Origin of the sequence: Planktothrix prolifica NIVA-CYA 540 (genome assembly GCF_963864145.1) — a bacterium.
GTDB classification, from domain to species: Bacteria; Cyanobacteriota; Cyanobacteriia; order Cyanobacteriales; family Microcoleaceae; genus Planktothrix; species Planktothrix agardhii.
This window is the reverse complement of the sequence record NZ_CAWLTW010000001.1, coordinates 2858701-2916371: the sequence shown is the minus strand read 5'-3', so window position 1 is coordinate 2916371 and position 57671 is coordinate 2858701. Positions and strand designations below refer to the sequence as shown.

Genomic DNA, 57671 nt, shown 5'->3' with positions numbered 1-57671 from the left:
ATCTAAATCCCCATGTAAGGTTAAGGCTAATGTTCGGGGAATGGGCGTCGCCGTCATGGTTAAAACGTGGGGAGATTCTCCTTTTTGTTGTAATCTAGCTCGTTGTTGAACTCCAAACCGATGTTGTTCATCTATCACTACTAACCCCAAACGATGAAAATTAACCTGATCTTGAATTAAGGCATGGGTTCCGACTAAAACAGGCAATTCTCCCGTTTCTAAATGGGCATGAATTTGACGTCGTTTGCCAACTTTTGTTGAACCTGTTAATAATTCTACAGGTAGGTGCATTAAATTAAACCACTCGACTAATTTTCGATAATGTTGTTCGGCTAAAACTTCCGTCGGGGCCATTAATGCGGCTTGATATCCGGCTTGAATTGCCGCTAACATTGCCACCACCGCCACTACAGTTTTCCCTGCTCCTACATCTCCTTGAACTAATCTATTCATCGGTTCAGGAGAATATAAATCTTGGAGAATTTCTTGAATTACCCGATTTTGAGCATTGGTTAATTTAAACGGTAACATCTGATAAAATTCATCAATTAATTTTCCCTTGGGTGCTAAAACTGCACTGGTTTCAACCTGTTTCTGTTGTTGTCTTCGGGTTAATAATCCTAACTGTAAATAGAAAAATTCATCAAACACTAACCGCCGTCTCGCCGCCGATAAACAATCTCGGTCTGGAGGAAAATGGATATTCTCAATGGCATTAGTTAACCCAATTAATTGATATTGATTTAATACTTCTTCGGGTAAGGCATCTGCCAATTGTTTCGCCGCAGGTAAAGCTGCAATTACCGCTTTTCTAACTACATCCGCCCCGACCCCATCCGATAACGGATACACAGGTAAAAGTCGCCCGATTTTCATTGATTCAATTTGACCCCCGGCATCATCTAAAACTTCTAATTCCGGGTTATCTAAGGTAATTCCATATTGATTTTTTTTGACTAAACCCGATGCGGCAATTAACGCCCCGGTCGCATAATTATTTTTTTGTTGATGTTGCCAACCTTTACTACTATATCTATTTCCAGCATAAAATCGACTAATTTTAAGCTGTCCGGTATTATCGCTTAATACTAATTCTAATATGGTTAATTTTTTATTCCGAGGACTACTAAAACAATTACACCGTTTTACCTGAGCAATTAAGGTGACGGTTTCCCCTGGTTCTAGTTCATTAATTTTGACCTGTCGTGCATAGTCAATATGATCCCTAGGATAATAATACAGTAAATCAAATACGGTTAAAACCCCTAATTTTGCTACGCGATCGCTATTTCTAGGCCCGATAATTTTTTCTAAGGATTGTTCTAAGGATATATTAACAACCTTTGCCTGTTCTGTAATCCCAGTTGTCTTTGTAACTGTTTGTTGATTTTGCTTTTGATCTTGTTCCGTTTCCCGAATTTTCGATACCTGATTCCGACAATCAAATAACCGTTGTAATTGCAGCAAAAACCGTCTCGTATCTGCAATTAAATGTTGGCGGTCTTCTAATTTTAATTCAGGATAACGCAAAAAATCCTCCGCCAAATCTTGACACCGTTGTTGGGTCTCCGGCGGTGCATTTTCAAACAATTCCTTTAAACTCACATAAAAAAATTCATGGAATTTATATTGACTACCCTGCAAATTTGTAAAACCCCGTTCTGCTTCAACGCACAACGCTTTACTAAATCTCCACCAGTCTGGTTGATAAGATTTCATCTTAATCTAACTTCCTAATTACCCTGTATTTGTGACTCACCACAGCCTATTATAATATACAGTATTGTCAGCACCACAGAGATTTACTTAGCTTTTCTTTAACCTTCCTACTCAGCTTTTTAATAATAGGAATTAAATCAAATTTTTCCAGGGGTTGACAATAACAAATCCATTTTGCTATAATTTTAGCAAATGCTGTATGCAGGAGCATGGCTTTACGCTTGACTTTTTAATCAATTATAGATAAAACCCTTTATCTATAGGATTACAGACTTTGATGAATTTTCCGCCCCTGAGTTTTTGGGTAGAATTAAAGCAAATTTTAAACAAGGTTGACACGAATAATTTTTAGGTGCTATAATTTAAGTATACGCTGGTGGGGGTCGTGCGTACCTACTCTTGATTTTTTAGTCAATTAAAAGCTATACAACTCAACCTATAAGCATTTCAAGCATTTCTCAATCCTCATACCAAATAGATCTCCAAGCGGATTCTGCCTGGAGTATGGCTCTCTCGCGTAACTTTTTTTGATACTCCCGACGGATATTAGTAAACTGTCCCGACAAATGGCGGAGTTGGTGACGTCGCGCCATCACATTAGCATCAGCAAACTCAATTTCCCCCAAGCGCAGATGAATAGCCGTTAACCTTGTCATGATCGAGGTTTGGGACTCGTCATCATCCTCCGTCTCAATCATGATCTGGAGTAGATTCGCTGGCCCAGCCACCATATCGCTGGAAGCATCAGCCTTAGAAGCCACTTCCAGAATAGCTTGGGGTAATTTTTTGGTAACAGTCCAAACCGTTGTAACTGCAAGTTGGTATCCTTAGATAGCAATTTCAACAGTCGGACAATTCCGGTTTCAATCCCATCTTGCCAAGAGAATAAACGCTCAGGGGTTAACGGTTTTGGAGTCTGAGAAACCTGCAAATTTTCCTCTGGCTGTTCCTCCTCCGGTTCAGAGGTAAAATCATCATCTAAATCCTCAAGTTCAAAATCAGCCGGAGCTTGCAGAGACTCGCATAAATCCGTCTGCATTTGTCGGGCTAAATTTCTTAGCCCCTGTTGTAATTTTTGTCGTTGTGAAACCGATAACTCTAAAAATACTTGAGGATAGATTTGAGTGCAGAGATGATAACTTGCCAAAATCAATTGTTGACGTACTCCTTGCCCCAGAGCAACCAAATACACCTCATAGGCGTGATGAAACTCTTGGGCAATTTTAGCGATCGCATCTTCCAAAGCAGCGATATCCTGATCAACGCGATTTATTGATCCAGCCATAAAGGAATTAGGAATTACGAATTAGGAATTAAAAATGAATGAACTCCGATCATAATTAAAATTTGATCTGATCGGAGTCTTAACTATTAATTAACTTCAGAAATAACCTAGGCTTTACCCATTTGTTCGGCGACTTCATCCGCAAAATTCTTTTCTTCCTTCTCCAAGCCTTCACCCAAAACAAAACGAGCAAAGCGACGAATTTTAATATTTTCGCCTAACAGAGAAATACTTTGTTTCACCAACTCCGCCACCGTAATATCTTGATTGCGAATGTAAGGTTGATCAACTAAGGATAGCTCTTGAAGACGTTTATCAATTCGTCCTTGAACAATTTTTTCCTTAATATTATCGGGTTTATTTCCTAAATCATCCCGCTTCATTTCAATCTCTTTTTCCTTAGCGGTAATGCTGGCGGGAATATCATCAATAGAAACATATTCCACATTAGGACAAGCTGCAATTTGCATGGCAATATTATTCACTAATGCTTTAAATTCCTCCCGACGCGCCACAAAGTCAGTTTCGCAGTTGACTTCCACAATTACCCCCACCCGTCCGCCAGTGTGAATATAACTTCCCACCAAGCCTTCGGTAGCGCTGCGAGAGGTCTTGTTATCCGCAGAACTAATACCCTTTTGACGCAACCATTCGATAGACTTGCTGATATCCCCATCATTTTCAATCAGGGCTTTCTTGCAGTTCATCATCCCCGCGCCAGTTTTATCGCGCAGTTCCTTAACCACTTTTGCTGAGATTTCCGCCATCTTTTCCTCAGATTTGTTTTATGTTTACCTATCGCCATCACTCATCTGTTAAAAAAAATTATAACAAATGAATCTAAATGTTTTCCATGATTACTTCCCAGGAGTCCCCATCGGATAATTTAGCTTAAACCTGTCCTGAAAAAAGACTCCTGAGAAATATTTTAGGTCTTATTCTTCCGACTCCGAATCAGAATCTAAATCGCCGATATCTTCAACTTCTTCATCTTCTTCATATTCGGCTTCGTAATCATAATCTTCTTCAGCTATTTCTGCACCTTGACCATGACGCCCTTCATAAATTGCGTCGGCTAACTTACCAACAATCAACTTAATTGAACGAATAGCATCATCATTGGCGGGAATATGAATATCTGCCAAATCAGGATCACAATTAGTATCTAATAAAGATACAATCGGAATATCTAATTTCCGACATTCCATCACCGCATTATATTCCCGGCGTTGGTCAACTAAAATTACCACATCAGGAACACGACGCATGGCTTTAATTCCGCCTAAATACTTCCGTAATTTCGTCAATTCTCGACGTAAAACCGAAGCTTCTTTTTTAGGAAGATAATCAAAATAACCACTAGACTCGCGGTCTTCCAAAGTTTTCAGACGGTCAACCCGGGTTTTAATTGTCGCCCAGTTGGTCAGCATTCCCCCCAACCAACGTTGGTTGACATAATATCCCCCACAACGGGCGGCTTCGCTGGCGATAATTCCAGCAGCTTGACGTTTAGTTCCGACAAACAGAAACTTTTTCCCATCTTCGGAGGAACTTCTGACATAATCATAGGCCTCCTCCATCAGTTCTGCGGTTTGAACTAAATCAATAATATGAACCCCGTTACGCTCCGTGTAGATATAGGGAGACATTTTCGGATTCCAACGGCGGGTCTGATGTCCAAAGTGAACTCCAGACTCCAGCATTTCTGCCAAACTAATAACGGCCATTCGTCATAACTCCTATATTCGGGTTAATCCTCCATCCAGGCGTATCAGCTAAGGGTTTAAACCCTAGAAACACCCGAATCCCTGGATGTGTGATTTTTAGACAACCTTTCCACTATACCACGTCTTGAGTTATCTGTAGATTAGTTCACAGGTAATTCCTTCCTAAAAATTCCAGTTGCAACTACTTGTTCAACTATATTTGGATAAAATTTCTGAACAATTTCAGGAAATCTACCTAAAGCAATAGGCCCACCCAAGCAATGAAGCAAGCAAATATCATTTTTCTGCTTCAGCATAGATTGTTTGATCATAGATAAAGCTTTAAATTGGCACATTTCATGTATTTCAGTAAGTGTCTTAACGGATTTATTCTCTATTCTCGATATAGCGTCTATTGGGGAAATATTGTATATACAAGGAAGGCTTTGAACAGAGAATTGTGCCTTATTAATAGCTCTAATTAGAGCTAACTGATCTTGCTTTTTGAATTTTAGCCACTCCCGATTCCATAACTCAAATAAAGACTGAGTTTGGGTGGTGTTTCTCCAAAGAATTACTCCACTATTAAAGTGAGTTGTACTTTCTGGCAAATATTGTAAGGTGTAATTCTTCTCTTCTTCTGAAATATGAGCGCACAATCCCAATGTTGGAACTAGGTCAACCACCATACACATATCTCCATAATCAAGATAATCCCACAGATCAGAAATAGGTTTGAAGGGAAGAATATCCGCGTCTAGGAATAGTGTTTCCTGATATGGACTAAAGGTTGATAGACGTGTCTTGATGTCCCTAGATGAAAATGAACCGCTATCATTTATCTCACTGAGATCAATAAATCTAGAACTAATTTCGTACTTTTCCAGAGGGAGAATTTTCAGTAACGGATGATCAGAGATGATAGTGATAGGTATCGTTGGTTCTATTTGACGAAGGACAATCGCACTGATTAAAGTTGCTTCCAGATATAAAACATTTCCTGTTGCACAATAGATAACTCCTCTATTTTTCATATAAAAACCTTTGAAAATGGTAAAATTCGTTTTAAAGGACTGCAAGGTACTTTGATTAAGTGGTTTCGCTGAACCAAGAATCTCCACGCCTTCAGGCTGGGGAGTGTCAACTCACAGGTAATTCATTCCTAAAAATTCCAGTTGCAACTACTTGTTCAACTATATTTGGATAAAATTTCTGAGCAATTTCCGGAAATCTACCTAAAGCAACATATCCACCCCAGCAATGAATCAAGCAAATATCATGTTTCTGCTTCAACATAGATTGTTGGAGCATAGATAAAGCTTTGAATTGGCACAGTTCATGTATTTCAGCCAGTGTATTAACGGATTTATTCTCTATCCTCGATATAGCGTCTATTGGGGAAATATTGTATATACAAGGAAGGCTTTGAACAGAGAATTGTGCCTTATTAATAGCTCTAATTAGAGCTAACTGATCTTGCTTTTTGAATTTTAGCCACTCCCGATTCCATAACTCAAATAAAGACTGGGTTTGCGTGGTATTTCTCCAAAGAATTACCCCACTATTAAAGTGAGTTGTACTTTCTGGCAAATATTGTAAGGTGTAATTCTTCTCTTCTTCCGAAATATGATCGCACAATCCCAATGTTGGAACTAGGTCAACCACCATACACATATCTCCATAATCAAGATAATCCCACAGATCAGAAATAGGTTTGAAGGGAAGAATATCCGCATCTAGGAATAGTGTTTCCTGATATGGACTAAATTTTGATAAACTTGTCTTGATATCCCTAGATGAGAATGAACCGCTATCATTTATCTCACTAAGATTAATAAATCTAGCACTAATTTCGTACTTTTCCAGAGGGAGAATTTTCAGTAACGGATGATCAGAGATGATAGTGATAGGTATCGTTGGTTCTATTTGACGAAGGACAATCGCACTGATTAAAGTTGCTTCCAGATATATAGCATTTCCTGTTGCACAATAGATAACTCCTCTATTTTTCATATAAAAACCTGTGAAAATTGTTGGTTAAATTTTGTTACTTTATGTTACTTGGTTTTCAGCTAATTTAGCAAAACAAAATATTAATTTTCATGTAAAGAAATATTTTCTAAAACACTCTTAGTAATACTTGTTTCTGCTCTTGTGTAAATATAGGTTTCTGGGTTGGTAATGTTTTCGGTTTTAAATATTTTTTCTGCTCGTTGCCAAAAATCTGTATCTTCACCATAAGCAATATTATCAAATCCTTTTAATTCAAAAAATACTTTACGTTTACCGAAAAATGTGGGGCCTAAAACACATTCTTTTAAATTAATAGTTTTTCCTGGTTCATAATAATCAGGCACTAAAATTTCTTCTTCGGAAAAGAATCCACCTTGTATTAAATCAATTTCAGGATGAGATTTTAGATAATTAAGCCGTGATTTTATATGATTAGGTGCATAAGTATCATCACTATCTAAAAATGTGATATATGGGCTAAATGAGGCTTGGATACCCACATTTTTAGAGTAGGCTAATTTGCGGTTTTTATGTTTCAAATAACGGACATTTTGAGTTTTTTCTAAATAGGGATTAACTATTTAAAATGTATGATCATCACTACCATCATCAACTACTAACAATTCCCAATTTTGAAAAGTTTGATCAATCACACTATCAAGACATTGATTTAAATATTTTGCTCGATTGTATGTACATAAAATGATGCTAACTTCTGGTTGAATATCAAATTTGATAGGACTCATGGCAATTTATAGATTGTGAATTTTATTTCTCAGCAACGATACAGGTAGCAACCGGATAATCTGGATGAAATGCGTCTAGTTCTTCAGTTGTCAGTTCTTCCACAGCAATGCCATGATAACTAGCTATGACCGTTGTAGGATTACCATAAACATATAACTTTTGCTGAGAAAAGTTTCTAAACATCCAAGCAAAAGCATCAGGTAAAGGCCGCCAATAGTCCATTGGAGTAGCATGAATTCTAATGGAACTGGGAACCATTGCAAAACATTTACCTCCAGGTTTTAACCAAGTATAAATATTTTCTACTACTTGCCAAGGTGCGTAACAATGTTCGAGAACATTAAATATTACGATGGAATCAAAGGACTCAGGTTTAATCATAGATGTATCGTGAGCATCACCAACTATATCTATTCCCAAACCGGGTTCTATATTCATAATTTGATAGGATGTACCAGGGTTCACTTCATAGAAATCCTTATCTTTTGGTATTCCTCCTATTTCTAAAATATTCCCAGAAATTTGCGTTTGAATTTCCTGTAAATATTTGCTGAGATAATATCTATCTACGGGTATACCCCTAGTTAAACCAAATGCTTGACAAATAGGAACAGCTTTTTTTAAATCACCCCAATCTATAGAATTTGTAGCAGGAGATAGCAACCCAAGTTTTTCTAAATGTTCTACTAAATTACGAAAATCTTCTATATTTTCAATAGATTCTAAATCATCTTTTAATTGATAGTTAAAAAATAATTGTGTCAGAACTTGGTAATTTTTGTGACTAATATCGCCAAGTTCAAATAACATTTCTTTTTCAATAAAGCTGCGAAATCCTTTACCAAAAATTGTAATTTTTCCATCTGCTAAAAATACTATGGCATTTTCAATCAGATGTTGATATTGCTCTAGCTCGTCCGTCAGTTTCTCTGTGACTGAAGCTGATTTAATTTGTTCAAAGATTAGGTAAGCTTTTTCTAAAGAATGTTCGTGAACAAATATTTCTAATATTGTTAACCAAGATTTATCCGTAATAATTTCTGCCGTGCGTTGACTCCAAGCAAAAATAGCATACAGTTGGGAATCTTCCATTTTTAAAAAAGCATTACTTACATAAGTTTTAATCATACAATTTTTCTTGATTTTTAACTGAGATGAATCTGTAATCAAGACTGAAGTTATCATGCTAAAGTAATGGTGTCAAGTTGATCAAGAATATTGCTATCTAAATCTATATCAAATTTTCGCGCAAAATGGCATGATGAGGCAAGAAGATGGGGCAAATCTTCCATAACCATTGTTTTGGGATGAGCCCCTTGTGTTGACCAGTCTACATAGCGGTAATCATCGTTTTTTAGATTAAGGTGTGGTGCATTAGCCAGGATAGTTTGAAAATATGATTCATCTACAAACATTCGATGATAATAGTGTGATGCTAAGGCATTTTTTTGATTGTGAAACTCAATAATATATTCTGCCGCTCGTTGATTTGCACAAAACCATAGACCTCCAGCAAAGCAGCGAAATTTATTAGAAAATGGCAGAAAGGGTTTAGTTAATAATGGATGTTCCAGACGAATTGTGAAATTTTTGAAGAAGGGAACTGAAAATAATTCGTAACTACAATATCGCTGATAGGCTAGTATTTGCCAGATAACGCTCATTTTGACATTTTGTTTATAAACTTTATATATAATTTCTTCATGGTGTATATAAGCATCATATTCAGTTGAATTGAAATCGTCTAATATCTGTTTAGCAGTTTTGATGGGATAGTCTGCTCCACTGAGTAGTATAAACCAATCTGGCGGATTTACAGACTCATACATTAGTTTAATGGCTTTAATTATAGCTTCTACTGCGGAAAATTCACCCCATGCGGTTTCTATATGGGGACGGACAAAGGAGATGTTTTTCGGTAGGGTATCCACAGATAAATCACATTTAGAAAAATCATGATGACAGACAATGGTTGGATAATTGAACATTCTGTTTAAATGAGCTATTAGTCTGTAAATTTGCTCTGGGTTTCTGTGGGTAAGTAAAATAAAACCTATGGATAATGACATTCTGCTCCTAATTTTTTTATGAGAACAACAACTAACAGCACAGGATATTCAAGATTTTTATCCAAAATAGACGAATCCATGTTAACATAACGGAAGCTTTAATCAAAGCTTGTCGCCAAAATTGTCATAAAATTACCGATTTAGGTTTTTTGTATACAATTAAGCAATTATTTATGATCTAATGATCCCATAAATTAATGAATTTTGATAATCATCAGTTAAATCTTAATTGGGCTTGGCGGATTGGGGAAGAAGGATTCCTAAAAATTGTTGACTTGATCAATGAGAAAGTTAATTTGCCAAATTATATTTTAGAATTTGGTAGCGGTGCAAGTTCCGTCCGTCTAGTTTTAAGTTTTCCTCAAACCAAAATAATCTCAATAGATGCAGATTTAGACTGTTATCATCAAACTCAAGAGCTTGCTAAAGAATTTCTTCAACCAGAATCCCTCTTTGAGTTAAAATATCAGCCTTTGAGTTTTCAAGAATATGGTTTGGGTACGATTTTTGCTTATACTCAAGATAATTCCTTAAATAACCTTAGTTTTGACTGCGTAATTATAGATGGGCCACCATTCTATACCTTAAGAGGAAGAGAAGCCTGTTTATATCAAGTCTATAACCAACTCCGTATTGGTGGTATTGTTATTTTGGATGATTTCAATCGAGAAAGTGAAAAGATTATTTTAAAAAATTGGTTGTCAGTATATCCCGATAGTTTTGATATAGAAATTATTGAATCAGGACATCACCTGGCTATTCTTCAGAAAAAACAGTCAGTAGAACCTGATTTCCTTAATGAATATAGACACAATGATAGCATGGAGATTAACCAAAAATACAGGAAACTTCGGGCTGCATTCTTAAACCTAAAAGATGCCGATTTTATTAAAATACTTGAGTCTTTACCCAGCAATGTAATTATCCCTGCACTCAAAGATAAAGATAACTTGGATGATTTTATCAAACTAATGTTGACAATTCAAACAACATATCAAAGTGCTTCTGATCAAGTTAATTTTATTTCTGAGTCTCAATCAAATTTGACGGCTGAAGAAATTTTTCAGCAACAAACTGAGATTTTCTGTTCTTGTTTAGACTTGTTAAATTTAACCCAATCAAACCTATAATTTTCCTCTCTCCAAGAGTCACGGAGGAGAGTTAAATATACTTTTAACCTAGGAAAAAATGCAGTATTCCGATGACATTTGGCTAAATTAGTTTATTTAATACTTGCTTAATTCGGAAAGTGACAACAGAAGACGGATCAATTTAATTCCTCCATAATCAAGGATGAATTTGTTTGAGAATCACCCGCAAGCGATCATAATCATCTTTTAATAAAATGCTCAGGGTTCGTCCCGCTTCAATTAACCAAGCTCGATCTAATGTTTTGAACTTATAAACTTCTCGAATTGCCGCAGCCACCAAAGAATCCACCGGAGCATTACCCACATCTAATAAAGTTCTTAAAAAATCTAATTCCTGACTAAAACTAACAATTTCATCCGGTTCACACTCATAAACCCCCTGATGAATTTGAGGCGGACGGGGCGGAATATATTGATAAATCTTGCCCCGTTGCGGTTGAGAATTATTTCCCTCACCCACCAACTCAAACCCCACAATTGCCACCCGAAATTCCGTTTTTAACATCGCAAAAATTTGCGGTTGCTGTTCTCGCAATTCCTCTAAACTTAATCCTAGCGCCCTCGCCCGATGCACCGAATCAATCGGGCTAGTTGTAGCATGATAAACTACCCCATAAACCTTATTTCCCGACTCCTCATCCCTAGATTTAACCCAACTTCCAAACGCAGGCATCACCGGAAAACTTAAATCTTCCGGTTCCAAACATTGGGCTAAATATTCCGTTGTCGCCGTTTCAATTACCTCACCAATATGTTGTTGAGAACGGGCAGAAGTTGAAAATGCAGGAAAGGGAAGACGCATAAATCAGTTATCAGTTATCAGTTATCAGTTATCAGTTATCAGTTATCAGTGTAGAGACGCGCCATGGCACGTCTCTACTATCATTATTACTTTTTGCCTTTGCGTCCAGCAGTTGTATCAATGGCTTCTAGTTCAGAACGTCTGAAAGTGACCAGTTTATCCCAGTTTCCTCCTTCAAACAGAACAGCGACCTTCCCGTCACTGACTCGTTGAACTAGACCTTGGAAACCGTAATAAGTATCAATAGGGTTCGTGACTCGCACGGCGGAACCTGGCAAAATCATAATATTTTAAGGCTTAGGTGAACTCAATCTTAGTTTACCGCCCTAACCGTGGATTGTTAAGGGGGGTGGAATTATAGTCTTTCCGCAAAAGCCAAAAATTCCAATAGGAGAACGTTTGAGTCCCTCTGGAAAAAAAACTTTCCCAAAACCCTTGCGTAAATCAAAATAAAATGTTTAGATATAGAAATGTGAAAATTCAAAAGCGAATCAACACATAACCCAATCCGGGGGCGTGGCGGAATGGTAGACGCTACGGACTTAAAGATAAATTGAGCCTTGAGGCGAGAAATCTCTCAAGTGTAAGCTGTCAAATTCAGGGAAACCTAAATCTGTAAATTCAGACAAGGCAATCCTGAGCCAAGCCTAGGGGTATTAGAAATGAGGGAGTTTCCCCAATCTAAGATCAATACCTAGGAAGGTGCAGAGACTCGACGGGAGCTACCCTAACGTTAAGCCGAGGGTAAAGAGAGAGTCCAATTCTCAAAGCCAATTGGTAGTAGCGAAAGCTACGGGAGAATGAAAATCCGTTGACCCTTATAAGGTCGTGTGGGTTCAAGTCCCACCGCCCCCATACCTAAAAGTTGAATATAGCAGGCAATCAGCAAGAAAAGACTTCACTCTGTGATCTTATGTCCTAGTTTTCGCTTGAGACTGTTATATAAATTATCATTTTATCGGGTGCGTCTTACGCACCTTTTTCGGTTATAAATTAATATAATAGACCCTAATCCTCTTAACTCTCAAATGAGGTATCAATGGTAAGCTCTAAACACCCTCAATTAAAATCAACAGAAAATTTAAGCCTGTATGAACAAGATTTTTACTTATGGATTGAAAATACGGTAAATCAGTTAAAAACAGGGCAATTATTAGAGGTTGATTTGGGAAATTTAATTGAAGAAATCGAATCTATGGGACGCAGTGAAAAACAAGCACTAGAAAGTGATTTAATTATTGTTTTACTACATCTATTGAAATATAAATATCAACCAGATAAACGTTCCAATAGTTGGTTATCTTCGATTTATGAACATCGTAGAAGACTGAGAAAAGCATTAAAAAGTAGTCCCAGCTTAAAACCTTACTATACAGAAGTGTTTGAGGAATGTTATCAAGATGCTAGACAAGAAGCAGCCTTAGAAACGGGTTTAACTTTAGAAGTATTTCCTGTGGTTTGTCCGTTTACACCAGAAGCTACCCTCGATAGTGAATTTCTACCGAATTAAATTAACAAAATCACTCAATCTAAATGATTTTCTAGTAGAGATATGTTATAATAAATTGAGTATAGCAATTTTATATTATTATCAACCATAGGAGAAGATCATGACTCAAACTATTACTCAAGCAGAAGCTATTGTCGAGATGATTAACACCTTATCGCTTCAACAACAGGAGGAAGTAATTAATTTTATTGAATTTTTGCATTTTAAAGCCCAAAAACCAGAAATTCAACCTCCAGAAGTAGAACAACAACCGATTTCAGCCTATGAAGCAGCCAAACAGTGGGTAGGATGTGTGGAGAGTGGAATCGGTGATTTATCCTATAATAAAACCTATCTGGAGGGTGTTTCAGCAAAATGAAGCCATTAATTATTTTAGATACCAGTCCTTTAGTTGCTCTAATTGATAAAAGCGATCGCTTTCACGGTTGGTCGGTACAGATTTGGAAAACCCTAGTTCCTCCATTATTCACTTGTGAAGCGGTTATTTCTGAAGCGTGTTTTTTGCTTCATAGAACCTATGGAGGAGAGGAAGCTGTTATTGCTTTATTGAAATCGGGAGTGATTAAAATACCCTTTCATTTAACAGAAGAAATTGAAGCTATTGGAAATTTAATGCAGCGTTATCAGAATATACCGATGTCTTTAGCCGATGCTTGTTTAGTCAGAATGAGTGAATTAATTCCAGGGAGTTGTATATTAACCTTAGATAGTGATTTTAGAATTTATAGCAAAAATCAGCAGGAAATAATTGATTTAATAATTGCTGATGAAATATAAATAATATGGAAAAATTTTTACAAAAATATCAACAATTTGGGATTAATTTAGGTTTAGAACGGATTAAAAACCTACTAAAACGCTTAGGAAATCCTCACCTAAATGTTCCTATAATTCATGTAGCTGGAACTAATGGTAAAGGTTCGGTTTGTGCTTACCTATCTTCTATTTTATCACAAGCAGGTTATCGAGTTGGACGCTATATTTCCCCCCATTTAGTCGATTGGACAGAACGTTTATCAATTAATCAACAACCAATTTCACAATCGGATTTTTTAGAAGTTTTACAACAGGTAGAAAATGCCATTCTCCCCGATGAATTTCCCCCAACTTTATTTGAAGTAGTAACAGTTGCAGCTTGGTTATATTTTGCTCAACAAAAAGTAGATATAGCAGTCATGGAAGTGGGGTTAGGGGGACGTTTAGACGCCACTAATGTTTGTGATTATCCCTTGGTTAGTGTGATTACTTCCATTGGTTTAGACCATCAAGAATACCTGGGGTCAACAATAGCAGAAATTGCCTTTGAAAAGGCGGGAATTATTAAACCTAACTGTCCCGTGGTTGTCGGTATTTTACCCCCAGATGCTCAACAAGTTATTCAACAACGGGCGACGGAATTAAACGCCCCTGTAACCTGGGTTAAACCTGCGGTTTGGGTCAAACAAAATGGTATACAGCAAACAGCTAATTATCAAGGTTTAGAATACCCTTTACCCCTATTTGGAGATATACAATTAATTAATTCGGCGATCGCGATCGCTACTATTCAAATCATCCGTCAAAAAGGATGGCAAATTTCCGAAAATGCCCTAATTCAAGGTATAGAAAAAGCTCAATGGCCAGGACGCCTGCAATGGATTACCTGGAAACAGCATCGCCTATTAATTGATGGAGCCCATAACCCCGCCGCCGCCCTAGCTTTACGTCAATATGTAGATAGTTTAGAGGTTTCATCTATTAGTTGGGTGATGGGAATGTTATCGACAAAAGATCATACTAATATTTTTCAAGCCCTATTAAGACCCGGTGATCAATTATATTTAGTTCCTATTCCTAATCATCCCCATGCAGACCCCCAACAGTTAGCAACTCTAGCTAAAAGTTTATGTCCCGATTTAAAGAATTGTCAAACCTATCCCACATTAATTCCCGCGTTAGACGCTGCTATTAAAAATGAAAATACCTTACCAGTTATTTGTGGATCATTGTATTTATTAGGTTGTTTTTTTGAACTTCTGCAAAAAACTTGAATCCCGTTATAACCCCTTTGTGCCTCCGTGTCTTTGTGGTTAAATATAGTTAAACATAGAGAGTTAAATATAGAGAGACGCGCCATGGCACGTCTCTACTATTACCGACACATAATCAAAGTATTAGCTGAGATATATCCCTCCTCGGGCTCACTAATGCCAACCCAATCGCGTTTTTCCCCATTCGGATCAGGAATTAACTTATAATTCTGTATCAGTCTAACTCGGGCTCCTGAAGCCAAACTCCCAACCCGGTCAGAAAATCGAGAGGGTTTTTCCCTGACCACAACCCCATTGGGGGCGGCGGCAAAATCAATTTGACGACATAAACTAACGGGTTGTGTTGTTGGAGGTTCGGGTTTTTGTACTTGACCCGAACAGTCTTGCAAATTCCCACTTCTATCAGGAAAACCATTAGAAATATAACCCTTAATCGGGGCGCTAATTTCTACCCAAGTCCGACCATCCGGGCCACGAGTCCCGCCAGAATTATTAGCTAAAGTCACTTCCGTTTTAAATCCCACACCCCCAACCACCGGAGAAGTGGGAGTCGGTCGAGAATGAACCGCTAACCCCTGTTGTTCCCCAATAACTCGGCACAAACTAGAACGGTTTTGGGCTATTTTTGTTTCTGAATTCGTTGTCGGGGGTTTAGTTTGTATCGTTGCTAAAGTGGGTAATTGACTCCCCATAACCGCTAATACAACTAATGCTAAAACCCGAAAAGACTTACTCCTCAATCCCAAATTATTCATTAATTTCACTCCTCATTAACCACACTCAATTTTAACAATTAGAACTGACGTAAAAAGCGTAAATCACTGGCATAAACCCGCCGAATATCATCAATTTGATGTAAAACCATAGCAAACCGTTCTACACCAAAACCAGCCGCAAATCCCGTGTATTTTTCCGGGTCATATCCAGCCGCTTTTAACACATTCGGATCAACCATGCCACATCCTAACACTTCTAGCCATTTTCCTTGCCATTGTAAATCCACTTCGGCCGAGGGTTCAGTAAAGGGAAAATAACTCGCCCGAAATCGCACGGGTAAATCCCCGAACATTTGCCGTAAAAACTCTTTAATTGTGCCTTTTAAATCCGTAAACTTTAAGCCTTCTTCAATAGCTAAGAGTTCAATTTGATGGAACACCGCCGCATGGGTCGCATCAACGGTATCCCGACGATAAACGCGACCCGGGGCGACAATGCGGATGGGGGGTTGGTGTTCTTCCATGTAGCGAATTTGCACCGAGGAGGTATGGGTTCTTAATAAGTTACCATCGGGTAAATAAAAGGTATCCTGCATATCCCTGGCCGGGTGGTCGGGGGGAGTATTTAGGGCTTCAAAATTATAATAGTCCGTTTCCATTTCCGGGCCAGAAGCCACGGTATATCCTAACCCAACAAATATATCCAAAGCCCGATCAATAATGCCATTTAGGGGATGAATTCGGCCCTGGGAATGATAGACACCCGGCATGGTGACATCTAGGGTTTCCGACTGAAGTTGGGCTTCGAGTTGGGCGCGTTGGAGGGCGGTGCGTTTATCCTCTAAACCCGTTTCTAAGGCTTTTTTGACCTCGTTGGCTAAAGCTCCAATGCGGGGCCGTTCACTGGGGTCTAGTTTTCCCATACCCCCTAAAACTACTGAAACTTTGCCTTTTTTGCCTAAGTAGTTAATTCGCAATTGTTCTAATTCATCTAGGGTTTGAGAAGTTGCGATCGCATCTGTTCCTTCGGTGCGGAGGTCTTCGAGTTGGGTTTCTAATTCACTAAGTTGGGTTGCCATATCACCATTCAAAATAGACTATTTAAGGATGACCGTTTAATTAATTAAAGTCAATGAAACTATTAATTAGTAATGATGATGGGGTTTTTGCCCAAGGAATTCGCAGTTTAGCCAATGGTTTAGCCCAAGTCGGACATGAAGTAACTGTGGTTTGTCCCGATCAAGAACGTTCGGCAACGGGTCATGGTTTAACCTTACACCATCCCATTCGCGCTGAACAGGTAGAGGATATTTTTGAACCGTCCGTAACCGCCTGGGCCTGTTCGGGAACCCCCGCCGACTCGGTGAAAGTGGGACTATTTGGGGTGATGGAAACCCCGCCGGATTTGGTTTTAGCCGGAATTAATCATGGGCCGAATGTGGCCACGGATATTCTGTACTCCGGTACGGTTTCAGCAGCCATGGAAGGGTTAATTCAAGGAATTCCCAGTATTGCTTTTAGTTTGGGGAGTTATTCTTCACGGGAGTTTCAAGGGGCGGTGGAATTTGCCCAACGGTTAATTCACACCTTAGAAAAACAGCCCCTACCCGAAGCGATGTTACTAAATGTTAATGTTCCCGGTGTCCCCCCCCAGGACATTCAGGGGGTGAAGATTACCCGTCAAGGAATTCGTCGTTATGTTGATATTTTGGAAAAACGTATCGACCCTAGGGGAAAAACCTATTATTGGTTAACTGGAGAATTAATGGAAGATGTAGAACTATTAAACGAACCCTCAGACTTGGATGAATGGATGACGGATGTTCATGCTTTACGTCAAAATCTGATCACCATCACCCCCCTACAATATAACCTTACCCATATTACAGAATTACAAAAGTTACAAACTTGGTCGCAGATGTTAAGTATTCACAATTAAAGTCCCCCTTGCTAACAAGGAGGATGGGAAGATTTCTAGTTTCGGCTGGTAATTAGAGATTGGGTGCTGAAGCTGACATCCCAAGGCAACCGAATCCTTAGAAGTCAGCCATTCAACACCTGAATTCTACTTTTTGGGTGAGAGCAACATCATCATGCTGCGTCCTTCTTGTTTGGGTTCCTGTTGCACCTCAGCCAATTCTTGTAACTCAGAGGCCATACGTTCCAGGAGGCTTTTGGCGAGGTGGCTGTGTTGAATTTCCCGACCACGGAACATAATGGTGGCTTTAACTTTATCCCCTGATTGCAGGAAGCGTTTGGCTTGATTGACGCGCACTTTGTAATCGTGCTCGTCAATGATGTAGCGCATTTTGACTTCCTTGACATCAACGGTGTGTTGTTTTTTCTTGGCTTCTCGAACTTTCTTTTCCTGTTCGTACTTGTATTTGCCATAGTCCATAATCCGACACACCGGGGGGTCGGCTTTGTCGCTAACCAATACCAAGTCGAGTTCCTTTTCCTCCGCCATGCGCGAGGCTTCCCGGGGGGTGAGAATCCCTAATTGAGAGCCATCTGCATCTATAACCCGGATTTTAGGAAACCGGATATTTTCGTTAATTGGAGGCAAATTGCGATTGATTTTTTTATCGGTCACAGGCATTAAAGAAGTTTGCAAGCGATTCAATATGATGGTGATATGGTTCTACAGTTTCCTATTGTACTCATTCCCATCGATATTCTGTTCCAAATTTAACCTAAATTCCATAAACGTTAAGATTATCAATATAAAGTTATGTTGTGATCGGAGGATATTTGATTAGTTCCGCAAGCTGGCAAGACCAAGTAGGTGATCAACGGGATTGGATTTGGCGGGGTTGGCGGATTCGTTACGCCTATAGTCGGCCCGGTTTGTCCCTATCTTCTAGTCCCAGTTACCCGATGTTATTTTTACATGGATTTGGGGCTTCTATTGGACATTGGCGATACAATTTGGCTGTGTTGAGTCAAACCCATACGGTTTATGCTTTGGATTTATTGGGTTTTGGCGGTTCGGAAAAAGCGATCGCCCCCTACAATACTCAATTATGGGTAGATTTAGTCTATGATTTTTGGAAAACTTTTATCCGAGAACCTGTAATTTTAGTCGGCAATTCTATCGGGTCTTTGGTTAGTTTAATGGTGGCATCCCAAAACCCTAAATTAGCAAAGGGATTAGTTTTAATTAGTCTTCCTGACCCCGGATTACAATTAGAAATGTTACCGCCTTGGTCAATTCCTGTGGTAGAAACTGTGCAAAATATTGTGGCTTCTCCTCCGGTTTTAAGACTATTTTTTGCCTTGGCTCGTCGTCCGAGTTTTATCCGGCGTTGGGTACAGTTAGCCTATAATAATCCCGATGCAATTACCGATGAATTAGTTGATATTTTAGTAACTCCGGCTCTGGAACGGGGGGCAGCCCGGGCTTTTTGTTCGATTATTAAAATGATGGGAAATCCTCGTTTGGGCCCAACAGTTAAAAGTCTATTTCCCCAATTAACGGCTCCTATTTTGTTACTTTGTGGCTTACAAGATCGTTTAATTCCAGTTAAATTTGCCAACCCTCGTCAATATTTACAATATTACTCTCAATTAAAATTAGTGGAATTGGAAAATGCCGGACATTGCGCCCATGATGAATGTCCAGACAGGGTAAATAGGGAAATTGTAAACTGGATGATTGAAAATTTCGATGACTAAGCTACTATAGCAATCCTATTTGAGTTGTGTTTAAAATCCCTGATCAAAAGGGAATACCGGAACAGCCCCCCCAAACCCCCCGTGCACGGGGGGCTTGGGGGGGAGGGATCTGGGGTAATACTTCTGGCCGTTTCATATCAGTATTGAAATGTTACAACCTATTTAGGATTGCTATATAGTCGATTAGATCAAGGTGACTCCACCCTCAACAGGTAAAATCACCCCGGTCATATAGGGATTAGTCATCAAACTTAATACCGCTTGCGCTAGTTCATCGGGTTGCCCCAGATGGGCCACAGGTAAGGCTGCGATCGCCCACTTACTGAGGTCTGAACGTTCAGACTCGCCTTGACTGCTCCAGATGCTGTTATCCTCTATCAGCCCAGGAGCAATCACATTGACCCGAATGGGTGCGATTTCTAAGGCCAGCGATCGGCCAAATGCGGCAACGGCACTATTAGCGGCGGCGATCACGGAAATCCCTCCCAGTTTTGAAGATTTAAACATAGAAACACTGGAGGTTAGGGTAATGGAGCCATCGGTGGCTATGGTTTTCAACCCGGCACGCACAGCAAAAAATGTTCCCCAGAACTTGTCCATGGCACCTTGAGCCGTTTCTGTGGTCATTTCTGCTAAGAGCGATCGGGGCATATTTCTATCTCCGATCGCCGTTACGACTAAATGATCAAAGTTTCCCACTTCCTCAAAAAAAGTATTAACTGAATCTTGATTCAAAATGTTAACGGTTTTAGCTTCAATCTCTCCATAAATTAATCCGATCGCCTGATTTAATTTCTCTGAAGATGGGTGAGAAAGTACAACTTTTGCCCCCAATTCTAATATCTTATTGGCGATCGCCAGGTCAACTCCCGAATTCATGCCAATAATAACTACCTTTTTTCCTGATAGCGACTCAAACATTATTTTCTCCTGGGGATCACAATATAAAACTACTTTAACTTAATATTTAAACAAAAATCGGGAGTAGCTTTCAGTTATTAAATAACTACTACTCCCTTAATTTTCGATCAAGATGGCTCTGGTCTACTTAACTATCTTCAAAATCGGAAGGCCACTTCAAAGTCCAGGCCGTGGGGAAATCGGTAGAAGTAGGACCACCAGTTTCTGTGTCTTGCTCTGACAAGAAACGAGCAAAGAAGGGGACTGCTAATCCGGTCGATACCTTGATATTTTTAGACATAGTAGTTTACTTTTCAGAAAGCTAATTGCTGGGATTGTATCACGAATCAACCCGATATAGCAAGTCTAAAGTTAAGTTACTTTTGTAATATTGACCTGTGATCGAGATACTACGGACGAACAGGATAAGTCAAGGGAAATCCAGAACAAATGATTAACTTTTATTAAGAAAGTATCCTTAATTACTAAGATGGTTTCTGGTTTGTAGGAGTGAGCAGAATTTCAGCGATCGCCTGGGAAATAGGGAAATAGGGAGCAAATAATTCCAACCAGAAAAACTCGCCAACGGGATTGATTTCTAGGAAAACGTGCCGACCATCGGGGGTGACAATAATATCAATAGCTCCATAGTTTAAGCCGAAATAAGCCGTCAGTTGCAGTAGTTTTTTCTCAATATCTTCGGGTAAATTATAGGCTTGCCATTTTTCAGTTAAAGCCCTTCCTTCTTTCCGCCAATCATAGGTAGCTCCGTCTAATTGTTGAGAGTTAATGGCGGCAGTAAATACCTGTTTTCCGACAATAATTGTCCTTAATTCTAGGGCTTTAGGGACATTTTCTTGAAAAGTCATCGGACAAAAACTTAGCCCTTCCAAATTATCTAAATCATCATCAGTTACGGGACTGGTAAACACGACATTTTCTTCTTTGTTTTCACCATAAATTGCAAATTGAGAGAGCATTTTAGTAACAATTCCTTGCTCTTTACATTCCTGGGCAAATTGTTTGACAGCTTCGGGATTATTTGAGGTCAAAGTCCGGGGAGTTAATAAACCTAATTGTCGGGCAATTTGTAATTGCAGTTGCTTATTATTAGCCCGATCAACGTTAATCATCGGATCAAAATGGAAACCTGGTAGACTAGCAATTAATCCTCGGACGGTAAGGCGACATTCTTTTAGAGACGCTTCCCGAAATTGCCGATCCATACTATCAGGAAGTTTAGCGCCATATCTCATGCGCCGATACCAAACCGAGGAGACTTCACTTAGGTCTAATTTCTGTTCTCCATCGGTAACTATTCCCCCCTCAAAATTACCCGAATAAATATCGAGTTTTACTTCCATAGGAAAGCGATCGGTATCAAAACGAAAGGCTTTTTTACCCTTGGCTTCAATAGCTTTAATAACCAGGGGAATACTTTCATTATCGTTGCTGAAAGTGAAAATTAAAACCGTCATAAATCTCCTGAATAATAATGGTTAAATAGTAAATTTTAGGGAATCAGGGTATCGGCGATCGCTTGAGAAATCGGCAAATCCAAATCCCTTTCCAACATTCCCCATTCGCCACCAGGATTAACTTCTAAAAAGACATAATCTCCCGACGGCGTGAGGATAAAATCAAAAGCTCCAAATAACAGTCCCAATTCACCCATAAAAGTTTGAAGACGACGGATCAATTCTTCGGGAAGTTGATGATTTTGCCAAGCACCCACCTCCATACCAGGAGATCGCCAATCCACTGTAGAATCTTCATAAACAGAAGCATTTAACGCGCCCACAAATACCTTACCATTCACATAAATTACTCGCAATTCCTGTTGCTTAGAAATTTGTTCTTGGAAAACCATTGGACAATAACGTAATGACTCCGCATCTTGTAAATCTTCCTCTTTAACTAAGCTAGTATAAAGAAAAAAAGAAGTGCTTTCCATACTACGAGAAAGAGCCGTCAATAGCTTACTCACCATTTTGCCGTTAACTTGTTGAAAAAATTCCCGTGCGGCTTCGGCTTTATTTGTGATCAATGTTTGCGGAATAGTAAATCCCAATTCTGAGGCTAATCTTAATTGCAGTAGTTTATTACTCGCCGCCTCAATTCGTACTAAATGATCAACCCAATTAGCTTCTCTCAGACTGTCCCAAAAGCCGTTTAAAGTTGCCTTTGATTCCTTGGCACAAGCCTGTTGATATTGGGGGTCTAATTCCTTAAAATCAGGCTCCCAGATCCGTCGCAGCCAAACCGCTTGCACCTGTTTTGTGCTAATAGAATGACCATTATATTCCAGTTGATGATCGATTTTTGATTTGCCAAAATTGGCAGTTAATTGGACATTGAGAGGAAATTGATCCGTATCAAAACGAAAGGGTTGCACGCCTTTTTTTAATAGGGCTTCTATGACTCGATCAATGGTGAAAAAATCCCCACTATGAGTAATTAATAAAACAACATCACGAGACAAAGACATACAACTATTTTCTCCGTAATTTCGATTTTTAATTTTGCTTTAAGCATAGCTTTAAAAGGGGAATTTTGAAACTAAGTTGTTAAAAAAAATGGCGAGATTTATCAACCAAACTTCTAGGATAAAATATTACAACATACAGAGACTTATTATCTGGAAATTTAATATTTTTTAAGAAAATTGATCGCCGCGAATTTTTGCTGTTGGTAGTCTTCAACGCTCAAAAATTGCCAACGAGAATTTTCTGCAAGTTCTAGTACCCATTGATGATAATTAAATAGACTTTCCCGATGTCCTACACTAATAAAAGTTGTCTGGGTTTGCTGCAATTGTTGATACAAACTTTCTTCATTAATTAAATCTAAAGCACTGGTGGCTTCATCTAATATAGCGAAACTGGGACGGGTAACTAACATCCGGGCAAAGGCTAGTCGCTGTTGTTCTCCTAATGATAAAATATTTTCCCAATTTACTTGTTTATCAAAAACATTAGTTTGAGTTAATAAATGTTGAAGGTTAACTTTTTCTAGGATTTTTTCAAGTTCTTGATCAGTAATTTGATCAGTGGTATGGGGATAAAGGAGTTGGTCACGCAGAGTGCCCAAAATAATATAAGGACGTTGGGGTAAAAATAACATTTCTTCGAGGGCAGGACGCACTAAACGCCCGGTTCCTGCATTCCATAAACCTGCGATCGCTCTTAGCAAAGAACTTTTACCGCGACCACTAGGGCCAACAATTAATAAACCTTTTCCCGATGGAACTGATAGGGATAAATTTTCAACAATTACTTTCTCATAATCTGGGGTTTGTAGAGTAAAATTCTCAAAAGCTAAACGGTTGTCTTCTACTGTTGTAATCCTACCGAGGTTTTTTGGTTCTAGGCTCACTGTTTTTAAGCCATCAGAAAAGGAGGCTAAACGCTCAATATAATTAGATAATTTTGCTGAAGTTCCCCACTCACTTACCAATTGTCCCAAGGCATTAGAAAATAGAAAACAGCATAAACTGGCTTGACTAATTTCTCCAAAATCAATTTTATCTTGAATGAACATTGGTGTCAGAATAAACATCGAAAAAACACTAATCGCAGACTGATAACCACGATTAAAAAGATCCTGAAATCTCTCCCAATTAATTCTTTCTTCCGCATTTTTGATAATATTATTAAATCTGCGTTCGATGATTTTTTCTTCCTGTTCCTCCCCTCGAAAAAAAGCAATGGATTCCGCATGATCTCGGACATGAGTTAGGGCATAATTATATTCAGCTTTAGAGTTAAGTTCCGCCCGATTAATCTTATTTAACTCTTGGGTTAAATACACCGCAATAAAGTTACCAGAAATGGTATAGATAACTAGATAAATGGTAATTTGTTGGGAAATTGTCCAAAGAATAACCAGAAAAGTGATCATTTGCAGACTCTTTTCTAATAAGGTTGTTAAAAACCTCAAGGTTATGGTGGTAATCGGTTCAATTTCTTGGGATAAACGTTGGTCAGGATTTTCTAAACCCGATGTAAAACCAATTTTATAATAGGCGCGATCGCTCAAATATTGTTTTAAGGTGTTATTACTTAGCCACTTATACCAATCAAGAGCAACTTTTTTCCTAACAAATTGAGCCAGGGCGACTAAACAGGTGATCAGCACAATCAAAAAGCTAGATAGCCAAAGAGTCTCAAGATACTTAGAAAGGTCTCTTTGTTCAATAACAATATCTAGGACATGGCGATTCCAGAAGCTGGCAAAAGCATCAACACTCACTAGCAAAATTATGCTTAAAACCATTAGAAACAGCATTCCCCAGGAACAAATCACATCGGAAAATACCCTTCCATTTAACTCTGTGGGATACCAGTAAGGTTGAGCAATAATTTTAACATCTTGCAAAAATCGAGTCAAAGATGAAAGGGGATTAGTGATGGTTTTGTCAGGGGGAACTTGAGTTTGCATATCCTAAAAAACTGGTAATTATTGACACCGGATAAGTTATAAATTATTTAACTTGACTAACTCCAAATGGTTTCTTTGCTGCTACCAATAAATAAGTTATTGCTGAAGAACTTAATAAATTATCTATAGCATTAACATTAGCATTATAGGTTTCTTCGTCCATCTTTTCTGATTGAAATTCTTCTCCCAGCCAAGATTTTAGATGTCGAAAATGTCGGAACCAACATTCCTCCGTCGCCTCCACGAATTGTAACTGTTGAAATCCCAACTGTTGGTAAATATTTTGATATTCGGCAATATCTTTAACCGTATTAGCTTGGGGAACAGTCCAATCACCTAAATATTCTGTCGTGGCAAAACTCATATCCGAGAGAACTAAATTTCCCCCCGGTTTCAACACCCGCCAAGCCTCTTTTAGAAACTTTTCTCTGGTATCAAAATAGAAAGCTGATTCTACACAAATAATATTATCAAAAAAATTATCCTCAAATTCCATATTAACCGCATCCATTAACAGGAATTTGCAGTCAGGAGCGTTCAAAATACTTCTTTCAATTTGTGTAGGGGAAATATTAATTCCCACAATTGCTGCCGAGGAATAATAATTGAGGAGGTAACTGGTTGTTGCGCCCAAACCGGAGCCAACATCGAGAATATTTCCCTGCTTTTCGGGAATAAATTCTAAAAGTTTTTCCATTAAATTAAAACAAGATTCCTGTTGATTTTGGGTATCTGAGCGCCAATAACCCACATTAAAAAACTCTTTTTGACCGTAGAATTCCCGAATCGAAGGATTGAGAATTAAACCATCAAATTTACTAATCCATTCGTTTCTATCCATTTTTAATCTCCAGTTTTGATCTTTGATTGATTTATCTGTAAGGCTTTTTGCCACTCCACAATTATATGATCAGTATGCTACTGCAAATGTCTCCATATTCCTTGACAACGTTCTATAATTAGTCCTTGAAAAACTGACAAAGTTGATGGGTGAATGTCTATTTTGTACAGCGAGAAAATACCTGTAGGACTTTTCAGATTTAACTCCCTGCGGGTAATAGATAATGCTTGCGCTCGATGAAGTTCCACCGCTTGTAGTAAACCGGGATAACTCAAATTACGCAAAGCTAATTGACCATTTTTAGTAATATAAATGGCATCATTTTGAAAAAGATATTCTAAGCTAATCAAACTAGCATGAACATCCGTATCTTTTTCTAAGCCGCCTAAACGGTGAGCATCTAAACCAAAGCGAATGCAGAAATTAACTGCTACCAATTTCCCAGCTTCTTCAGCAGGTAAAGTGCAAGCAGCAAACTCAAATCCGAGACTATCCGATCGCCATTCTTCTACACCCGCATAGGTATAATTTTGAAAAAGGTTCTGGTTTGCCTTGAAATCAAATCCTAAACCGCTTGCATGGCCGGCTTCATGTACTTGAGTGTCAACGTGGCGATAGCGTTCACTATTGATTTCATCTTCTAAGGGGGCTAATAATAAATTAGCAGTTTCCGGTTCAAAAATTGTTTGGATACATTGGTGGCTGAAACCTAAAAAACGTCGTCGCTGTTCACTGGAATTGTTTAATGCTGGGCCCTCAATACTATTAGGAAAAGGCCAGCCATTGGGAACAATGAAGGCTTCACCTTTTTCCCCACTAAGATGACCGCAACTGGCAATTTCGGTAAAGGAAAGGTTTCTAGGAACAGGTTGACCTAAAGTGCCAAATTTTTCCCGACTGAGATTTTCTAATTGTTCAATAGAGGGTTGAGAATTATCGTGTATTTTTCCAGAAATCGCACTTAAAGTTACCTGACCTTGGCATTGTCGATTAATTTTATAAGGGGCAATAATTAAGAAATAACCATTTTTACCAATAAAATCCATATTGATAAAATCTTCCGCCAAAATACTCCAGTTGTTATTTTCTAAAGCCTCTGCTGTTTTTAGCAGCCATTTGGGGGGAAGTTCACAAGAATTTTCAGCCTGTTGACGCAATTTTTTGGCAGCAATAGTAATTTCATTTTGCTGAATATCTTGAACTACTTGTTTGACTAAATTTTGTTCATCTACGAGGGCTATTGTCATTTTTTATCTGTCCTGAATTTTGATGCAAATTATATTTTGATTAACCGCTAAACCCTTAGCCACTTAGAGACCCTGTAATCTTTGTTATAGCGATAGGTAAAGCCGTCATTGCCAGTAATAGACTTACCAAGGCTGGCTTTACTTCTGATAGTGCCTATTGAGTAGTTGGTCAAAACCTCCATTTCTTTATGGGAAAATCCCTCAAATTTGTCAGTTAATACCGCTATTTCAGGTATGGGCTGAGTCGGGGATTCATTACTAGAAAGATTGTCTATGGTGATTTGAGCATTGTCAAGGGGAATATTGATAATTTCTTTAGCTTTTTGCCGCTGATAATCCTGTACGGTTAACAGTTGCCAACCAGAATCGGGTGAGAGTTCCAAAACCCATTGGTGGTAATCAAAAAGACTTTCCCGATGTCCCACACTAATAAAGGTTGTTTTTGTTTCTTTTAACTGTTGATATAAATTCTTTTCATTGATCAAATCCAAAGCACTAGTTGATTCATCTAAGATAACAAAATGAGGACGGGTCACTAATATTCGGGCAAAAGCCAAACGTTGTTGTTCCCCTAGTGATAATATATTTTCCCAAGGGACTTCTTGATCAAAGCCTCCGACCCTGGTAAGCACATCTTGAAGATTCACTTGTTGTAGAACTTCACTGAGTTCTTGATCGCTCACTTGACGATCCACATTCGGATAAAGTAATTGTTCGCGTAATGTTCCGAGAATGATATATGGACGCTGGGGTAGAAATAGGATTTCTTTTCCTGGTGGTCGTATTAAACGTCCAGTGCCTGAATTCCATAAACTAGCGATCGCTCTTAAAAGAGAACTTTTGCCCCGTCCACTCGGTCCAACAATTAATAAACCCTGTTCTGGTGCTAACTCAATTGTTAAATTTTCAACGATTACTTTTTCATAATTAGGAGTTTGTAAGGTAACATCCTCAAAAGCGAGACGGTTTTCTTCAATACTTTTAATGGTACTTACACCCTCAGCTTGTTGGGTAATTGTTTCTAAGGTTTCTGAAAAATTCACCAAACGCTCAATATAACTAGAAAGTCTTCCTGAAGTTGCAAATTCAGTGATCAATGTACCCAAAGCTGTGGCAAAAAGATTGGCGGCTAAACTAGCCTGATTTACCTGTCCAAAATCAATTTCATCTCTAATATATAAAGGGGCGACGAGTAAAAAGGGAAAAACGTTAATAATTGACTGATAGCCTCGGTCAAAAAAATTCTTACTTCTTTCCCAATTAATCTTTTGCAAAGCAGTTTGAATCAAAGAGCTAAATCGTTTTTTAAGAATATTAAATTCTTGATCTTCTCCCTGAAAAAAAGCGATGGATTCAGCATGATTACGAACATGGGTAACAGCATAATTATAATTGGCTTCAACTTCGAGTTCTTCTTGATTAATCTTATTAAATTCTTGGCTTAAATAAAAGGCAATCAAATTACCGATAGTGGTATAAATAATCAAAACCACTCCAATGGTTTTAGAAATCTGCCAGAGAATCACGAAAAAAACTATCATTTCCAAGATTTTCTCGACACAAGTTGCAAAAAAACTGAGGGTTGTTTTGGCGATGGGTTTAATTTCTTGGGTTAGACGTTGATCAGGATTATCAATATTTGAGTCAAAGTTAATCTTATAATAGGCACGATTGCTAAAATATTTCTGCAACATATAATTATTCAGCCATTCATACCAGTCAATGGCCATTTTCTCTCTCACAAACTTAGAAAGTCCCGTCAAGAGAGTGATCAACACAAAGCTAACAATCAAAATAGAAAGATTGTTCGTAAACCCAGATAAATTTTTCTCATCAATTACATTAACCAATTGACGCAAAACAAAACTATTGAAGGCACTAACAGCCACTAAACCGATGATTAATGATAGTAAAAGTATTAACATTCCCCAGGATTTAATAACCTCAGAAAAAACTCTACCATCTGCTTCCATTGGATACCAATAGGCTCCAAGAACTAACTTCAGCTTATTCCAAAATTCCAGAAAATTAAGATTTGAATCAGAGTTTTTTTGCGATTCTTTAGGAGTATGTTGTGATTGCATAGTTATAAATTAAGTAAATAAATTTTTCCAATAGGTTAGTTGATTAAATTACAGATCAGTAAGCAAAACTTTGCTTTAGGTTTCAGGTTGATTAAAATATTCTTGTATGGATTTTTTAAGTTGATCAGCCAGAATTTTGACATTGGGTTCATAGAGCATTTGTCCATGATTTCCTTGTACGGAAACCACTTGCACAGGTTTGTTACTATAAGGTTGCCATCCCCAATCGGATTGCTCATAATGGGACATGGCTTGATGTTCTTGCACCACAATTTCTTTGACATCTTGGGCGCGAAATAAAACAATAGGGGCAGAAATCACAAAATTGGGTTGGTAATCCGCATAATTAAGAGTAACTCGTTTCATCACCTCAAGATTGGTTTTGAGCAAAGATAGGGTAGAATGTTCTGGTAAAACATTGTGATAATATAAAGCCTCCGCCGCAAGCTCCCAACGTTTTTGATCATCAGATTGGGCTGCTAATTGCTCATAGTTAAGACCCAAAGAAATCTCTTTAACAGCTTCAATCCGTTCAATCATATTCCAGATCCAATCTAGGTCGCTTCTTTGGGTAATATAATCAGGATTAGCCACCAGTCCCGCATCAAATATTCCCAATAAACTGATTGTTTCTCCTTGTTGTTCTAGTTGGAAAGCCATTTCTAAAGTAACAGAACAACCTGATGAATATCCTGTTAAGATATAAGGCCCTTTCGGTTGTTTTTGTTGCAAGGTTTCAATCAGGGAACTGGCATGATCTTCTACCGAAATAGGGAGAGGATGAGAACCGTCCCTGCCTGGTGTTTCTAGTCCATAAACAGGATGTTCATCGGCAAAATTCATGGCAAAATCTCGAAAATAGAAGGCGTGTCCATTAGCACCAGCGACACAAAATATTGGTGTTTTTTGTCCCGAAGCTTGCAATACTAATAAGTCAGAAATGGACGGTTGTACCTCAAATTGAGACAGTTGTTGTGCCAATTGAGCAATGGTGGGATTCTGAAACAAACTGGTTAAAGACAGTTCCTGGTTAAAGTTTTTTTGAATCTCATTTAGGAGCTTAATCGCTAGTATTGAATGGCCGCCTAAATCAAAAAAGTTATCATGAATGCTGATTTTTTCACATTCAACTATTAAAGACCAAATTTCGATTAATTGTTGTTCAATGTTGTTACGAGGAGCTTCATATAGACTTTGGGATTCATGATTAGGATGGGGTAAAGCTTGACGATCAATTTTGCCATTGGGGGTTAAGGGAAATTCATCTAACCTGATAATTTGGCTAGGAATCATATAATCAGGTAAATGAGTTTTGATGTGTTGTTTTAATTTTTGAGAAAGATCATCAATTGGTTCTCCTGTGACATAGGCCACTAATTGCTGATTATTTTCAGTTTTATGTAAATTGACAATAACTTCTTTAACAACAGGATGCTTTAACAATACTGCTTCAATTTCCCCTAATTCAATACGAAATCCCCGCAATTTGATTTGATGATCAATGCGTCCTAAAAATTCAATATTGCCATCATTTTGCCATTTAGCTAAGTCTCCCGTTTTGTAAATTCGTTCGATTTTTCCTAATAGGTTAACTTCAATAAATTTCTCAGCCGTTAAGTCTGGACGATCCAGATAACCCCTGGCTAATCCTGCTCCTCCGATATGTAATTCCCCTGGTACTCCGATAGGAACTGGTTGTAAGTGAGGGTCTAAAATATAAACCTGCACATTGGGAATCGGACGACCAATGGTTATTTTCTCATCAAAAGATGTATATTTGGCGATCGTTGCACAAACACTTCCCTCCGTTGGGCCATAACCATTAAAGAAATTTCGTCCTTGTGACCATTTTTTCACCAACTCAGGGGAACAGGCTTCCCCCGCAACAATAATAGTTTGCAAAGAGGGTAGATTTTCCCAGGGTAGCACTGCTAAGGCTGATGGCGGTAAAGTAATATGGGTAATAGCATCATCCCGTAATCGCTCAACTAAGGGTAAACCAGGCATTAAATTGTCTTTATTTCCCAAATAAAGCGTTGCTCCCCCTCCCCAAGCCATAAAAACTTCCCAGATAAAAGCATCAAAACTAAAGGAAGCAAACTGAAGCACTCGACTTGAGGGATGCACACCAAAAGTTTCAATTTCAGTCAGAGCTAAGTTATACAACCCTTTATGTTCAACCATCACCCCTTTGGGTTTACCTGTAGAACCAGAAGTATAAATCACATAAACCAGGTCATTAGGCTTAGTTTGAAGTGCTAAATTATGGCAGGGAAATGACTCAAAATTAAGCCGATCTAAATTAATCAACTGAGCAGAAAGCTCCGAGAAAAACCCAGATAATTTATCATTGATAAAACTTTGGGTTAATAATAACGAAATTTTACTATTTTCTAATATATATTTAATTCGCTCTTCTGGATAACTCGGATCAACTGGAACATAAGCAGCACCTGCTTTAAGAACTCCCAATAATGCGATCGCCATGTCTAAAGAACGTTCAACACAAATTCCAATTAAGGTATCAGGTTTAATTTGATAATTTTGATGCAAGAAATGAGCTAATTGGTTAGCTTTTTGATTGAGTTCTTGATAAGTTAAACTTTGTTCTTCAAAGACTAGGGCTATATTATTAGGATAGCTTTTGACTTGTTCTTCAAATAAATCCACTAAGGTTTTATCTTGAGAATAATTTGTATTCGTTTGATTCCAAAGTTCTAATTGTTTTTGGTCAGCTTTTGTTAGCCAAGATAGGTTAGAAATTTTTTGCTGTGGGTTAGTAACAATTTGTTGTAACAAAACTTCCCAATGTTCTGCCATTCTTTGAATGGTTATTGTTTCAAATAGATCGGTTGCATATTCCCAGGTACAATTTAATTGACCATCAGATTCTAAAGCTAAAAGGGATAAATCAAACTTAGCAAAGGGATAACTTGAGTCTAGCCATTCAATCTTTAATCCTGGCAAATTGAGAGCTTCACTGTCATTATTTTCTACAGTAAACATTACTTGAAAAATAGGATTATAGCTCAGACTACGAACAGGCTTTAATTGTTCGACAAGAAACTCAAAAGGAATATCCTGATAATGATAAGCTTCTAAACAAGTTTGACGAGTTTGCTGTAAAAATTCTTGAAAACTTTGTTCCGATTTAATTTGATTTCGCAGCACTAAAGTATTGGCAAAAAAGCCGATTAATCCTTCGGTTTGACGATGGGGACGATTGGCAATGGGTGAACCAATACAGATGTCATTTTGGCGGCTATAACGAGAGAGTAAAAGGTTAAAAACCGCCAATAAAAGCATATATAGACTTACCCCTTGTTGTTGACTGAGGCTGTTTAATTGCTGAGTTAATTCAGGGGTTAAGGTCTGGCTATAATGAGAACCTCTATAACTTTGTATTGGGGGACGAGGATGATCTGCGGGTAATTCTAATCGTTGTGGTGCGTCTTTTAGTTGTTTTTTCCAATAGTTAATCTGAGTTTCTAATACCTCTCCCTGTAACCAATTTCGCTGCCAAGTGGCAAAGTCACTATATTGAATGGGTAAAGGTTCAAGGCTTGGTTTTTGTCCTTGGGAAAAGGCAAGATAAGCATGGCGTAATTCACGAATAAAGATACCCATTGACCAGCCATCACTGCTGATATGGTGCATATTTAGCAGCAAAATAAATTGGTTGTCTTTTAATTGTAGTAATTTAGCTTTAAATAAAGGGCCAGTGTTGAGATTAAACGGTTCTTGAACATTATTATTAATTAATGTTTCAACCGTTACAGACTGAGTGAGTTGATCAAGATTGCTTAAATCTTGTATGCTCAAAACATTGAAATTTTCTATCTTTTTAATCCGAATTTGGGGCTGTCCTTCCATAGTCGGAAAATACATCCGCAAACTTTCATGGCGATTGATGACATAGGCTAAACTCTCAGAAAGAGCATTAACATCAAGCTTTCCCTCTAATTGTAAACCCATGGACATATTATATGAGGCATTAGAGGGTTCCATTTTCCCTAAAAACCAAAGCCTTTGTTGAGCGAACGAAAGCTGTTTTAAGGCATTTGTAGGTAATTTAGGAATATCTTTTTGAGATGTAACAGCTTGGTCTTTAGCTGTATTTAAAAAAGCTAAAATTTCTGTTTTATTAATTTTTATTTGTTGGATTAATTCAGCAGGAATATCATTTTTTGTTTTCCGAAGACGTAACTTGTCTCCATCAGCAGAGATGCGACATCCCAGATCCCGCAACTGACTCATTAATGCGATAATTTGTTGATCATTACTCATAATTCAATTTCCTCTTCATTTAAATCTAAAGGTTGAGAATCTTCTGAAGCATTAACCCATAAACAGGTATCAAGATAGTTCGCTAATTCCTTAAGAATGGGATATTCAAATACTTTACTTAGAGGTAATTCTACTTTTAATTGATCACGAATACGGGCAATTAATTGGGTAGCTAAAAGTGAATGCCCTCCCAAATTAAAGAAATTATCTTGTCGAGAAATTACCTCATATTTAAGTAGTTTAGCCCATAAACCCGCCAGTAATTCTTCTGTAGGGTTTTCAGGTAATTCAATGTCAGTTAATAAGATAGGTGTATTCGGATCAGGAAGGACTTTACGATCTATTTTTCCATTGGGCGTTAAGGGTAATTTCTCCAGTTGAACAAAATGACTGGGAATCATATAATCAGGGAGGGTTTGCCCTAAAAACTCTCGGAACTGGGCAATCAAAGCGGGATCAACATGATTAGTGTCTAGGGTTAAAGGTTGGTTAGCATAATTTTTCCAGTTTAGGGGATCTAAGCTATTTTTAGAAGCAAAACGAGGCTGACTAAAAGGATAGGTTGTATTGCGTTGAAAAATAACTTGATAAGTGGAAAATTCGCGATCGCTATATTGAACAAATGGAGTATAGGGTAAGTCCTCCGTTAAGGTTCGTAATGCTTCAGGGTTGATACCAATTTCCATCTGGCTTAAAATAGCTTTTAATTGTTTAATAGTTCCCTCAAACTCAGGAATTTTTTCCAATAATACCATTTCTGAAATCAGACGAATATTGGGAATATTTTCAATCCCTAACAAATCAGGCTCTTGAGTGTTTAAAATATTTTGGATCGTTTTTAGATTGAGTTTTTCAACTTGCCAGTCTAACCATTGCCATTGTGTAACTAATGTTTGAGGTTGATCTAAATATAGAACAACATCGTAACGAAAACGATTCATTTCTGTCTGATTATAACCCCGTTTTAATTCAATTTGGACTTGACTAATACGAGGATATTTTTGTTTTAAGTAAATAAAGAGATTTGGATCAATCAGTAATTCTTCTTCTGTTCTCAGACTGTTTCTAATTCGTTGACGTAATTCTTTAATGGATAGGTCATCATCCGCACGATAGAATTCAACGGCTGTATGGAAAGCCTCTAGAAGTTTAAAGTTTCTCACATCCCCAATTAAGATTTTACCCCCTGTCTCTATAGAGTTGATTACCCCATCTAAAACAGCCAATAAGTAATCAACTGAGGGGAAATATTGAATCACAGAATTGAGAATAACTAAGTCATAACTTTGGGGGACAATTCCCTCAAATTGGTTTGCTGGACTCTGTTTTAATGTAACCTTTTTCTCAAGATTTTGTGATGTTAAATTTTCCTGAACATACTGTAAAGCTTTGGTTGAAAAATCCGTCCCGATAAAGGTTTGACAATGGGGCGCAATTTTAAATAATAACATCCCTGTTCCACAGCCAATTTCCCAAACTCGTTTAGGTGCTAATTCTAGAATTTGTTCAACAGTTTTGTCTCGCCATTCTTCCATCAAATTTTGAGGAATAGGTTCTCCTGTATAGCTATCATTCCACCCTGCTAAATTAAGGGTAAAATCATTTTCAGGAGTCTGGGGTTGAAAGTAAGCTTTATTGAAAACTTCCTGCCACATTTCCACCTGTTCTCCTTGTAAATATTCAGTTTCTGAGTCTTTTTTAGAGAGAACAATATAAGCCACTAAATTGGCATCAAAATCTGTATTTTTTCGTGCAATAACAACAGCTTCCTTGATGTCGGGATGTTTGACTAAAGATGCTTCAATTTCTCCTAATTCAATGCGAAAACCTCTAATTTTGACTTGATGATCAATGCGACCTAAGTATTGTAAATTACCATCTAATAGCCAACGAGCAAGATCACCTGTTTTATAAATTCGGTCAGTTTGATTAAATAGATTAAGATTAATGAATTTTTCCGCGCTAAGATCGGGATGATTCCAATAACCTTGAGCTAAACCTGAACCTGCAATACAAAGTTCTCCAGGAATACCAGGAGCAACAGGTTGATTATAACTGTCCAAAATATAGATGCGGGTATTAGCGATCGCTTTACCGATAGTGGGTTCTTGTTCAGCATTTCTGAACACTTTTGTAAAGGTAGAATAAGTCGTGTCTTCCGATGGGCCATAAAGATTATAAATCAATTTGGCAGATGTCTGTTTATATAAAGCTTGTACTAAGCTATTTTTTAATGGTTCACCTGCTAAATTTATCACTTGAACTGTTGCTGGAATAGCATTCATATTAAGCAATTCAGCCGCAGCACTTGGTACGGTATTAATTAAGGTAATAGGCACAATGCTGTTACGAATTTGTTCAGTATCAAGGGCATTTTTAACGATAATAATACTACCTCCTTGAGTTAGGGGAACAAACATTTCAAAGATGGAAAGATCGAAACAAATTGAGGTTGATGCTAAGACCCCTGAAAGTTGTTCTGCACTGAAGACGGAATGCGCCCATTTGAGCAGCACGGCGGGACTATAATGGGCAATAGCAACCCCTTTGGGTTTACCTGTAGAACCAGAGGTATAAATGATATAAGCTAAATCATGAGGATTACTTTGACGAGGAGGATTATTAATTAATTGATTTTGCCATTTTTTCTGATCTAATGAGATGACAACACAAGAATTATTTTGTTGTTTAAGCGATAACTTTTCTTGAAATAAATCAGTTGTTATTAATAGGGGGACTTGACTATCTTCAAGTATAAACTGAATGCGATCGCGGGGATAATTAGGATCAATGGGAACGTAGGCACTACCTGTTTTCAGAATAGCTAATAAGCTGATGATCATGTCAGGCGATCGCTCAACACAAATTCCTATTAACGAATTACTTGGTAATTGATGTTGTTTTTTAAAATCTGATAAATAATTGGCTAGTTGATTGGCTTTTTCGTTGAGTTGCTGATAACTTAAGCTTTGTTCTTTAAAGACAACTGCAATATTGTCAGGGGTTTTTGTTGCTTGATATTCAAACAAAGTTACTAAAGTTTGATCTTTTGGATAATCAATATCGGTTTGATTCCAAATTTTAAATTGTTCGATTTCTGTCGTTGTAATGAACGGTAATTCATAAATAGGTTGTTGAGGAGAATCAACAATTGCTTCTAGCAAAATTTCCCAATGTTGTTCCATCCCTTGAATGGTTTCCCCTGCAAATAAATCTGTAGCATATTCCCAAACACAATGAAGCTTATTATCATACTCTGATAAATCTAATTTCAAATCAAACTTAGCAAAGGGATAATTCTGTTCAAACCATTTAATCTCAAGTTCTGGTAAACTAATTTTAGTACCTACTTCTGCGGTATTTTGCAATACTAACATGACTTGAAATAAGGGGTTATAACTGAGACTTCTTTCTGGTTGTAATTGTTCGACTAAATACTCAAATGGGATATCCTGATGAGCATAGGCATCTAAACAAATTTGTCGAGTTTGTTGCAATAAATCTATGAAACTGTTATCAAAATTAATCTTATTTCTTAATACCAAAGTATTGACAAAAAAGCCCATCAAATCTTCAGTTTGACTATGGGTGCGGTTAGCAATAGGGGAACCAATACACAAATCACTTTGACCACTGTATCGGGACAGTAAAACACTAAAAGCAGCTAAGGCAGTCATAAAAAGGGTAACGCCCTGTTTTTGGCTTAAATGTTTAAGTTTATGGGTTAATTCTGCCGTCAACTCACATTCATAGAGAACCCCTTTATAACTCTGCTGTGGCGGACGAGAATAGTCTGTGGGGAGTTCTAATAAAGCGGGTGCATGGTTGAGTTGATTTTTCCAATAGTTTAATTGGGTTTCTAAAACATCTCCTTGTAGCCAATTTTGTTGCCAAGCTGCATAATCAGTATAGTCAATCGGTAAAGGTTCCCATTGAGGAGTTTGACCTTTAACTAAGGCACGATAAACTTGTTGCCATTCTCGCTTAAATACTCCCATTGACCAACCATCACTGATGATGTGGTGCATATTAATTAAGAGGACAAAATCCCTTTCCCCTAATTGTAATAATTTGGCTTTAAACAGAGGGCCAGTATTTAAGTTAAAAGGTTCTTGTGCGTGATTATTGACCAATTCTTGTAGGGTTTCTTTTTGCGTTTGAGAATCAAGATTTTGTAAATTTTCAATAGCTAAAACTTCTATTTCTTCAGAATTTTGAATGATAACTTGAGGTTTTCCAGCGACGGAGGGAAAATAAGTGCGTAAAATTGAATGACGTTCAATTAAATAGAAAAAGCTTAACTTCAAGGCTTCTAGATTGAGATTTCCTTGAAGTTGTAATGCCATAGGCATATTATAAATTGCCGATATTCCTAACCCTTCAAGTTGGGCTAAAAACCAAAGTCTTGATTGAGCAAAAGAGAGGGTTTTTGGGGCGTTTTTTGCTTGGGGAATAATGGGAGGTAAACTAACTGCTGATGATACTTGACTAATTTCTGTTGCTAATTCTGATAATTGGGGATGTTCAAATACTTTCCGAACGGCTAATTCGACCCCAAAACTGTTACGAATACGGGTGACTAATTGGGTAGCTAATAGGGAATGTCCTCCCAATTCAAAGAAGTTATCCCGACGACCCACAGACTTGATTTGCAAGAGATCTTGCCATAGACTGGCTAATAATTCTTCTGTGGGAGTAACAGGCATTTCGCCATCGGTAAATATTTTTAAATCAGGGATCGGTAGGGCTTTTTTATCTAATTTTCCATTAGGGGTTAGGGGAAGAGTTTCCAAGATCATAATCTGACTTGGAATCATGTAATTTGGCAAACGGCTTTTCAGTAAGCTTTTCAGTTCATCCCTAACATCACGCTGTTTTTCTTGCGGGATAATATAAGCCACTAATTGCTGATTATTTTCTGTTTCATATAGGTTAACAACAGCTTCTTTAACAACAGGATGCTCCAACAAAACTGCTTCAATTTCCCCTAATTCAATGCGAAATCCTCGCAGTTTTACTTGCTGGTCAATACGTCCCAAAAATTCCAGATTTCCATCATCTCCACATTTTGCTAAATCCCCTGTTTTATAAATTCGTTCAGTTTTTCCTAATAGGTTAACTTCAACAAATTTCTCAGCCGTTAAGTCTGGACGATTCAAATAACCCCTCGCTAAACAGACTCCTGCAATACATAATTCTCCTGGTATTCCTGGTGGTAAGATTTGCTGATTCCTATCTAAAATATAGGCGCGAATATTATCTAATGGTTTACCAATATTGGGTTTTTGACCATTTGCTTCACAAGGAGAAAATGTCGCTGTTACCGTCGTTTCTGTAGGGCCATAGCAGTTGAATAAACGTCTTTGATTTGCCCATTTTTCTACGACTTCAGAAGAACAAGCTTCACCTCCAACCGTTATATTTTCTAAATGGGATAAGTTGGCTTGAGGTAAAATAGATAGGGCTGAAGGAGATAAAAAGCTATGGGTGATTTGGTTCGTTTCCAGAAAGTTTACTAAGGTTTGAGTGGGTAGTAATGTTTCTTTTCCTGCTAAATATAAACAAGCACCATGACTAAGATTAGTGGCAATTTCTCCAATAGATAAATCAAAACTAAAAGACCCAAATTGAAGTAAACGACTTTGCGGATTAACGTGAAATAGTTTGCCCCAATTTAAGCAAAGATTAACAATTGATTGGTGTTCAATCATTACCCCTTTAGGTTGTCCTGTTGAACCAGAAGTATAAATCACATAAGCTAGGTGATTAGGTTTACTTTGAACTGTTAAATTATAGTTAGGAAATAAGTCATAATCAAACTGATCTAAATCAATAAACTTACTTAAAGATTTTAAGTAAGATAGGGATAATTTATCTTGAACAAAACTCTGGGTTAATAAGACTGAAATTTTACTATTTTCTAAAATAAATCTAATTCTATCTTCTGGATAATCGGAGTCAATCGGAACATAAGCAGCACCCGCTTTTAAAACACCTAATAAACCTACAACCATCTCTAATGAACGTTCGGTACAAATGCCAATTAAGCTATCTGGTTCAATCTGATAGTTTTCTCGTAAATAATGAGCCAACTGATTAGCTTTTTGATTTAGTTCTTGATAAGTTAAACTTGTCTGTTCAAAGACCAATGCTGTCTTGTCAGGGGTTTTATTTACTTGTTCTTCAAATAAATCAATTAAAGTTTTATCTTGAAAATAGTTACTATCCGTTTGATTCCAAATTTCTAGTTGTTTTTGATTAGATTCCGTCAGTAAAGGTAAAGTATTAATTGACTGTTGAGGATTATCAACAATTCCATGTAATAAAATTTCTAAATGTTCTACTATTCCTTGAATAGTTTTGGCTGCAAATAAATCTGTCCGATATTCTAATTCTGCGATTAACCCTTGGGGAGTTTCTCGACAAATTAATCCTAAATCAAATAACGTTATTTTGTTTTCCCAATCAAAATTACTGATAGTTAATTCTGGCAATTCTAAGGTCTCTTTAGCTTCATTCTGTAGGGTAAAAAATACTTGAAATAAGGGATGATTACTCAGCGATCGCTCAATGTGTAATTCATCAATTAATTTCTCAAAGGGTAAGTCTTGATGATCATAGGATTCCAGAGTTCTATCCTTAACTTGTTGCAATAATTCTAAAAAAGTAAGATGACCTTGCAAATTAGTTCGTAAAGCTAAAGTGTTAACAAAAAAGCCCATTAATGGCTCTAATTCTTGACGATTTCGATTAGCGATCGCCGTTCCAATGACAATATCTTCCTGTTCACTATAGCGATAAAGTAGCACGGTAAAGGCAGTTAGAAGGGTCATAAACAGAGTTGTTCCTGATGTTTGACTTAATCCCTTCAATTGCTGCGTTAAAGTCAGATTGAGATGTATAGATTGACTAGAACCCTCATAGGTTTGTAGAGAGGGACGAGGTTTATCAATGGGGAATTCTAAGAGAGGGGGAGCATTTTTTAACTGTTGCCGCCAATAATTAAGTTGGGTTTCTAGTATTTCTCCCTGTAACCATTGTCGCTGCCAATGGGCAAAATCAGCATATTGAAGAGCTAATTTTGGCAAAGAAGCAGGTTTATTTAGGGAAAAAGAGCTATAAAGATTAGATAATTCTTGACGGAATAGATCAACCGACCAACCATCAAAAATAATGTGATGAATAACCAACAATAAAATATGAAATTGAGGGTTAATTTTGAGTAATTTTACCCGTAATAAAGGACTTATTGATAAGTCAAAAGAGGTTTGCAGTTCTTCGGTTGCTAATTGTCGCGCCTTCTCTAATTTAATATTTTCTGTCTCTCCCTCTAAATTAATTACTGGTATGCTTAACTGATAAGGATGATTAATAACCTGTACAGGAGACTCATTAACCACAGAAAAAGTCGTCCGTAATACTTCATGACGGTCAATAATTTCTGCGATCGCTTGCTCTAGGGCGTTTAAATTAAGACTTCCCTTAATTTGCCAAAAAATAGGCACATGATAAGGAGAATTTTCTTGATCAAATTGAGCTAAAAACCAGAGTCTCGTTTGAGCAAAAGATAGAGGAATATCTCCTTCTCTTGGTACAGGAATCAATGATAATTTTTGTTTCTTTTGATTATTACTTGTTTTTGATTGCTGCTGCTTCAGCTTTTGTAGCACTAATTCTCGTTTTTCAGGAGAAAGATTTTCTAAACGTTTTAGCAGATCACTCATAGGATTTATGGAAGATTAGTTTTTAAAAAAATAGAAGCAAAAAAGAAAGACTTTTAGAAGTTATGTAGAATTACCATTAGTGGTCACATTTTGTATTCCTCATTCCTACCTACCATTATAACATTATTTGACTTGAAAATCATAAAAATAATTGTTGTGCCACTTCATCTTCAGATAACTCGTCAATCTCCCCTAAGATTTGCGCAAATTCATCACCTTCTGCTAGTTCAATCTGTTGGTTAACAACTTTCTCTGCTAGTTGGCTAATGGTAGGATTTTCAAATAAGTAGCGGAAAGGAAACTCAATTTCAAAGGTTTCTTTTAATCGAGAAATCAGTTGAGTTGCTAGTAAAGAATGACCTCCTAATTCAAAAAAATTATCATATATTCCTACTTTTGTCAACTGTAGAACCTCAATCCAAATTGTTACTAATTCCCGTTCTGTAGAAGTCCGAGGAGCAACAAATTCAATCCCTAAATTCTGCTGAGAAATATTGGGAGCAGGTAAACCAAGACGATTAATTTTACCATTAGGAGTGAGAGGAAATTTGTCTAAAAAGACAAAAGCATTCGGAATCATATAATTAGGCAACTTTTGACTCAGAAAATTTCTGACATCACGAGTAGTTAATTGATGATTATGGGGAACAATATAAGCAACTAAAGATTTATCTCCAGGTTGATCTTCTCGTATTGTAACAATCGCTTCCCTTATTTCAGAATAATTAGTTAAAACCGTCTCAATTTCCCCTAATTCAATGCGAAAACCGCGAATTTTGACCTGATTATCAATACGTCCTAAAAATTCTAGATTTTCATCGCTCAGACGACGCACTAAATCTCCTGTTTTATAAAGAGTATCTCCATCAACAAAAGGATTATCAATAAACTTTTCGTGAGTTAATATTGGCTGATTCAAATAACCCCTGGCAACACTTTTTCCGCCTATGTAAACTTCCCCAGGAACCGCGATCGGAACTCGTTGTAAATTCTGATCAAGTAAGTAAACTCTTCTATCTCCAATCGGTTTACCAATGGGAATTGAATTGACATTTTGATCGAGTTGTTTTGGAATCACATAACAAGCGGTAAATACAGTACATTCTGAAGGGCCATAACCATTAATAATTTGTGTTTGTGGTAATAAATTTAAAGCACGACGAACATGAGAAACAGATAAAGCTTCTCCTCCTATTATTAATTGTTTAACTTCTAATAAAGCTTCTGGCATTGTATCAATAATTAGGTTAAATAAAGCACAAGTCAGCCAGAGAATATTAACCCCTTCTTCTTTGATAATTTTGCTCAAGTTTTCAGGAGTCGTAATATTGTCTGGATAAAGCACACAACGCCCCCCATAAAGCAATGGTGTCCACAATTCTAAAGTTAAAGCATCCCAAGAAATTGAAGAATGTTGTAGCCAAATATTGTCAGCCCCCAGCTTAATATAATTAACCCCAAACATAAAACCGATGAAGCTACGATGAGGAATTTCTGTTCCTTTCGGGGTTCCAGTTGAACCTGACGTGTAAATAATATAAGCTAAGTTATTGGGAGTAACTTGAGTTAATAAATTGTCAGAGGAATATTGACTAATATTTTTCCATTCTGATTCGATATTAATAACCTGTTTAATATCATCAACTGGTAATTGATTAGATAAATGAGTTTGAGTTAAAAGTATGGGGCATTTTACATCTTCGAGCATGAAAGCTAATCTTTCAACTGGATAAGCAGAATCTAAAGGAAAATAAGCTCCTCCTGCTTTAAGAATCCCTAAAATTGCGATCGCCATTAAAGGTGATCTTTCAATGCAAACCCCTATTTTATCCTCTAATTTTATACCTAGAAATTGTAAATAATGGGCTAATTGATTAGCTCTTTGGTTTAATTCTTGATAGGTTAATTGTTCATCTTTATAAACGATCGCGATCGCATTAGGAGTCTTTTCTACCTGTTTCTCAAATAACCGATGAATACATTGATAGTCAATAGTTTTGATCAGGGAATCATTTTGATTTTCTGCCAATATTAATTGTTCTTCTTCCGCTTTAGTTAATAATGAAAATTCAGAAAGACGTAGTTCTGGATGATTCGCCATTCCTGCTAATAAGGTTTGCAAATGTCCAATCATACGCTCAATCGTTTCCGCTTCAAAGCGACGGGTATCATAGACAATTCTTCCTGATAATTCTACATTAGGAATAATCACAACTGTCAAAGGATAGTTTGTTCTTTCTAAACACCGAATATCGGTAATTTCTAAGGTTCTTTGCGGAGCATTTTTCGAGGAATCTACGGGATAATTTTCAAATACCAAAATACTTTCAAATAAAGACATTTTAGGCGGAATATCACTATTTTTCTGAATATCAGCTAGGGAATAATAAGTATAGGGTTCTTGTTCAAATTGCTGACTTTGTAATGCTTTTAACCAAGGAATTAATTCCTCTTTCCCAGAAATTTGTAATCGCACTGGTAAGGTATTGATAAATAGCCCAACCATTGTATCAATATTTGCTAACTCACTCGTGCGTCCAGATGCCGTTGCGCCAAAAACAATATCCGTTTCTCCACTATAACGGGAAAGCAGTAAACCCCAAGCTCCTTGCACTAAATTATTAAGGGTTAAATGATGTTTTTGTGCCAATGATTGTAATTGGTTTGTAATCTCAAAAGATAACTTAAAAGGTATTTCTTGATAAGCCTCTTCTTGGGGTTTATTATCAATCAATTTATCAACAACCAGAGGTGTAGGTGCTTCAATCCCCTTAAGTCTTTGTTGCCAAAACTTCTGAGCTTGAGAACTATCTTGTTGCTGTAACCAACTAATATATTCCCGATAGGGATGACAGGATTTTAATTGTAAAGATTCACCTCGATTATAACTTTCATATAAATCAAAAACCTCTTGAAGAATGATCTGCATTGACCAACCATCAAAGAGAATATGATGATGACTCCAAATAAATTGGTAACTGTCGGTTTCTAACTGTATTAAAGCAAAACGCATTAAAGGTGCTTGATCAAGTTCAATCCCTGAAGCGCGATCGCTTTTCAAAAACGACTCTAACGCTTCTTTTTGTTGTAAATTATCCCAATGTTTCCAGTCATAAACCATCCAAGGTAATTCTACTTTCTGACTGACCATTTGCAGAGGCTTTTCAATTTCTTCCCAATGAAAAGAACTTCTTAACACAGGATATTTGGCCACAACTTTTTGCCAAGCCTGTTGAAAAAATGAAAGATTTAATTGTCCTTTCAAAGTACAAACTAGCTGCTCAAAATAAACCTCAGACTCTGGGGAATAAAGGGTATGAAAGAGCATACCTTGTTGCATTGGAGAGAGAGAATAAATATCTTCAATGTTGTTCATCAAAATTACCTCGTTTTACCTTTCTTTTGATTGATTTTGGACAGGAATTTATCTAGCTGTTCTTGACTAACTTGAGCAGCAGAAAAGTCTGATGGTGTATAACCTTTATCCTTGGACGACTGACAGTGAATAATTAGACTTTTTAAGACGCTCATAAATCCATTTGCCAATCTTTCAATGGTCTCTCGTTGATGAACTTTCTCACTATAAACAAATTGCATTTCTAATTTCTGGGAACGAATTAATCCACTAATTTCTAACAAATGACTGCGGTTTCCCACAAGACTTCGTTCCGTTTTCCATTCTTTGACTTCTCCTAAAACTCCTGATGCCGATAGTACCTGATCAAATTGACCTAAATAATTGAAACTAACTTGTGCTTTGACTAAGTTCTCAAATTCCTTTTTAACCTCTTGATCTTTAGACAAATACTTCAAAATGCCATGACCGATACCACGATTGGGTAAACGACGCAGTTGCTCTTTAACTGATTTTAAGGTTTCTGGAAGTTGTCCCGTTTTACTCCCTTCTAGTCGCACTGGAAATAGGGTGGTAAACCAACCAACAGTACGAGACAAGTCTATTACTTCAAATAAATCTTCTCGTCCATGGCCTTCTAAGTCAACAATTAAAGATTTTTCTCCTGTCCATTGGCTAAAACTTTCCAGTAAAGCAGTTAACAAGACATCGTTAATTTGGGTATTATAAACACCAGGAACATCTTGCAATAATCCACGAGTTTCTTCTTCATTTAAAAATAGGTTAATGGCTTTTGCCGAACTTAACTGATTACTCTCTTTTGTCCCAGAATAATCCATAGGTAAAGAAGCAATTTCTTTTGTTAATTGGGATATCCAATAATCCCTTTCTTGTTTTAATTTTTCAGATTGACTATAGGTGACTAATTGGTTAGACCAATCTTGAAATGAAGTGGTTTTTAGTGGTAATTTAATTTCTTGACTTTGACTAATTTGTTGATAAGCTGTAGCTAAATCTTCAAGTAAAATGCGCCAAGAAATTCCATCGATCGCTAAGTGATGAATTACGATGAGTAATTGACTTGGTTGTTCATTTCCTAAGTTAAATAAAACAACTTTGACAATATCTCCTGTGGTTAGGTTTAGACTCCTTTGAGTTTCTTCATCTTTGGCCATAATTGCTGTTTTTTGCGCGTTTGGAGACAGTTGTGATAAATCAATTACCTCTAAAGGTATTGCATCTTTTGTGGTACCACTAATTTGAGTTAGACTTTCATCTTCTTGAAGATAATGCAACCGCAAAGCATCATGATGATTCAATAATGCTTGTATAACTTGTTTTAATCGTTCTGGGTTTACTGTTGCTGGAACTTCAATTAATGCTGATTGATTAAAGTAATTAACATCAGGTAAATCTTGCTTAAACAACCAATGTTGAATGGGCGTTAAAGGGATAATTCCTGTGACTAATTCTTGATTAGCTTTTATTTGCTTATCTATTCCGACAACGGTAGCTAATTCTGCAATAGTTTGATACTGAAAAAGTTGCTTAGGACTTAATTGTAATCCTATTTGATTCGCCTTGGAAATCATCTGAATACTAATAATTGAATCCCCTCCCAGTTCAAAGAAGTTATCATGGATACTAACTTTTTCCAGTCTTAAGACCTCAGCCCAAATTGCGGTTAAACGTTCTTCTATGGGTGTTTTAGGAGCAGTAAACTCGCTTTCTAACGAGGAAGTCGTTTCTGGAATAGGTAAGGCACGATGGTCAACTTTTCCATTAGTAGTGATGGGAATTTCTTCTAGGAAAACGAAAGCAGAGGGAACCATATAAGGCGGTAATTTCTGCTTAAGATAATAGCGAATTTCTTCGATTTTGTTTTGATTTTTATTCCCTACGATATAGGCAACTAATCGCTTAATCCCTGGACTATCTTCCCTGGCAATAACTACCGATTGTTTGATGGATGAATATTGATTTAAGACTGTTTCAATTTCAGTCAATTCAATGCGAAAACCCCGAATTTTAACTTGAGAGTCAATGCGTCCTAAAAATTCCAAATTACCGTTGAATTTATAGCGGACTAAATCCCCTGTTTTATAGAGTTTTTCTCCTGCTTTAAAAGGATTATCTATAAATTTTTCGACCGTTAATTCTGGTCGGTTTAAATAACCCCTTGCTATCCCTAAACCCCCGATATGAAGTTCTCCAGGTACACCAATGGGCATCGGCTGTAAGTATTGATCTAATATGTAAACTTGGACGTTATTAATGGGTTTTCCGATGGGAATTTCTGCTTGATTAATAGGGCTTTCTTCCAGATAGTGTAGGGTAGAGACAACGGTGGATTCTGTGGGGCCATAACTATTAACTAATTGGGGATATTGTCCCACATATTCCTGCCACATTTTTACCCTTTCTGGTAACACTCGCTCACCCCCTAAAATTACCAATCTTAAAGATGGCGGTAATGGGAGATTTTCTTGAATAATTTCACTGACTAATAAATGCCAGTAAGCGGTGGGTAAATCCCAAATTGTTACTTCTTTTTTCTGAGATTCTTGTATAAATGCTGAGACAGATTTCATCATTTCTTCTGTTCTCAGAACTAAGGTTCCCCCAGAACTTAAACAGGGATAAATTTCTTCAGCCGCAGCATCAAAATTAATGGAAGCAAATTGTAAGACCGTATCTTGTTCCGTTATTTCATATTTTTCTATCGCACTTTTGGTAAAGTTAATCAAGGATTGATGTTCAATCAAGACTCCTTTGGGTTGTCCCGTAGAGCCTGATGTATAGATGACATAGGCAAGATTTTTCTCTTCTATGGCAACATTGATATTATTACTATTTTGTTGAGCAATAATATCTTTTTGGCTATCTAAACAAACCCATTGAAGTGTCTGTTGAGTTTTTAAATTTGCCCATTTTTCTAAAGTAACCACAATAGAAACTTGAGCATCATTAACCATATAGGCTAATCTATCTTCTGGATAGGTAGGATCTAGGGGTAGATAGGCTCCTCCTGCTTTGAGTATTCCTAATAGTCCAATGAACATTTCTAAGGAACGTTCCAGGAAAATCCCCACTAGGTTATCAGGTTTAACTCCTAATGTTTGGAGATAATGAGCAAGTTGGTTTGCTTGTTCGTTTAATTGTTGATAGCTGAGGTATTTATCCTCAAATACAACAGCGATCGCCTCTGGTGTTTTCTTGACTTGTTCTTCAAAAAGTTGATGGATTCCGTTAACTTCCTCGTACTCATGATGAGTGTTATTCCATTCTACTAATAACTGATGTTTATGTTGTTCTGTTAACAGGGAATATTGAGATAGTCTTTGATTGGGATTAGCTAAAATCCCTTGTAATAGGGTTTGATAATCTTCGACCATTCTGTTGATAGTAGATTCCTCGAAGAGTCCCGTATTATATTCCCAAACCATCGTAATTCCTTCGGTTTCAATTCCCTTTGTTTCTGTGACCGAATTACGTCCAACTCGTTGCTCAGAACGAGGAATAACCACAATATCTAAATCAAATTTTGCCGAATTATTAGCAAGGGCATCATTCGGTTTAATGCTCAATCCAGGCAAATTCAAATCAGGTAACTGAGCATCATGGAAACTAAACATCACCTGAAATAAAGGATTATAACTTAAATGACGAACGGGTTTTAACACTTCGACGACTTTATCAAAAGGTAAGTCCTCATTGGCATAACCTTCTAGGGTAACTTGACGTACTTGCTCTAACAGTTGTTTAAAAGTGGGATTTCCCGAAACATCAGTACGAAGCACGATATTATTGACAATCATGCCAATAAGTCCCTCTGTCTCCCGCAACCGTCGGTTAGCCACTCCAGAACCCACACAGATGTCTTCTTGGCCTGTATAGCGATAAATTTGCGCCACAAAGACTGCAAACATACTCATGAAAAGCGTTACCCCCTCTTGGCGGCTTAGGCTTCTTAGAGGTTGACAAACATCTAAAGGAAGATCTACCCGTACTCTTGCTCCCCCATAGGTTTGCTCGGTTGACCGAGGACGATCATAGGGTAATTCCAATAGAGGAGGACTACCCGCTAATTTTTGATGCCAATAGTTGAGTTGTGTTGTTGCTTCCTCTGTTTTCGTCCATTCTCGCTGCCAATGAGCAAAGTCCACAAACTGTAAGGAAGGTTCACTTAATGGAGAAGGTTTTCCTTGAGAAAAAGCTTGATAAAGGGTGACTAATTCCTTTAAAAATAAATTAAATGACCAGCCATCATGTACCATGTGATGTTCCACATGAATTAATACCCATTCTTGTTCATTTAATTTTAATAATGTCCAATGTATTAACGGTAATTGACTAATATCAAAGGGTTTATGGACTGCCTGTTCAGTCAATTTTTCGACTTCTGCTTCTTGTTGATCTTTGGAAACATTTTGTAAATCAATGACTGGTAATCTAACAGGTTCAGGTGGATGAATGACTTGTACCAGTTTTCCTGCTACGGCTGGAAATGTGGTGCGGAATATTTCATGACGACGCAAAATTTCACTGATACTTTTTTCTAAAATAGATACATCTAAAAAGCCTTTAATGCGTAAACTTTCTTGGAATTGATAGGCGGTGACAGAAGGTGCTAATTGTTCAATAAAATAAACTCTTTCTTGAGCAAAAGAAACAGGCAAATAACCGTCCCGTGCAATAGGCTTGATTGTTTTAAAGTTAGTTGTTTTTTTATCTTGCTGTTGCTCTGTAATTGTTTGACTTAAATCTCCAATTGTGGGATTCTCCAACAATTTTTTAAAGGAAACTTCAATCTCAAAAATATCCCGTATTCGAGATAAAATTTGTGTGGCAATTAGGGAATGTCCCCCCAAGTGAAAAAAGTTGTCATTGACCCCAATTTTTTCTAATCCAAATACCTGATGCCAAATATTTGCTAATTTTTCTTCTTGTTGATTACGAGGGGCAATAAAGGGAGTTTGACGTTCGTTCCCGTCATAATCTGGTATGGGTAAAGCTTTACGATCAATTTTTCCATTGGGACTAAGGGGCAACTCATTTAATACAACAAAAGTCGCAGGAATCATATAGCTCGGAAGCTTATTCTTCAAAAATTGTTGCAGAGTTACGGTTAAATTTTCCTCGGTTGAATGGGGAACAAGATAAGCAACTAATCTTTTATTTCCCAGAGGATCTTCTCGATCAATAACAACGGCTTGAGCGACTTGATGATGTTGAAGTAAAACGGTTTCAATTTCTCCTAATTCAACTCTAAAACCGTTGATTTTAACTTGATGATCGACTCTTCCTAAATACTCTAAATTACCGTCGGCTAAATATCTGCCTAAATCTCCAGTTTTATATAATCTTTCTGAGGGGCTAAAGGGAGCTTGAATAAATTTTTGAGCAGTTAATTCTGGACGATTCAAATAACCCCTGGCAACCGCAGTACCCCCGATATAAATTTCTCCTGGTGTTTCAGGAGGAACGGTTTTTAAGGTTTCATCTAAAACATAAACTGAAATATTTTCTCCTAAACTCTTTCCAATAGGAATTTCTGTCCTGTTGCGTTGACTTTCTGTTAGTTGTGATAGGCGACAAAGGCTTACCGCAATTGTCCCTTCCGTAGGGCCATAAACATTAATTAATTCAGGAAAATTTCCTACATTTTTAAACCACATTCTCACCAATTCTGGTTGAACTCTTTCTCCGCCGATAATGACTAATCGCAAGCTGTCTGGTAATGCCATTTTACTCTTAACTAATTCATTGACTAATAAATGCCAGTAAGCGGTGGGTAAGCTCCAAACAGTTATTTGCCAATCTTGGGATTTTTGAACAAATGAAGGAATAGAACTGATCATTTCTTCAGTTCGTAAGATTAAGGTAGCACCAGAACAAAGAGTAACATAGATTTCCTCTGCGGCCACATCAAAACTGATAGAGACAAATTGAAGAGTGCGATCGCGTTTAGTTACCTGATATTGAGCGATCGCTAGTTTAGTGAAGTTTACCAAGGATTGGTGTTCAATCATTACCCCCTTGGGTTTTCCCGTTGATCCCGATGTATAGATGACATAGGCTAAATTCTCAGGATTTACCGTATTAATCAGATTCTCTTGACTACAACTGGCAATTTTTGCCCATTGACTATCTAAACAAACTACCTGTCCTTCATAGTCGGAAATTAAGTTAGACCATTGCGTTTGCGTGACCAACACGGATATTTGAGCATCCTGCACCATGTAGGTCAATCTTTCCCTGGGATAAGTTGGATCGAGCGGAATATATGCTCCTCCCGCCTTGAGAATACCCAATAAGCCAATGACCATCTCTAGGGAGCGATCAACACAAAGTCCCACCAATGTTTCGGACTTAACCCCCAGGGTTCGCAAATAATGGGCTAGTTGATTCGCTTTAGTATTTAATTCCTCATAGGTCAATTGCCCTTGTTCTGAAAGGACGGCCACTGCTTCTGGTGCGCGTTCAACTTGGGTTTCAAATAACTGGTGGATAGATTGCTTGAACATGGAGGAAAATCCTTAGAGTAGAGAAGTCATGAACTAGAAGTCCACAGGAGCTTAAACAATAATTACACAAAGGGGGCCAGGTTAAAAGGCGATCGCTTAAAAAGTCGTTACCTGACGGGGTAACAAAAGCCTCAGATAAATCTACTCTTATCAACCTCAATTGTCAACATTCAACATTGATAGTAACATCAATGCCGTAAGTCAATCGACTTATCGGCAAGCATCTGTGGTAATTGTAATGAACTAGAGGAAAAAATGCAAACTCTTCCTATTAAAATTTCAGATACGACCCTACGAGATGGGGAACAACAAGCTGGATTATTCTTTCCCTATGAAATGAAACAGGAATTTGCTCATTTAATTGCCCAAACAGGGGTGTCTGAGATCGAAATAATGCCTTGTGTTTGTGATGACGAAACAAAATTAGTCAAAACCTTAGTAGCGCAAGGATTAAAGCATCAAATTGTGGCTGCCACCCCGATCAAAAAGGACTTTATAAATATAGCTAAAGACTGTGATCTTGGTCAGATCGTACTTTTTAAAGGACTCTCTGATCGCTTACTTTTTCTACGCGATCGGGAAATCTCTCAGATGAAAGAGTTTCAAGGAAAGACCATTGATGATCACATTCCTGACCACATTATTAACCGAATCCGTCAAAATGCCATTGATGAAATTGTTAACCATTTACGCTATGCAACTCAGGAAGCAGGATTAAGGGTAAAATTTGCGATCGAGGATGCCTCAAGGGCCGATTTTGACTTTTTGGTTGAGTGTTTGCGTACCTTCAGTCCTTATGTTGAAGACTTTTACCTCTCTGATACCGTTGGGGTTCTCAGTCCCGAAAAAAGTTATATTTGGGTTAACGATCTCTTGCAAAGTACCACAGGGGTCAATCTAGGAGTACACTACCATAATGATTTAGGCCTCGCTTTAGAAAATACCCTCCAATCAGTGATGGCAGGCGCGACCATCGTTTCGGGAACCTTTGGCGGCATTGGTGAGCGTTCTGGGAATGTTGCCATTGAACAGGTATTAAACGGCTTAAAAGTTCGCTTTGGCATTGAAGTCGAAGGCATTAACTATGAGGCGATCGCCCCAGTTCTGGATTATATGGAACAACAAGGCATTCGTCCCGCCGCTCCTTACTCCCAACAAGCACAACGCCATGAATCTGGCATTCATGTTAAGTCTTTGTTCAGCGATCCTAAAAGTTATGCTGTCTTACCCCACAACACGATTGAGATTCTCTTTGGAAAATGGAGTGGTGCGAGCAATTTCCGTTATTTATTTGAAAAAGAACTCAATCATCCCCAACCCAAGGAACAATACGAGAAAATGCGCTCTGTGATCAAAACCTTGGCTGTAGAACAAGAACGGTATTTTACCGCCGAAGAGGTAGTGGAGTTATGGAAAAATGGAACCTTTGAGTAAATCATCCTATCGTATCGTCGCCATCCCAGGAGAAGGTATTGGCCCTGAAGTCGTCGAAGCGTCTTTAACCATTCTGCGCCAAGTTGCCCAACTTGAGGGATTTGCCTTAACGATAAACTATGGCTGGCTCGGTGGAATGGCCTTAGAAAAATTAGGTAGTACTTTTCCCCCAGAAACTAGCCAACAGTGTGAAGGGTCTGATGGCATTGTCTTTGGCGCAGTAAGTCAAGGGGGACTTCTAGAACTACGGAGGCACTTCGACTTTTTTATTAATCTGCGACCCATTCGCAGTTGCCCAAGTTTACTGCATACATCCAGTCTGCGACCTGAGAAAGTGCAAGCCCTCGATATTTTAATCGTTCGAGAATTGGTCAGTGGCATCTATTTTGGCCCAGCAGGTCGGGGTACGGATGAAAAGGGAGCCTACGGCTATCACACTATGTGGTATTACGATGAAGAAATTCGTCGTATTGCAAGGATCGCCCTCCAAAAAGCCCAGGAACGTCGGGGTTTACTTACCGTTGCCCACAAAGAAAATGCCCTACCTCAGATTCCTTGGACTCGATTGGTACAAGAGGAAGCTACCAATTTTCCTGATGTGGTAGTATCTCCGATGCTCGTTGATAACTTAGCCATGCAACTGGTTCTCAATCCCCAACAATTTGATGTCATTTTGGCAGGGAATATGTTTGGGGACATTCTCAGTGATATTGGTGGAGCGTTGGTAGGTTCAATTGGATTATTGGGATCGGCCAGTCTCAATAACCAGGGTTTGGGGATGTATGAAGCCATTCATGGAACTGCCCCAGATATTGCTGGCAAGGGCATTGCCAACCCCCTGGGTACTCTAGCGGGTTGTGTTTTGATGCTACAACAATGGGGAGAAATCAAGGCAGCCCAACGGATTCTCAAGGCCCAGGAGCGACTGTTAGGCAAAGGATACCGCACCGCCGATTTGTTCCCTCAAAACCACGAAACTTTGGTCAATACGGCTACCCTCGTTGACCTATTCCTTGAAGAAATTTCCCTTGAACAACCTACTGAATAAGGAGTTTAATCCATGACTGATGCTAACAAAATCCTGTACCTGGGAAATGATATTAATACTGACGATATTATTCCCGCTAAAAGAGGGACTAATGATGATCCAGACCACTTAAAACAATATGCTTTAGAACACATCATTGGCGTGGGAGAACTACTACAATATGATGAGATCGAAGCAGGGAATAATTTTGGCTGTGGATCAAGTCGAGAAATTGCCCCCATTGCCCTAAAAGCGGCTGGCATCAAAAAAGTTAAAGCGCGATCGTTCGCCGAAATTTTCTATCGCAATAGTATTAATATTGGACTCCCCTTAGAAATTATTGGGGAGACGGAACAAAACCCTGTGGTAGAAGCGATCGCCACTGCTGGGGGATTAATGGCCTTTAATCAAAAGCGTCGTCAAGGAGAGGTTAAAATTCCGCCTAGTGTCACCCCTGCCCGTCCCATGACCAGGGTGGAAAAGATGTTAGCCAAAGCTTCAGGCAATGATTATGTGAAACCAGGAGAAGGGGTGTTTGCCAAGATTGATCTGGCTTTATCCCATGATGCGGTGGCTAGTTCGGTCGCAAAGGTATTTTATGACAATTATGGGAAAACTGCCCAATTATGGGATGCGCAACGGGTGGTGTTAGTCGCTGATCACTTTATTCAAATTAATGACATTCGCATTGATAACAAAGCCCCTGTCATGTACGAGCAGATGGTCAAATTTGCCCAAGCTCAAGGCTGTCATCTGTTTGATCTGGTTTCCCCAGGGGAAGCGGCTGGTATCTGTCATGTTTTGTTGCCAGAAAAAGGATTTATTCGCCCTGGAATGATCATTGCAGGAACGGACTCCCATACCTGTACCTATGGAGCTTTAGGAGCCTTTTCCACAGGGGTTGGAACTACAGATATGGCCAATATTTTTGCAATGGGGGATATGTGGATACGAGTCCCGCCAACCCTGGTGTTTGAGTTATCGGGAACCCTTCCTCCTCAGATTAGTGCCAAGGATATTATCTTGTTTATTCTAGGCAAATTGGGCTGTGGGGGAGCCACCAGTAAAGTTATGGAATTTCGTGGCTCTATCATTGAACAATTGCCCTTAGATGAACGCCTGACCTTGGCTAATATGGCCATTGAATGTGGTGCTATGTGTGGTTTAATTGCGGCGGATGAGGTGACAAACCATTATGTTACCAGTCGCACACCAATTGGGTTTGAAGACGCGATCGCTGACCCCGATGCCGAGTATGAAGCTGTTTATAAATTCGATCTGAGCCATTTGGAACCCCAGGTTGCCCGTCCCCCTAAACCAGATCAGGTAGTTAACATTAGTCAATTAGAAGATGTTCCCATCACCAAAGCCTTCATCGGCTCTTGTACTGGCGGAAAACTCTACGATCTCGCCCAAGCGGCGGCTGTCTTAAAAGATCGTCAGGTTGCCCAGGGAGTAGATTTATTTGTAGTGCCAGCTTCGATGGAGGTACGTCAAAAAGCCGAAGAATTGGGCTATCTTGCTATTTTTGAAGAATCTGGGGCGCAACTGCTCAAATCTGGTTGTGGAGCTTGTATTAATTCAGGAAAGGGAGTATTAGACAAGGAAGAAACGGGAGTCTATGCCACCAATCGTAATTTTAAAGGACGTAGTGGCGACCCTACCGCTAAAAATTATTTGGCTTCCCCTAGAACTGTCGCAATTTCAGCTATTAAAGGAAAAATTACTGCCAATCTTGATTAATACTTTTCTGTTGACATCCTCTCCGCCGTAGAACTTGGAAGTGGTCTTTAATTCGAGGGTTGTATGATCGGGGCTTAACGAGAGAAAAGATTATCAAGCTGTTTCAAATTATTGACAGAATGATGACTTTACCTAATCCTTTACAAGAAAGTTTAGATTTTAAAATTCAACAATTTGAGGAGGAAAGAACTATTTCCTGTAATAAGCTGTTAAGCACCTAAATTGGTGATTCGGAAATCGTAAAACCCTTGTAGTGCGAGCGTCCTCGCTCGCTAGGTTATCAAGTTTAAATGCGTAACAGCTTAATTCTTTTTCGTTAACTAAAGTTAGAGTCATTTTTGCTCCTAAATTAATGTGATGGTTTGACGTTGTTTTTAACTATCCCTGTATCGGCTAAATCCTTAGCCATTTTAAGATTTTAGGGTCTTTATCATAGTGATAGGTAAGTCCATCATTTCCCGTAATGGATTTTCCCCGACTGGCTAGGTTTCTAATACTACTGACGGAATAGTTGCTTAATTTCGTCATTTGTGCGTGGGAAAGTCCTTCTTCTGTCAGGATTGTTGTCGTTGGAGATTCAAGGAGGAGTTCCTGGGAAGAATTAATTTGAGGTTTCATTGCGGCTTGCTGATGAGGTAAGTTTTCGACTCTAGCTTGAGAATTATCGCCAGGAACACTACTAATTTCTTCAGCTTTTTGTCGGCGATAGTCCTGAACTGTGAGCAGTTGCCAATGGGAATCCTCAGAGAGTTCTAAAACCCATTGATGATAGTTAAAGAGACTTTCCCGATGTCCGACACTAATAAAAGTTGTGTTAGTTTTTTGTAATTGCTGATATAAATTCCCCTCATTTTTGAAGTCCAAAGCACTGGTGGCTTCATCTAGGATAGTAAAACTGGGACGGGTAATTAATACCCTGGCAAAAGCCAAACGTTGTTGCTCTCCTAGAGATAAAATGTTTTCCCAAGACTCTTCTGTATCAAAACCATTGATTCGATTTAGCAGATTTTGGAGATTGACTTGTTGTAAAACTTCTCTTAATTCTGCCTCACTTTTTTCTTGATTGCGATTGGGATAAAGTAACTGTTCTCGCAAGGTTCCTAATATTATGTAGGGACGTTGGGGCAAAAATAATACTTCTTCTAGGGGGGGACGCACTAATCGGCCTGTTCCTGCATTCCATAAACCAGCGATCGCCCGAAGCAAGGAACTTTTACCCCGACCACTCGGCCCGACAATCAATAGACCTTGCCCAGGCTGAACAGAAAGGGAAAGGTTTTCAACAATTACCTGTTCATAATCGGGAGTTTGCAAAGTCACATTTTCAAAGGCAAAATGGTTTTCTTCGATGGTCTTAATCGTGCTTACATTTTCGGGTTGTTTAACGACTTCTTCTAGGGCTTGAGAAAATTCCGATAGACGTTCAACATAACTGCTAAATCGTCCTGAAGTCCCAAATTCACCGATTAATTCCCCTAGCGCACTAGCAAACAAATTAGCTGCTAAACAGGCTTGCCCGACCTGTCCGAAACTAATGCCATCACTATTCATATACAAAGGCCCTAGAATGACAAAGGTAAATACTTGGATCGCCGCCTGATAGCCCCGATTAAATATTTCTGTGCCTCTCTCCCAATCAATTTTACGTTTAGCACTGTTCAAAATATTATTAAATCTACGCTGAATAATACTTAATTCTTGGGTTTCTCCATCAAAGAAAGCGATTGATTCCGCATGAGTCCGAACATGAGTTAGAGCATAATTGTAATTAGCTTTAAGTTCTAATTCTTCTTGGGTAATTTTATTTAAGGCTTGGTTTAGATAGATAGCAATGGCGTTACCGATGACTGTCCAAACGACTAAAAGAATGGCAACAAAAGGGGAAATTAACCAGAGAATCACTAAAAAAGTGATCATCTCTAGGACATTTTCTAGGCAAACCGTAAAAAAACTGAGGGCGTTACTGGTAATTGGCTCAATTTCCTGGGATAGGCGTTGATCTGGGTTATCTAAATCGGATTTAAAATTAATTTTGTAATAAGCGCGATCGCTGAAATATTTTGCTAGAATCCAGCTATTGAGCCATTCATACCAATCCAGAGCGATTCTTTTTCTGAGAAATTTAAGCAATCCAACCAAAAGTGTAACAAAGAGCAGTCCAACCGCGAAAACCACCAAAGTTTTGACAAATTTATCAAAATTATCCTTGGCAATGATGACATCAACTAAATAATTACTCACAAAACTATTCAAGGCATTTAAACCCACAACGGTTAGAATTATCCCGATTAATAAAATCAGCATTGCCCAAGATTTAATCACATCGGAAAAAGCTCTTCCCCCCGTTATAGTCGGATACCAATAGGGGGCTGCGATCGCCTTTACACTTGCCCAAAATTTGGTGACATTGGAGATAGGATTAGTTGTCGCTTGATCTTGAGAGGCTTGGGGGGACATATTCTCAGCAATAAGGGCAATTTGGGTTTAGTGTTCTTGAATTGGGCTAAACAGGCAAAATTAACAAGATTTTATCTAGTTCGAGTTTGACAACTTCTTGACTCCCAGTTATCTTACTACACGCCCATTATTCTGACAATCAGCATCTAAACCCCGCCAACAATGGGAATTGGATTTTTTGC

37 protein-coding genes and 1 pseudogene (1 of these 38 running past the window's edge) are annotated in these 57671 nt (G+C 38.0%); 10 read left to right on the top strand and 28 right to left on the bottom strand.

Features of this window, described 5'->3' with window-relative positions; all coding sequences use genetic code 11:
• The 10 genes and pseudogenes from recG to AC559H_RS13025 form a co-directional block, all read right to left on the bottom strand.
• On the bottom strand, positions 1-1719 hold the 5' portion of the coding sequence (gene recG / locus AC559H_RS13070) for an ATP-dependent DNA helicase RecG (protein ID WP_026795587.1). It extends 765 nt beyond the left edge of the window; only the first 1719 of its 2484 coding nucleotides appear in the window; it begins with the start codon at positions 1717-1719; the stop codon falls past the left edge of the window.
• Between the two features lie 458 nt (positions 1720-2177).
• On the bottom strand, positions 2178-2375 hold the full coding sequence (locus AC559H_RS13065; protein ID WP_237746362.1) for a hypothetical protein: 198 nt from the start codon (positions 2373-2375) through the stop codon (positions 2178-2180).
• A gap of 38 nt (positions 2376-2413) precedes the next feature.
• On the bottom strand, positions 2414-3004 hold the full coding sequence (locus AC559H_RS13060) for a hypothetical protein (RefSeq protein ID WP_052349600.1): 591 nt from the start codon (positions 3002-3004) through the stop codon (positions 2414-2416).
• A gap of 107 nt (positions 3005-3111) precedes the next feature.
• On the bottom strand, positions 3112-3771 hold the full coding sequence (gene tsf / locus AC559H_RS13055; RefSeq protein ID WP_026785795.1) for a translation elongation factor Ts: 660 nt from the start codon (positions 3769-3771) through the stop codon (positions 3112-3114).
• Between the two features lie 168 nt (positions 3772-3939).
• Positions 3940-4731 carry a 30S ribosomal protein S2 gene (gene rpsB / locus AC559H_RS13050; protein ID WP_026785796.1) on the bottom strand — a complete coding sequence of 264 codons (792 nt, stop codon included), beginning with the start codon at positions 4729-4731 and terminating at the stop codon, positions 3940-3942.
• 140 nt (positions 4732-4871) lie between these two features.
• On the bottom strand, positions 4872-5744 hold the full coding sequence (locus AC559H_RS13045; protein WP_148292273.1) for a glycosyltransferase: 873 nt from the start codon (positions 5742-5744) through the stop codon (positions 4872-4874).
• A gap of 106 nt (positions 5745-5850) precedes the next feature.
• Complete coding sequence (locus AC559H_RS13040; RefSeq protein WP_026795590.1) at positions 5851-6723, bottom strand: glycosyltransferase; 873 nt, start codon at positions 6721-6723, stop codon at positions 5851-5853.
• Positions 6724-6803: 80 nt separating this feature from the next.
• Positions 6804-7469: pseudogene (locus AC559H_RS13035) on the bottom strand (glycosyltransferase family 2 protein).
• 22 nt (positions 7470-7491) lie between these two features.
• Positions 7492-8598: a class I SAM-dependent methyltransferase gene (locus AC559H_RS13030; RefSeq protein ID WP_026795591.1), complete on the bottom strand. Its 1107-nt coding sequence runs from the start codon at positions 8596-8598 to the stop codon at positions 7492-7494.
• A gap of 53 nt (positions 8599-8651) precedes the next feature.
• Positions 8652-9539, bottom strand: coding sequence for a beta-1,6-N-acetylglucosaminyltransferase (locus AC559H_RS13025; RefSeq protein WP_026795592.1), 888 nt, complete (start codon positions 9537-9539; stop codon positions 8652-8654).
• 197 nt (positions 9540-9736) lie between these two features.
• Here AC559H_RS13025 and AC559H_RS13020 point away from each other — a divergent pair, with 197 nt between their 5' ends.
• Positions 9737-10669: a class I SAM-dependent methyltransferase gene (locus tag AC559H_RS13020; protein ID WP_026795593.1), complete on the top strand. Its 933-nt coding sequence runs from the start codon at positions 9737-9739 to the stop codon at positions 10667-10669.
• Positions 10670-10826: 157 nt separating this feature from the next.
• Here the strand turns inward: AC559H_RS13020 and AC559H_RS13015 are convergent, their stop codons facing one another.
• Positions 10827-11492: an HAS-barrel domain-containing protein gene (locus tag AC559H_RS13015; protein WP_026795594.1), complete on the bottom strand. Its 666-nt coding sequence runs from the start codon at positions 11490-11492 to the stop codon at positions 10827-10829.
• A gap of 86 nt (positions 11493-11578) precedes the next feature.
• Complete coding sequence (locus AC559H_RS13010; RefSeq protein WP_026795595.1) at positions 11579-11776, bottom strand: NAD(P)H dehydrogenase subunit NdhS; 198 nt, start codon at positions 11774-11776, stop codon at positions 11579-11581.
• 755 nt (positions 11777-12531) lie between these two features.
• On the opposite strand from AC559H_RS13010, the gene AC559H_RS13005 reads away from it, so the two are divergent.
• The 4 genes from AC559H_RS13005 (at position 12532) to AC559H_RS12990 (ending at position 15032) form a co-directional block, all read left to right on the top strand.
• A complete protein-coding gene (locus AC559H_RS13005) occupies positions 12532-13002 on the top strand; it encodes a DUF29 domain-containing protein (protein WP_026795596.1) in 471 nt (156 codons plus the stop codon).
• Between the two features lie 100 nt (positions 13003-13102).
• Positions 13103-13360, top strand: coding sequence for a hypothetical protein (locus AC559H_RS13000; protein WP_026795597.1), 258 nt, complete (start codon positions 13103-13105; stop codon positions 13358-13360).
• Complete coding sequence (locus AC559H_RS12995; RefSeq protein WP_026795598.1) at positions 13357-13779, top strand: type II toxin-antitoxin system VapC family toxin; 423 nt, start codon at positions 13357-13359, stop codon at positions 13777-13779. The genes AC559H_RS13000 and AC559H_RS12995 overlap by 4 nt, the downstream gene beginning before the upstream one ends.
• A 5-nt stretch (positions 13780-13784) precedes the next feature.
• Positions 13785-15032: a bifunctional folylpolyglutamate synthase/dihydrofolate synthase gene (locus AC559H_RS12990; RefSeq protein WP_036831668.1), complete on the top strand. Its 1248-nt coding sequence runs from the start codon at positions 13785-13787 to the stop codon at positions 15030-15032.
• A gap of 101 nt (positions 15033-15133) precedes the next feature.
• Here the strand turns inward: AC559H_RS12990 and AC559H_RS12985 are convergent, their stop codons facing one another.
• Both AC559H_RS12985 and pheS read right to left on the bottom strand, forming a co-directional pair.
• Positions 15134-15787 (bottom strand): SH3 domain-containing protein, encoded by a 654-nt coding sequence (locus AC559H_RS12985; RefSeq protein WP_036831670.1) that lies wholly within the window; start codon positions 15785-15787, stop codon positions 15134-15136.
• A 38-nt stretch (positions 15788-15825) separates the two neighbouring features.
• Positions 15826-16827: a phenylalanine--tRNA ligase subunit alpha gene (gene pheS / locus AC559H_RS12980; protein ID WP_026795601.1), complete on the bottom strand. Its 1002-nt coding sequence runs from the start codon at positions 16825-16827 to the stop codon at positions 15826-15828.
• Between the two features lie 53 nt (positions 16828-16880).
• On the opposite strand from pheS, the gene surE reads away from it, so the two are divergent.
• Entirely contained in the window at positions 16881-17687 is an 807-nt protein-coding gene (surE, locus tag AC559H_RS12975; protein ID WP_026795602.1) for a 5'/3'-nucleotidase SurE, read from the top strand.
• 126 nt (positions 17688-17813) lie between these two features.
• Here the strand turns inward: surE and infC are convergent, their stop codons facing one another.
• Positions 17814-18347, bottom strand: a complete 534-nt coding sequence (gene infC, locus AC559H_RS12970; protein WP_026785810.1) for a translation initiation factor IF-3 — start codon at positions 18345-18347, stop codon at positions 17814-17816.
• Positions 18348-18502: 155 nt separating this feature from the next.
• Between infC and AC559H_RS12965 the strand changes: the two genes are divergently transcribed.
• Complete coding sequence (locus AC559H_RS12965) at positions 18503-19423, top strand: alpha/beta fold hydrolase (RefSeq protein ID WP_036831712.1); 921 nt, start codon at positions 18503-18505, stop codon at positions 19421-19423.
• Between the two features lie 183 nt (positions 19424-19606).
• Here the strand turns inward: AC559H_RS12965 and AC559H_RS12960 are convergent, their stop codons facing one another.
• The 12 genes from AC559H_RS12960 to AC559H_RS12905 form a co-directional block, all read right to left on the bottom strand.
• The gene (locus tag AC559H_RS12960) at positions 19607-20344 is read right to left on the bottom strand and encodes an SDR family oxidoreductase (RefSeq protein ID WP_026795604.1); all 738 of its coding nucleotides are present in this window, start codon (positions 20342-20344) and stop codon (positions 19607-19609) included.
• A 127-nt stretch (positions 20345-20471) separates the two neighbouring features.
• Entirely contained in the window at positions 20472-20624 is a 153-nt protein-coding gene (locus AC559H_RS12955; protein ID WP_081693637.1) for a microviridin/marinostatin family tricyclic proteinase inhibitor, read from the bottom strand.
• Positions 20625-20808: 184 nt separating this feature from the next.
• Positions 20809-21801, bottom strand: a complete 993-nt coding sequence (locus tag AC559H_RS12950; RefSeq protein ID WP_026795605.1) for an MvdD family ATP-grasp ribosomal peptide maturase — start codon at positions 21799-21801, stop codon at positions 20809-20811.
• A 35-nt stretch (positions 21802-21836) separates the two neighbouring features.
• Positions 21837-22811: an MvdC family ATP-grasp ribosomal peptide maturase gene (locus tag AC559H_RS12945; protein WP_026795606.1), complete on the bottom strand. Its 975-nt coding sequence runs from the start codon at positions 22809-22811 to the stop codon at positions 21837-21839.
• A 158-nt stretch (positions 22812-22969) separates the two neighbouring features.
• Positions 22970-24763, bottom strand: coding sequence for an ABC transporter ATP-binding protein/permease (locus tag AC559H_RS12940; protein WP_026795607.1), 1794 nt, complete (start codon positions 24761-24763; stop codon positions 22970-22972).
• A 43-nt stretch (positions 24764-24806) separates the two neighbouring features.
• Positions 24807-25604, bottom strand: coding sequence for a class I SAM-dependent methyltransferase (locus AC559H_RS12935; RefSeq protein WP_026795608.1), 798 nt, complete (start codon positions 25602-25604; stop codon positions 24807-24809).
• A 77-nt stretch (positions 25605-25681) separates the two neighbouring features.
• On the bottom strand, positions 25682-26851 hold the full coding sequence (locus AC559H_RS12930) for a DUF6014 family protein (protein WP_026795609.1): 1170 nt from the start codon (positions 26849-26851) through the stop codon (positions 25682-25684).
• Positions 26852-26898: 47 nt separating this feature from the next.
• The gene (locus tag AC559H_RS12925; RefSeq protein ID WP_026795610.1) at positions 26899-28935 is read right to left on the bottom strand and encodes an ABC transporter ATP-binding protein/permease; all 2037 of its coding nucleotides are present in this window, start codon (positions 28933-28935) and stop codon (positions 26899-26901) included.
• A 75-nt stretch (positions 28936-29010) separates the two neighbouring features.
• Positions 29011-33222 carry a non-ribosomal peptide synthetase gene (locus AC559H_RS12920; RefSeq protein ID WP_026795611.1) on the bottom strand — a complete coding sequence of 1404 codons (4212 nt, stop codon included), beginning with the start codon at positions 33220-33222 and terminating at the stop codon, positions 29011-29013.
• Entirely contained in the window at positions 33219-40946 is a 7728-nt protein-coding gene (locus AC559H_RS12915) for a non-ribosomal peptide synthetase (protein ID WP_026795612.1), read from the bottom strand. The genes AC559H_RS12920 and AC559H_RS12915 overlap by 4 nt, the downstream gene beginning before the upstream one ends.
• A gap of 139 nt (positions 40947-41085) precedes the next feature.
• Positions 41086-44322 (bottom strand): non-ribosomal peptide synthetase, encoded by a 3237-nt coding sequence (locus AC559H_RS12910; protein ID WP_026795613.1) that lies wholly within the window; start codon positions 44320-44322, stop codon positions 41086-41088.
• A 5-nt stretch (positions 44323-44327) separates the two neighbouring features.
• On the bottom strand, positions 44328-50828 hold the full coding sequence (locus AC559H_RS12905) for a non-ribosomal peptide synthetase (protein ID WP_026795614.1): 6501 nt from the start codon (positions 50826-50828) through the stop codon (positions 44328-44330).
• Between the two features lie 255 nt (positions 50829-51083).
• Here AC559H_RS12905 and AC559H_RS12900 point away from each other — a divergent pair, with 255 nt between their 5' ends.
• From AC559H_RS12900 to AC559H_RS12890, 3 genes are read left to right on the top strand one after another with little or no spacing between them, the layout of a single operon-like run.
• Positions 51084-52262, top strand: coding sequence for a hydroxymethylglutaryl-CoA lyase-like TIM-barrel protein (locus AC559H_RS12900; RefSeq protein WP_026785824.1), 1179 nt, complete (start codon positions 51084-51086; stop codon positions 52260-52262).
• Positions 52246-53310 carry an isocitrate/isopropylmalate dehydrogenase family protein gene (locus AC559H_RS12895; protein WP_026795615.1) on the top strand — a complete coding sequence of 355 codons (1065 nt, stop codon included), beginning with the start codon at positions 52246-52248 and terminating at the stop codon, positions 53308-53310. Before AC559H_RS12900 ends, AC559H_RS12895 begins: the two co-directional genes overlap by 17 nt.
• Before the next feature lie 12 nt (positions 53311-53322).
• Positions 53323-55032 (top strand): aconitase/3-isopropylmalate dehydratase large subunit family protein, encoded by a 1710-nt coding sequence (locus AC559H_RS12890; protein ID WP_026795616.1) that lies wholly within the window; start codon positions 53323-53325, stop codon positions 55030-55032.
• Between the two features lie 393 nt (positions 55033-55425).
• On the opposite strand, the gene AC559H_RS12885 is transcribed toward AC559H_RS12890, so the two are convergent.
• On the bottom strand, positions 55426-57489 hold the full coding sequence (locus AC559H_RS12885; protein ID WP_026795617.1) for an ABC transporter ATP-binding protein/permease: 2064 nt from the start codon (positions 57487-57489) through the stop codon (positions 55426-55428).
• Positions 57490-57671: the final 182 nt, after the last annotated feature.

Coding starts and splice junctions, on each gene's coding strand:
- AC559H_RS13065 (WP_237746362.1), bottom strand. CDS start 2,375: ATGACAAGGTTAACGGCTATTCATCTGCGCTTGGGGGAAATTGAGTTT.
- AC559H_RS13060 (WP_052349600.1), bottom strand. CDS start 3,004: ATGGCTGGATCAATAAATCGCGTTGATCAGGATATCGCTGCTTTGGAA.
- tsf (WP_026785795.1), bottom strand. CDS start 3,771: ATGGCGGAAATCTCAGCAAAAGTGGTTAAGGAACTGCGCGATAAAACT.
- rpsB (WP_026785796.1), bottom strand. CDS start 4,731: ATGGCCGTTATTAGTTTGGCAGAAATGCTGGAGTCTGGAGTTCACTTT.
- AC559H_RS13045 (WP_148292273.1), bottom strand. CDS start 5,744: ATGAAAAATAGAGGAGTTATCTATTGTGCAACAGGAAATGTTTTATAT.
- AC559H_RS13040 (WP_026795590.1), bottom strand. CDS start 6,723: ATGAAAAATAGAGGAGTTATCTATTGTGCAACAGGAAATGCTATATAT.
- AC559H_RS13030 (WP_026795591.1), bottom strand. CDS start 8,598: ATGATTAAAACTTATGTAAGTAATGCTTTTTTAAAAATGGAAGATTCC.
- AC559H_RS13025 (WP_026795592.1), bottom strand. CDS start 9,539: ATGTCATTATCCATAGGTTTTATTTTACTTACCCACAGAAACCCAGAG.
- AC559H_RS13020 (WP_026795593.1), top strand. CDS start 9,737: ATGAATTTTGATAATCATCAGTTAAATCTTAATTGGGCTTGGCGGATT.
- AC559H_RS13015 (WP_026795594.1), bottom strand. CDS start 11,492: ATGCGTCTTCCCTTTCCTGCATTTTCAACTTCTGCCCGTTCTCAACAA.
- AC559H_RS13010 (WP_026795595.1), bottom strand. CDS start 11,776: ATGATTTTGCCAGGTTCCGCCGTGCGAGTCACGAACCCTATTGATACT.
- AC559H_RS13005 (WP_026795596.1), top strand. CDS start 12,532: ATGGTAAGCTCTAAACACCCTCAATTAAAATCAACAGAAAATTTAAGC.
- AC559H_RS13000 (WP_026795597.1), top strand. CDS start 13,103: ATGACTCAAACTATTACTCAAGCAGAAGCTATTGTCGAGATGATTAAC.
- AC559H_RS12995 (WP_026795598.1), top strand. CDS start 13,357: ATGAAGCCATTAATTATTTTAGATACCAGTCCTTTAGTTGCTCTAATT.
- AC559H_RS12990 (WP_036831668.1), top strand. CDS start 13,785: ATGGAAAAATTTTTACAAAAATATCAACAATTTGGGATTAATTTAGGT.
- AC559H_RS12985 (WP_036831670.1), bottom strand. CDS start 15,787: ATGAATAATTTGGGATTGAGGAGTAAGTCTTTTCGGGTTTTAGCATTA.
- pheS (WP_026795601.1), bottom strand. CDS start 16,827: ATGGCAACCCAACTTAGTGAATTAGAAACCCAACTCGAAGACCTCCGC.
- surE (WP_026795602.1), top strand. CDS start 16,881: ATGAAACTATTAATTAGTAATGATGATGGGGTTTTTGCCCAAGGAATT.
- infC (WP_026785810.1), bottom strand. CDS start 18,347: ATGCCTGTGACCGATAAAAAAATCAATCGCAATTTGCCTCCAATTAAC.
- AC559H_RS12960 (WP_026795604.1), bottom strand. CDS start 20,344: ATGTTTGAGTCGCTATCAGGAAAAAAGGTAGTTATTATTGGCATGAAT.
- AC559H_RS12955 (WP_081693637.1), bottom strand. CDS start 20,624: ATGTCTAAAAATATCAAGGTATCGACCGGATTAGCAGTCCCCTTCTTT.
- AC559H_RS12950 (WP_026795605.1), bottom strand. CDS start 21,801: ATGACGGTTTTAATTTTCACTTTCAGCAACGATAATGAAAGTATTCCC.
- AC559H_RS12945 (WP_026795606.1), bottom strand. CDS start 22,811: ATGTCTTTGTCTCGTGATGTTGTTTTATTAATTACTCATAGTGGGGAT.
- AC559H_RS12940 (WP_026795607.1), bottom strand. CDS start 24,763: ATGCAAACTCAAGTTCCCCCTGACAAAACCATCACTAATCCCCTTTCA.
- AC559H_RS12935 (WP_026795608.1), bottom strand. CDS start 25,604: ATGGATAGAAACGAATGGATTAGTAAATTTGATGGTTTAATTCTCAAT.
- AC559H_RS12930 (WP_026795609.1), bottom strand. CDS start 26,851: ATGACAATAGCCCTCGTAGATGAACAAAATTTAGTCAAACAAGTAGTT.
- AC559H_RS12925 (WP_026795610.1), bottom strand. CDS start 28,935: ATGCAATCACAACATACTCCTAAAGAATCGCAAAAAAACTCTGATTCA.
- AC559H_RS12920 (WP_026795611.1), bottom strand. CDS start 33,222: ATGAGTAATGATCAACAAATTATCGCATTAATGAGTCAGTTGCGGGAT.
- AC559H_RS12915 (WP_026795612.1), bottom strand. CDS start 40,946: ATGAGTGATCTGCTAAAACGTTTAGAAAATCTTTCTCCTGAAAAACGA.
- AC559H_RS12910 (WP_026795613.1), bottom strand. CDS start 44,322: ATGAACAACATTGAAGATATTTATTCTCTCTCTCCAATGCAACAAGGT.
- AC559H_RS12905 (WP_026795614.1), bottom strand. CDS start 50,828: ATGTTCAAGCAATCTATCCACCAGTTATTTGAAACCCAAGTTGAACGC.
- AC559H_RS12900 (WP_026785824.1), top strand. CDS start 51,084: ATGCAAACTCTTCCTATTAAAATTTCAGATACGACCCTACGAGATGGG.
- AC559H_RS12895 (WP_026795615.1), top strand. CDS start 52,246: ATGGAACCTTTGAGTAAATCATCCTATCGTATCGTCGCCATCCCAGGA.
- AC559H_RS12890 (WP_026795616.1), top strand. CDS start 53,323: ATGACTGATGCTAACAAAATCCTGTACCTGGGAAATGATATTAATACT.
- AC559H_RS12885 (WP_026795617.1), bottom strand. CDS start 57,489: ATGTCCCCCCAAGCCTCTCAAGATCAAGCGACAACTAATCCTATCTCC.